General features: G+C 41.9%; 52 protein-coding genes, 2 tRNA genes, 1 riboswitch and 2 other annotated features (2 of these 57 only partly in view). Of the genes, 49 read left to right on the top strand and 5 right to left on the bottom strand.

The genetic code is table 11. The annotated features are described in order from the left end of the window. The 5 genes from AC3ISB_RS20085 to AC3ISB_RS20065 form a co-directional block, all read left to right on the top strand. On the top strand, positions 1-81 hold the end of the coding sequence (locus tag AC3ISB_RS20085; RefSeq protein WP_098370028.1) for an electron transfer flavoprotein subunit beta/FixA family protein. 693 nt of this gene lie to the left of the window's left edge; the window shows 81 of its 774 coding nt (coding positions 694-774); its start codon lies beyond the left edge, outside the window; it ends in the stop codon at positions 79-81. Between the two features lie 70 nt (positions 82-151). Beyond that, on the top strand, positions 152-1,129 hold the full coding sequence (locus tag AC3ISB_RS20080; RefSeq protein WP_098370029.1) for an electron transfer flavoprotein subunit alpha/FixB family protein: 978 nt from the start codon (positions 152-154) through the stop codon (positions 1,127-1,129). Between the two features lie 202 nt (positions 1,130-1,331). Beyond that, a complete protein-coding gene (gene trxA / locus AC3ISB_RS20075) occupies positions 1,332-1,652 on the top strand; it encodes a thioredoxin (RefSeq protein ID WP_328113193.1) in 321 nt (106 codons plus the stop codon). A 103-nt stretch (positions 1,653-1,755) separates the two neighbouring features. After that, positions 1,756-3,528, top strand: a complete 1,773-nt coding sequence (gene uvrC / locus AC3ISB_RS20070; protein ID WP_218925103.1) for an excinuclease ABC subunit UvrC — start codon at positions 1,756-1,758, stop codon at positions 3,526-3,528. Positions 3,529-3,589: 61 nt separating this feature from the next. Then, a riboswitch (Lysine riboswitch) is annotated at positions 3,590-3,766 on the top strand. Positions 3,767-3,854: 88 nt separating this feature from the next. After that, complete coding sequence (locus AC3ISB_RS20065) at positions 3,855-5,087, top strand: aspartate kinase (RefSeq protein WP_141994377.1); 1,233 nt, start codon at positions 3,855-3,857, stop codon at positions 5,085-5,087. 63 nt (positions 5,088-5,150) lie between these two features. Here the strand turns inward: AC3ISB_RS20065 and AC3ISB_RS20060 are convergent, their stop codons facing one another. Next, positions 5,151-5,621 (bottom strand): YslB family protein, encoded by a 471-nt coding sequence (locus AC3ISB_RS20060; RefSeq protein WP_141994376.1) that lies wholly within the window; start codon positions 5,619-5,621, stop codon positions 5,151-5,153. A 383-nt stretch (positions 5,622-6,004) separates the two neighbouring features. Here AC3ISB_RS20060 and AC3ISB_RS20055 point away from each other — a divergent pair, with 383 nt between their 5' ends. The 34 genes from AC3ISB_RS20055 to yihA all read left to right on the top strand — a co-directional run bounded on the left by AC3ISB_RS20055 (position 6,005) and on the right by yihA (position 41,886). Then, the gene (locus AC3ISB_RS20055; RefSeq protein WP_098370033.1) at positions 6,005-6,613 is read left to right on the top strand and encodes a succinate dehydrogenase cytochrome b558 subunit; all 609 of its coding nucleotides are present in this window, start codon (positions 6,005-6,007) and stop codon (positions 6,611-6,613) included. A 70-nt stretch (positions 6,614-6,683) separates the two neighbouring features. Further along, a complete protein-coding gene (gene sdhA, locus AC3ISB_RS20050; protein WP_098370108.1) occupies positions 6,684-8,435 on the top strand; it encodes a succinate dehydrogenase flavoprotein subunit in 1,752 nt (583 codons plus the stop codon). A gap of 17 nt (positions 8,436-8,452) precedes the next feature. Next, positions 8,453-9,226, top strand: coding sequence for a succinate dehydrogenase iron-sulfur subunit (gene sdhB, locus AC3ISB_RS20045; protein WP_034308984.1), 774 nt, complete (start codon positions 8,453-8,455; stop codon positions 9,224-9,226). A 263-nt stretch (positions 9,227-9,489) separates the two neighbouring features. After that, entirely contained in the window at positions 9,490-9,969 is a 480-nt protein-coding gene (locus AC3ISB_RS20040; RefSeq protein WP_430096656.1) for an acyl-CoA thioesterase, read from the top strand. A 106-nt stretch (positions 9,970-10,075) separates the two neighbouring features. Beyond that, positions 10,076-10,300 (top strand): helix-turn-helix domain-containing protein, encoded by a 225-nt coding sequence (locus AC3ISB_RS20035; RefSeq protein ID WP_028392149.1) that lies wholly within the window; start codon positions 10,076-10,078, stop codon positions 10,298-10,300. Between the two features lie 222 nt (positions 10,301-10,522). Beyond that, positions 10,523-10,966, top strand: a complete 444-nt coding sequence (locus AC3ISB_RS20030) for a MarR family winged helix-turn-helix transcriptional regulator (protein ID WP_098370109.1) — start codon at positions 10,523-10,525, stop codon at positions 10,964-10,966. 10 nt (positions 10,967-10,976) lie between these two features. Then, the gene (gene racE, locus AC3ISB_RS20025; protein WP_403055961.1) at positions 10,977-11,780 is read left to right on the top strand and encodes a glutamate racemase; all 804 of its coding nucleotides are present in this window, start codon (positions 10,977-10,979) and stop codon (positions 11,778-11,780) included. Positions 11,781-12,082: 302 nt separating this feature from the next. Further along, positions 12,083-13,162 (top strand): GerMN domain-containing protein, encoded by a 1,080-nt coding sequence (locus AC3ISB_RS20020; protein WP_098370036.1) that lies wholly within the window; start codon positions 12,083-12,085, stop codon positions 13,160-13,162. 240 nt (positions 13,163-13,402) lie between these two features. Beyond that, the gene (locus tag AC3ISB_RS20015) at positions 13,403-14,485 is read left to right on the top strand and encodes a GerAB/ArcD/ProY family transporter (RefSeq protein WP_480338543.1); all 1,083 of its coding nucleotides are present in this window, start codon (positions 13,403-13,405) and stop codon (positions 14,483-14,485) included. Next, a complete protein-coding gene (locus AC3ISB_RS20010) occupies positions 14,482-15,957 on the top strand; it encodes a spore germination protein (RefSeq protein WP_489274002.1) in 1,476 nt (491 codons plus the stop codon). Before AC3ISB_RS20015 ends, AC3ISB_RS20010 begins: the two co-directional genes overlap by 4 nt. Next, positions 15,954-17,075 (top strand): Ger(x)C family spore germination protein, encoded by a 1,122-nt coding sequence (locus tag AC3ISB_RS20005; RefSeq protein ID WP_489274000.1) that lies wholly within the window; start codon positions 15,954-15,956, stop codon positions 17,073-17,075. Before AC3ISB_RS20010 ends, AC3ISB_RS20005 begins: the two co-directional genes overlap by 4 nt. A 215-nt stretch (positions 17,076-17,290) precedes the next feature. Then, a complete protein-coding gene (locus AC3ISB_RS20000) occupies positions 17,291-17,902 on the top strand; it encodes an XTP/dITP diphosphatase (protein WP_489273998.1) in 612 nt (203 codons plus the stop codon). A 2-nt stretch (positions 17,903-17,904) separates the two neighbouring features. After that, entirely contained in the window at positions 17,905-18,417 is a 513-nt protein-coding gene (locus AC3ISB_RS19995) for a metallophosphoesterase (RefSeq protein ID WP_480338546.1), read from the top strand. A gap of 171 nt (positions 18,418-18,588) precedes the next feature. Then, positions 18,589-18,662, top strand: a tRNA-Arg gene (locus AC3ISB_RS19990). Between the two features lie 412 nt (positions 18,663-19,074). Next, positions 19,075-19,148, top strand: a tRNA-Arg gene (locus tag AC3ISB_RS19985). Between the two features lie 148 nt (positions 19,149-19,296). Next, entirely contained in the window at positions 19,297-19,503 is a 207-nt protein-coding gene (locus tag AC3ISB_RS19980) for a hypothetical protein (protein WP_098370042.1), read from the top strand. An 852-nt stretch (positions 19,504-20,355) separates the two neighbouring features. Continuing rightward, complete coding sequence (locus tag AC3ISB_RS19975) at positions 20,356-21,111, top strand: DUF2087 domain-containing protein (RefSeq protein ID WP_144526590.1); 756 nt, start codon at positions 20,356-20,358, stop codon at positions 21,109-21,111. Positions 21,112-21,129: 18 nt separating this feature from the next. Beyond that, on the top strand, positions 21,130-21,486 hold the full coding sequence (locus AC3ISB_RS19970) for a GIY-YIG nuclease family protein (RefSeq protein WP_098370044.1): 357 nt from the start codon (positions 21,130-21,132) through the stop codon (positions 21,484-21,486). 365 nt (positions 21,487-21,851) lie between these two features. Further along, positions 21,852-22,025 (top strand): hypothetical protein, encoded by a 174-nt coding sequence (locus AC3ISB_RS19965; protein ID WP_181762300.1) that lies wholly within the window; start codon positions 21,852-21,854, stop codon positions 22,023-22,025. 44 nt (positions 22,026-22,069) lie between these two features. Beyond that, entirely contained in the window at positions 22,070-22,429 is a 360-nt protein-coding gene (locus tag AC3ISB_RS19960) for a YidH family protein (protein ID WP_098370045.1), read from the top strand. Positions 22,430-22,881: 452 nt separating this feature from the next. Continuing rightward, entirely contained in the window at positions 22,882-23,157 is a 276-nt protein-coding gene (locus tag AC3ISB_RS19955) for a GNAT family N-acetyltransferase (RefSeq protein ID WP_081395481.1), read from the top strand. 898 nt (positions 23,158-24,055) lie between these two features. Further along, positions 24,056-24,314, top strand: a binding site (T-box leader). 115 nt (positions 24,315-24,429) lie between these two features. Further along, positions 24,430-26,145: an acetolactate synthase large subunit gene (gene ilvB / locus AC3ISB_RS19950; protein WP_480338547.1), complete on the top strand. Its 1,716-nt coding sequence runs from the start codon at positions 24,430-24,432 to the stop codon at positions 26,143-26,145. A 3-nt stretch (positions 26,146-26,148) separates the two neighbouring features. Beyond that, entirely contained in the window at positions 26,149-26,661 is a 513-nt protein-coding gene (ilvN, locus tag AC3ISB_RS19945) for an acetolactate synthase small subunit (RefSeq protein ID WP_141994366.1), read from the top strand. 55 nt (positions 26,662-26,716) lie between these two features. Then, positions 26,717-27,745 (top strand): ketol-acid reductoisomerase, encoded by a 1,029-nt coding sequence (gene ilvC / locus AC3ISB_RS19940; protein WP_098370048.1) that lies wholly within the window; start codon positions 26,717-26,719, stop codon positions 27,743-27,745. Beyond that, positions 27,732-29,267: a 2-isopropylmalate synthase gene (locus AC3ISB_RS19935; RefSeq protein ID WP_489273992.1), complete on the top strand. Its 1,536-nt coding sequence runs from the start codon at positions 27,732-27,734 to the stop codon at positions 29,265-29,267. The genes ilvC and AC3ISB_RS19935 overlap by 14 nt, the downstream gene beginning before the upstream one ends. Before the next feature lie 15 nt (positions 29,268-29,282). Next, the gene (gene leuB / locus AC3ISB_RS19930; RefSeq protein ID WP_144526591.1) at positions 29,283-30,395 is read left to right on the top strand and encodes a 3-isopropylmalate dehydrogenase; all 1,113 of its coding nucleotides are present in this window, start codon (positions 29,283-29,285) and stop codon (positions 30,393-30,395) included. 70 nt (positions 30,396-30,465) lie between these two features. Beyond that, a complete protein-coding gene (gene leuC / locus AC3ISB_RS19925) occupies positions 30,466-31,875 on the top strand; it encodes a 3-isopropylmalate dehydratase large subunit (protein ID WP_430096669.1) in 1,410 nt (469 codons plus the stop codon). Positions 31,876-31,903: 28 nt separating this feature from the next. Next, positions 31,904-32,503 (top strand): 3-isopropylmalate dehydratase small subunit, encoded by a 600-nt coding sequence (leuD, locus tag AC3ISB_RS19920; RefSeq protein ID WP_144526593.1) that lies wholly within the window; start codon positions 31,904-31,906, stop codon positions 32,501-32,503. 165 nt (positions 32,504-32,668) lie between these two features. Further along, a complete protein-coding gene (locus tag AC3ISB_RS19915; protein ID WP_144551200.1) occupies positions 32,669-33,703 on the top strand; it encodes a tetratricopeptide repeat protein in 1,035 nt (344 codons plus the stop codon). 183 nt (positions 33,704-33,886) lie between these two features. Beyond that, the gene (tig, locus tag AC3ISB_RS19910; protein WP_480338550.1) at positions 33,887-35,179 is read left to right on the top strand and encodes a trigger factor; all 1,293 of its coding nucleotides are present in this window, start codon (positions 33,887-33,889) and stop codon (positions 35,177-35,179) included. Between the two features lie 430 nt (positions 35,180-35,609). Next, positions 35,610-36,878: an ATP-dependent protease ATP-binding subunit ClpX gene (clpX, locus tag AC3ISB_RS19905; protein ID WP_034308926.1), complete on the top strand. Its 1,269-nt coding sequence runs from the start codon at positions 35,610-35,612 to the stop codon at positions 36,876-36,878. A gap of 183 nt (positions 36,879-37,061) precedes the next feature. Then, complete coding sequence (gene lonB, locus AC3ISB_RS19900) at positions 37,062-38,732, top strand: ATP-dependent protease LonB (RefSeq protein ID WP_141994358.1); 1,671 nt, start codon at positions 37,062-37,064, stop codon at positions 38,730-38,732. A gap of 254 nt (positions 38,733-38,986) precedes the next feature. Beyond that, positions 38,987-41,308: an endopeptidase La gene (gene lon, locus AC3ISB_RS19895; protein ID WP_098370056.1), complete on the top strand. Its 2,322-nt coding sequence runs from the start codon at positions 38,987-38,989 to the stop codon at positions 41,306-41,308. Further along, positions 41,305-41,886 carry a ribosome biogenesis GTP-binding protein YihA/YsxC gene (yihA, locus tag AC3ISB_RS19890; RefSeq protein WP_034308918.1) on the top strand — a complete coding sequence of 194 codons (582 nt, stop codon included), beginning with the start codon at positions 41,305-41,307 and terminating at the stop codon, positions 41,884-41,886. The genes lon and yihA overlap by 4 nt, the downstream gene beginning before the upstream one ends. 71 nt (positions 41,887-41,957) lie before the next feature. On the opposite strand, the gene AC3ISB_RS19885 is transcribed toward yihA, so the two are convergent. Continuing rightward, complete coding sequence (locus AC3ISB_RS19885) at positions 41,958-42,440, bottom strand: LiaI-LiaF-like domain-containing protein (protein ID WP_098370057.1); 483 nt, start codon at positions 42,438-42,440, stop codon at positions 41,958-41,960. 251 nt (positions 42,441-42,691) lie between these two features. On the opposite strand from AC3ISB_RS19885, the gene hemA reads away from it, so the two are divergent. The 8 genes from hemA to ysxE all read left to right on the top strand — a co-directional run bounded on the left by hemA (position 42,692) and on the right by ysxE (position 51,820). Beyond that, positions 42,692-44,038, top strand: coding sequence for a glutamyl-tRNA reductase (gene hemA, locus AC3ISB_RS19880; protein ID WP_489273985.1), 1,347 nt, complete (start codon positions 42,692-42,694; stop codon positions 44,036-44,038). Between the two features lie 10 nt (positions 44,039-44,048). After that, positions 44,049-44,879: a cytochrome C assembly family protein gene (locus AC3ISB_RS19875; RefSeq protein WP_048688893.1), complete on the top strand. Its 831-nt coding sequence runs from the start codon at positions 44,049-44,051 to the stop codon at positions 44,877-44,879. A 9-nt stretch (positions 44,880-44,888) separates the two neighbouring features. Continuing rightward, complete coding sequence (gene hemC / locus AC3ISB_RS19870) at positions 44,889-45,821, top strand: hydroxymethylbilane synthase (RefSeq protein ID WP_489273982.1); 933 nt, start codon at positions 44,889-44,891, stop codon at positions 45,819-45,821. Further along, positions 45,821-46,618 (top strand): uroporphyrinogen-III synthase, encoded by a 798-nt coding sequence (locus tag AC3ISB_RS19865; protein ID WP_144526596.1) that lies wholly within the window; start codon positions 45,821-45,823, stop codon positions 46,616-46,618. The genes hemC and AC3ISB_RS19865 overlap by 1 nt, the downstream gene beginning before the upstream one ends. Continuing rightward, complete coding sequence (hemB, locus tag AC3ISB_RS19860; protein ID WP_489273979.1) at positions 46,615-47,607, top strand: porphobilinogen synthase; 993 nt, start codon at positions 46,615-46,617, stop codon at positions 47,605-47,607. The genes AC3ISB_RS19865 and hemB overlap by 4 nt, the downstream gene beginning before the upstream one ends. Positions 47,608-47,648: 41 nt before the next feature. Continuing rightward, entirely contained in the window at positions 47,649-48,938 is a 1,290-nt protein-coding gene (gene hemL, locus AC3ISB_RS19855; RefSeq protein WP_098370061.1) for a glutamate-1-semialdehyde 2,1-aminomutase, read from the top strand. A 315-nt stretch (positions 48,939-49,253) separates the two neighbouring features. Then, on the top strand, positions 49,254-50,657 hold the full coding sequence (gene spoVID, locus AC3ISB_RS19850; protein ID WP_489273976.1) for a stage VI sporulation protein D: 1,404 nt from the start codon (positions 49,254-49,256) through the stop codon (positions 50,655-50,657). Between the two features lie 95 nt (positions 50,658-50,752). After that, entirely contained in the window at positions 50,753-51,820 is a 1,068-nt protein-coding gene (gene ysxE / locus AC3ISB_RS19845; RefSeq protein WP_480338554.1) for a spore coat protein YsxE, read from the top strand. Positions 51,821-51,876: 56 nt separating this feature from the next. Here ysxE and AC3ISB_RS19840 read toward each other — a convergent pair whose 3' ends face one another. Further along, positions 51,877-52,068 carry a hypothetical protein gene (locus tag AC3ISB_RS19840; RefSeq protein WP_098370063.1) on the bottom strand — a complete coding sequence of 64 codons (192 nt, stop codon included), beginning with the start codon at positions 52,066-52,068 and terminating at the stop codon, positions 51,877-51,879. A 227-nt stretch (positions 52,069-52,295) separates the two neighbouring features. Continuing rightward, positions 52,296-52,524 (top strand) — a binding site (T-box leader). Positions 52,525-52,567: 43 nt separating this feature from the next. On the opposite strand from AC3ISB_RS19840, the gene AC3ISB_RS19835 reads away from it, so the two are divergent. Beyond that, a complete protein-coding gene (locus tag AC3ISB_RS19835; protein ID WP_076364941.1) occupies positions 52,568-55,219 on the top strand; it encodes a valine--tRNA ligase in 2,652 nt (883 codons plus the stop codon). Positions 55,220-55,292: 73 nt separating this feature from the next. On the opposite strand, the gene AC3ISB_RS19830 is transcribed toward AC3ISB_RS19835, so the two are convergent. Together AC3ISB_RS19830 and AC3ISB_RS19825 are read right to left on the bottom strand one after the other, a co-directional pair. Beyond that, complete coding sequence (locus tag AC3ISB_RS19830) at positions 55,293-56,135, bottom strand: ATP-grasp domain-containing protein (protein WP_489273973.1); 843 nt, start codon at positions 56,133-56,135, stop codon at positions 55,293-55,295. Beyond that, positions 56,104-57,045: an ATP-grasp domain-containing protein gene (locus AC3ISB_RS19825; RefSeq protein WP_489273971.1), complete on the bottom strand. Its 942-nt coding sequence runs from the start codon at positions 57,043-57,045 to the stop codon at positions 56,104-56,106. Before AC3ISB_RS19825 ends, AC3ISB_RS19830 begins: the two co-directional genes overlap by 32 nt. 98 nt (positions 57,046-57,143) lie before the next feature. Between AC3ISB_RS19825 and AC3ISB_RS19820 the strand changes: the two genes are divergently transcribed. Beyond that, positions 57,144-57,671: the beginning of a bifunctional folylpolyglutamate synthase/dihydrofolate synthase gene (locus tag AC3ISB_RS19820; RefSeq protein ID WP_489273969.1), read on the top strand. The gene runs 762 nt beyond the window's last position; the window shows 528 of its 1,290 coding nt (coding positions 1-528); it begins with the start codon at positions 57,144-57,146; its stop codon lies off the right edge, out of view.

The raw sequence follows: 57,671 nt of genomic DNA, 5'->3' as shown, positions 1-57,671 counted from the left end.
GGAAAAGTATTGGACGGAGAAATCAGTGATCAAGTTAGTGAACTTGTTCAATTATTACGAAGTGAAGCAAAAGTGATTTAATCTTAAACGCTACTTTTCTAAACAACACACCCGACAAAAATGAAAAATAGAGCACAGGAGGTTTTTATAAATGGCTAGAAAGTTTCTTGTATTGGGCGAAGTTCGTGACGGTTCACTAAGAAATGTATCATTTGAAGCTATCGGTGCGGCTAAACTTGCTGCAGATGGCGGGGAAATCGTAGGTGTTTTAGTTGGTGACAGTGTTCAAAATTTCGGAAATGAATTGATCCAGTATGGTGCAGACCGGGTTGTGGCAGTAGAGAATGATCAATTGAAACAATATACTTCAGATGGATATGCGCAAAGCTTGCTTGCCGTCATCGAGCAGGAAAAGCCAGAAGGGATTTTCTTTGGACATACGGCCCTAGGAAAAGACCTTGCACCTAAATTGGCTGGAAAGCTTGAATCAGGTTTGATCTCGGACGTTACATCCATTGAAGAAGAAGGTGGAAATATCGTTTTCACCCGCCCGATATATTCTGGTAAAGCATTTGAAAAGAAAATTGTTACGGATGGCGTGATATTCGCGACAATCCGTCCGAACAATATCGAACCATTAGCGAAAGATGAGTCCCGCTCTGGTGATGTTTCTACATTAAGTGTGGACATTAAGGATTTACGCACAATCATTAAAGATGTTGTTAGAAAAGCTAGCGAAGGGGTCGACCTTTCAGAAGCGAAAGTAATCATCGCAGGTGGACGGGGCGTGAAAAGTGAAGATGGTTTTGAACCATTAAAGGAACTTGCACAAGTTCTTGGCGGAGCGGTAGGAGCTTCCCGCGGAGCATGTGATGCGGACTATTGCGATTACTCTTTGCAAATCGGGCAAACGGGTAAAGTCGTAACACCTGACCTTTATATCGCCTGCGGAATTTCCGGTGCGATCCAGCATTTAGCGGGGATGTCCAACTCCAAGGTTATCGTTGCCATCAATAAAGACCCAGAAGCTAACATATTCAATGTGGCTGATTATGGAATTGTCGGAGACCTTTTCGAAGTCGTTCCATTACTTACGGAAGAATTCAAAAAACTAAAAGTTAACGCTTAATAGAGATAATACAGATAAGGGGGCAAGACATTTGGCATAAGCCGATACATGTCTTGCCCCTTTATTTGGGCTAAGAGGCAAGGACTTCGGCCTGCATATTTATTCTTATTTTGGACATCCTACCACTGAAGCAAAATATTAGCATCGATTCGAGCAACAATGGTATACTGTCTTTAGTTATTTGAGTAAATTTGAGGAGGAAATATATATGGCTATTGTAAATGCAACTGACCAAACTTTCACAACAGATACTAGCGAAGGTGTTGTTCTTGTAGATTTTTGGGCTCCGTGGTGCGGACCTTGTAAAATGATCGCTCCTGTTCTTCAAGAGCTTGATACTGAAATTGGCGATACAGCAAAAATCGTAAAAGTGGATGTAGATGAAAACCAAGAAACAGCAGGAAAATTCGGTGTGATGAGCATCCCGACATTAATCGTCCTTAAAGACGGTGAAGTGGTTGATAAGGTTGTTGGTTTCCAACCTAAAGAAGCACTTGCTGAACTTATTGCAAAACACGCGTAATAGTAAGTTAGCTAAAAAAAGCTTCAAGTCTGCGGACTTGAAGCTTTTTTCGCTATCTTGATATATAATGATTGTAAAAATGGGAGAACAGGAGGCTGAAAGCATGAATCAACAAATAAAGAATAAACTTGCCCTTCTTCCCGATCAACCTGGTTGTTATTTAATGAAAGATCGTCAGGGAACGATCATATATGTAGGCAAAGCGAAGGTGTTGAAAAATCGTGTCCGTTCTTATTTTACGGGATCTCATGATGGAAAAACATTTCGGCTCGTGAATGAGATTGAGGATTTCGAATACATCGTCACCTCTTCCAATATCGAGGCTCTAATTTTAGAGTTGAACTTAATCAAAAAACATGATCCAAAATATAATGTCATGCTAAAGGATGATAAGACGTATCCTTTCATCAAGCTGACTGCGGAACGCCACCCACGTCTAATCATTACGCGAAAAGTAAAAAAAGACAAAGGGAAATATTTCGGTCCTTATCCGAATGCATTTGCTGCTAACGAAACGAAGAAATTGCTCGACCGCATCTATCCCCTAAGAAAATGCAATACTTTACCGGATCGCGTTTGTCTCTACTATCATCTTGGCCAGTGCCTGGCCCCGTGTGTATATGAAGTAGAGGAACAGGAATATAAAAAAATGGTGGATGATATCAACCGGTTCTTGAACGGCGGGCATACTGAAATAAAAAAAGAACTGACTGAAAAAATGCTATTGGCATCAGAAGAGCTCGATTTCGAAAGGGCCAAGGAGTTCCGTGACAAGATTGCCCACATTGATATTACGATGGAGAAGCAAAAAATGATGACGACCGATTTCATCGACAGGGATGTATTTGGCTTTGCCTATGATAAAGGCTGGATGTGCGTTCAGGTATTTTTTGTCCGGCAGGGTAAATTAATAGAAAGGGATGTTTCACTTTTTCCGGTCTACGATGAACCCGAACAGGAACTTCTCACATTCCTAGGTCAGTTTTACGAGATTACGAACCATTTTAAACCAAAGGAAATCTTGCTGCCTGAATCAGTGGATGCCGAAATGGCCGAAGGGCTGCTTGGGGTCAAAACGATTCATCCCAAAAGGGGAGCGAAAAAAGACATGCTTAATTTGGCGAATAAAAATGCCTCCATCGCCCTTCAGGAAAAATTCTCTTTGATTGAGAGGGATGAAGAAAGAACGATCAATGCTGTGGAAAACCTCGGGAACCAACTGGGTATCTACACCCCACATCGAATTGAAGCTTTCGATAACTCCAATATCCAGGGAAGTGACCCTGTTTCCGCTTTAGTCGTGTTCATTGATGGGAAGCCGGAAAAAAGAGAGTACCGAAAATATAAGATCAAGACGGTCCAGGGACCTGATGATTATGAATCGATGCGTGAAGTGGTCAGAAGAAGGTATTCACGAGTATTGAAAGAAGGGCTGCCGCTTCCGGACTTGATCATCATTGATGGCGGAAAGGGACATGTTGAAGCTGTTCGGGATATTTTGGAAAATGAATTGGGCCTTGATATTCCGCTTTCAGGCCTCATTAAGGATGAAAAGCATAGGACATCGCAATTGATGATCGGAAATCCTCTTGAAATCGTACCTCTTGATTCACGGAGCCAGGAATTTTACCTATTGCAAAGAATTCAGGATGAAGTGCATCGGTTCGCGATTACTTTTCATCGCCAGCTACGCGGGAAAAATGCGGTTCACTCCCAGCTTGATGATATTCCAGGAGTCGGGGAAAAACGAAGGAAGCAATTATTAAGGCATTTTGGATCATTGAAGAAAATCAAAGAGGCAACAGTCGAGGAAATCATGGAAGCTGGTATGCCAAAAGGGGTAGCCGAGGGAATCGTTAGAAAATTACAAGAATAATCTTGCTACCGATAAATCACTGTGCTATGATTAAAAGGAATTTTTAACTAGACAACTTAAAAGTGCTGATAGAGGTGCGGAATTCAAGAGTAAAAACCTGGAGAAGTATGAGCTTCCATGAAAGGTTTTGAAAGGGGATGACGCCGAAGGAAGACAAGACTCATACCTTGTTTTCCTGGTCCGACATTTAATAAATGGCGGATTGTCAGGGTTTATACCCTGGAGAGCTATCTCACTGTGTTTACAGTATTAGATATGTGATCACAGCAATGAGATATTTCTCATTGCTTTTTTTATTGCCTAAAAAGTAGAGAGGGTGCATGAGCATGGCATTAATCGTTCAAAAATTCGGCGGAACATCCGTCGGTAGCGTAGAAAAAATCAAAAATGTTGCCAATCGGGTAATCGAGGAAGCGGAGAATGGAAATGAGGTAGTCGTCGTTGTTTCAGCAATGGGAAAAACGACGGACCAATTGGTTTCCATGGCCCGTGATATTTCCGGAACCCCGAGCAAAAGGGAAATGGATATGCTATTGACTACTGGGGAACAGGTAACGATTTCCCTGTTAACGATGGCATTGATTGAAGAAGGACATGAAGCCATTTCGTATACTGGCTGGCAGGCTGGAATGCAAACGGAATCCGTTCATGGGAATGCCCGGATTTTAAACATCGATGCTTCAAGGATTCAAGCTCAGCTTCAAGAGAAGAAAATAGTGGTCGTGGCCGGTTTCCAGGGTAACGATGTAAATGGGGAAATCACTACCTTGGGGCGAGGCGGTTCCGATACGACGGCGGTTGCCATCGCTGCAGCGCTGAATGCGGATAGATGCGATATTTATACGGATGTAACGGGTGTTTTCACAACGGATCCACGCTACATAAAAGGCGCACGAAAACTCCAATCTATTTCTTACGATGAAATGCTGGAACTTGCCACCCTGGGGGCGGGCGTCCTTCATCCAAGGGCTGTCGAATATGCAAAAAATTATCAAATTCCGCTTGAAGTCCGTTCAAGCATGGAGAGAGAATCAGGAACAATCATTGAGGAGGAAGCAACTATGGAAGAAAACTTAATTGTACGCGGCATTGCTTTTGAAGACAGTATTACGAGGGTCACAATTTATGGTTTGCCCCAATCACTTGGTGCATTATCCACAATCTTCACGACACTTGCGAAAAACCGGATTAATGTGGACATCATCATTCAAAGCATGACCGCCGAGGATACGACCAATCTATCTTTTTCCACAAAAAGTGAAGATACGGAAGCGGCCTTGATCGTGCTGGAAAATAATAAAGAACGATTGGGATTCGACCGGGTCGAAACGGAGAGCGGGTTGGCCAAAGTGTCCATCGTCGGATCTGGTATGGTATCCAATCCCGGTGTGGCTGCCGAGATGTTTGAAGTGATGGCCAATACAGGCATCCAGGTGAAAATGGTCAGCACATCGGAAATTAAAGTTTCGACTGTCGTCAATGAAAAGGAAATGGTGAAGGCGGTTGAATCTCTTCATGAAGCATTTAAACTTGGTCAGCATGCAAATGTGCTAGCTTAAGTCTCAGGAGTCCAATAAAAAACAGACTTCCGGTAAAAAGGGTAAGTCTGTTTTAAGGGCTCATTAGATTGGATCTCTGGGATCCCATTGGATGGTGAATATCACTTTTTTTGCGCGGCGTTTGATTTCTTCCGTTGATTCGCTGAGGAATTTTTTTTGCAGTGAAAACTGCTCGGCAAGGAAACCGGCTTCAAGCTGGAAGTGACAATCAGGGTGTAAATCCAGGCGGCGGCTGATTATTTCACCCGTCAGGGATAATTCCATCTCGTGTTTCGTATACTTCAAGATTTCCAGATTGCCCCATCCAGCGCTTTGGAAAAATTCAATAACTTCCTGATCGCCATTCAATGGGAATTTTCTTGCTAATTGTTTACCTGCCCAATAGAGGATTTGATTAGAGTCTTTTCCGAGAATATCGTTCAATAGAACTTCTCTGATTAATTCGTACCCGAAAGCTGGAACTTTGAATTCTTCAGTTATAATTTCTTCAGTATGAATCTCTTCTTCTATCGCAGCAGCAATATTTTTTTTCATAATTTATCGCCTCTTTCTGTAAATCTATTATAAACGTATTTCTTTTGCAAATTATACTGTTTTTTATTTATTTAAATAACAATTGGAAAAAAATGAGAAATTATTCCGAGATATTAATAGATTAATTAATAATTTCTCCAAAATATATACTTGACAGATAAAAAATAGACAATTTAATCCAATAAAATCTATTCTGAAAAAGAGATTTCTTGTATCCGTTTTCTTGACGCACATAGAAGTCAGGAGTAAAATGGACATGTCACATAATTGTAAAGGGAGTATAGAGGAGTTTTCTGACTCTATACTATATTTTCACGCGGAGATAAAAGGTAGCCACCAGATTATCTTTGCATGATTTTTCACAAATTAAGGGGGGGCACTTAGTGGCAAAAAATCGTGAGTTTGGGAATCGCAGGCTTCATTCACTACTTGGAGTTATTCCGATCGGGCTGTTCTTGTTGGAACATTTAGTTACCAACTATATGGCAACAAAGGGACCGGAATCATTTAATTCAGCAGCACATTTCTTAGAAAGCATACCGTTTCGTTATTTCTTGGAAATCTTCATCATTTTCTTACCTTTGATTTATCATGCAGTTTACGGGATTTATATCGCGTTTACGGCTAAAAATAATTTGGGTAGATTTGGATTTTTCCGGAATTGGATGTTCTTTTTACAACGTCTAAGCGGAATCATTACGTTGATTTTCCTTGTTTGGCATGTTTGGTCAACTAGAATTCAAGCAGCATTAGGTGCAGAGGTTGACTTTGACATGATGGCAGAGATTTTCTCTAATCCATTTATGATTGCATTTTATTTAGTTGGGGTCATTTCGACAATTTTCCACTTCTCTAATGGATTATGGTCATTTGCAGTGAGCTGGGGTCTGACAGTATCACCAAAATCGCAAAAAATCATGACTTACGTTACTTTGATCGTTTTCGTTCTTCTTTCTTATGTAGGGGTTAGCGCAATTTTCGCTTTCGTATAAGAAGATAGAGTTCATTTATAAGTATTAGGAAAAACATAGCTTGGCTAATGGAAATAAGGGAGTGACAGAATTGGGTAAAGGTAAAATAGTTATCGTTGGTGGAGGTCTAGCTGGATTAATGGCTACGATCAAAGCAGCAGAGCTGGGACAACAGGTTGATTTATTTTCTTTAGTGCCTGTTAAACGCTCTCACTCAGTTTGTGCCCAAGGCGGAATCAACGGGGCAGTAAATACAAAAGGTGAAGGGGATTCTCCATACATCCACTTCGACGATACAGTTTATGGCGGAGATTTCTTGGCTAACCAACCGCCGGTTAAAGCGATGTGCGAAGCAGCACCATCGATCATCCACATGTTTGACCGTATGGGTGTAATGTTCAACCGTACTCCGGAAGGTCTTCTTGATTTCCGTCGTTTCGGTGGTACTCAACATAGCCGTACAGCATTCGCTGGTGCAACAACTGGTCAGCAATTACTTTACGCATTGGACGAGCAGGTTCGCCGTTATGAAGTTGAAGGCCTTGTAACGAAATATGAAGGCTGGGAATTCCTTGGAGCTGTTATCGATGATGAGCAAACAGCACGCGGTATCGTAGCTCAAAACCTGACTTCAATGGAAATCAAATCATTCCCTGGCGACGCAGTCATCATGGCAAGCGGCGGCCCTGGAATCATTTTTGGTAAATCAACTAACTCAATGATCAATACAGGATCAGCAGCTTCCATCGTTTATCAACAAGGTGTAAATTATGCAAATGGTGAGTTCATTCAAATTCACCCGACAGCAATCCCTGGAGATGACAAACTTCGTCTGATGAGTGAATCCGCTCGTGGTGAAGGTGGACGTATCTGGACATATAAAGACGGAAAACCTTGGTATTTCCTTGAAGAAAAATACCCTGCTTATGGTAATCTTGTACCTCGTGATATCGCGACTCGTGAAATCTTCGACGTATGTATGAACATGAAGCTTGGCATAAATGGAGAAAACATGGTTTACCTGGATCTATCACATAAAGATCCTAAATTACTTGATATAAAACTTGGCGGAATCATTGAAATCTACGAGAAATTCATGGGTGAAGATCCTCGTAAAGTTCCAATGAAAATTTTCCCTGCCGTTCACTATTCTATGGGCGGACTTTGGGTGGATTATGACCAAATGACTAACATCAAAGGTTTATTCGCTGCAGGTGAGTGTGATTACTCACAACATGGCGGTAACCGTCTTGGTGCGAACTCACTTCTTTCTGCAATCTATGGTGGTTCAGTCGCTGGACCGAATGCCGTTAATTATATTGAAGGCCTTGATAAAACTTCAGAATCCATTCCTTCTTCATTGTATGAAGGGTACGAAAAACAAGAACAGGAGAAATGGAATGAAGTCATGTCTCTTGATGGTAACGAAAATGCGTACATCCTTCACAAAGAACTTGGTGAGTGGATGACACAGCATGTTACTGTAGTTCGTTACAATGACAAGCTGAAAGAAACGGATAACAAGATTCTTGAGCTGATGGAACGTTACAAGAAAATTAACATCAATGACACGGCAAAATGGAGTAACCAAGGAGCAGCATTCACTAGACAGCTGCAAAACATGATGCAATTGGCTCGTGTAATCACAATTGGTGCGTTAAACCGTGACGAAAGCCGCGGAGCGCATTACAAACCTGATTTCCCGGAACGTAATGATGAGGAATTCATGAAAACTACTATGGCAACATTCAAAGGCTTGGATCAAGCACCTGAATTCCATTATGAAGATATTGATGTATCACTGATCGCACCGCGTAAACGTGACTACACTACGAAACACTAAAGAGGGGGAGCAAAAAAATGGTTGAAACTAAATCTGAGACTAAAACAGTCCGTTTTATAATAACTCGTCAAGATACACCGGATTCAGCTCCTTATGATGAGGAATTCGAATTAGCGTACCGCCCGAATATGAACGTAATTTCCGCTCTAATGGAAATTCGTCGTAATCCAGTAACTGTACAAGGCAAGCACACTACAGCAATCGCATGGGACATGAACTGTCTTGAAGAGGTATGTGGTGCTTGTTCAATGGTTATCAATGGTAAACCAAGACAATCATGTACAGCTCTTATCGATCAATTGGAGCAGCCGGTTCGTCTAGCTCCAATGCGTACATTCCCTGTTGTTCGTGACCTGCAAGTCGATCGCAGCCGTATGTTCGACTCATTGAAAAAGGTAAAAGCATGGATTCCAATCGATGGAACGTACAATCTTGGACCAGGACCTCGTATGCCAGAAAAGAAACGCCAATGGGCTTACGAGTTATCTAAATGTATGACTTGCGGTGTTTGTTTGGAAGCTTGTCCGAACGTAAACAGCAATTCAGACTTCATTGGGCCACAACCATTATCGCAAGTTCGTTTATTCAATGCACATCCAACAGGTGCAATGAACAAAGCTGAACGTTTAAATACGATCATGGGTGATGGAGGACTTGCAAACTGCGGTAACTCGCAAAACTGTGTGCAGTCTTGCCCTAAAGGAATTCCTTTAACGACTTCGATTGCCGCGTTGAACCGTGATACTACGATCCAACAATTCCGTAACTTCTTCGGCAGCGATGAAGTTTAATAATGAACATGAAAGAACCTGTATCATATGATATGGGTTCTTTTTTTTCATTGTTTTACATACGTAGACTTGGTTGGAATCGACATTGTAATAACGATTTAGGATCGAAGTGTAAATGCGGCACCAAGCCAACGGTGAAGGATTTGATTAATGAAGTGAGCTTGATAAAATTAACCTGCTTCCGATAGAAAATCCTTTTCATTATCGCTGTTTTCTTATAAAATGAGTGAATAGTCATTCAATTCAGAAAGGGTGTGCACAAGTTGGGCAGAATATCATATATCGATAATATAACGGAGTGGATCAATGATTTTTCTTTTAAACATGAGATTAAGGTCCGCTTTTCGGAAACTGATATGTTTGGGCACTTGAATAACACGATTCCTTTTACTTATTTTGAGGAGGCTCGGATTGAGTATTTCAACAGTATGGGGTTCATGAAGGATTGGACCTCGGCTGAATGCGGTGAGATGCCGGTTGTTGCAAATTTACAGTGTGATTACCTGAAGCAGATGTTTTTCAATGATCAGTTGACAATTCATGTGAAAGCTGACCATATCGGAAATTCTTCAGTGGACATACATTATATGGGGACCAAACAAGATGGTTCAATTTGTTTAACGGGCAGGGGGACGATTGTACAAGTCTCCAAGGCCAACGGAAAGCCAGTACCTTGGACGGAAGAGATGAAGCGATCGATGTGGCATACAGAGCTGAACATTCCTAAAAATATTTCCATTTAGACAAGTAAAAGAGTCACTCCATTGCCCCAGCCGACATACTATATCTTGACTAAATAGACACCCACTCCGGGTTTTATGCTGGTGAAGGCAAGGAGGGTAACATTACTTGAAGGAGAACGAATTCACTCATAAGCCACTACTCACCAAAAGAGAAAAAGAAGTATTTGAGTTACTAGTACAAGACAAAACAACAAAAGAAATCGCAGGTGAATTGTTTATTAGCGAAAAAACAGTTCGAAACCATATTTCGAATGCGATGCAGAAGCTTGGAGTTAAAGGACGTTCGCAGGCAGTCATAGAACTCCTTCGTATGGGAGAACTTAAGCTTTAATGTGTTAACTCTTAATACGTAAGCCTTATAAATAATTTCTCTCCCGTTTATTGGCAGCATATGAGGAAGGGCAAAGCAACTTGGTTGTTTTGACTTCTTTGGATGCTGCTTATTTTTATGTATGGGGTTTCATTATGCTTCCATGCAATCAATCTTGAAAATCATTTCACTTTCATCCAAAATGGTAGTATGATAAGTTTCATGAAGTGGGGAGCTGTGTGTATGGATGAAGAGAAGCAGGCGGCATATGTAGCCGATATCGAGAGGGAATTGCGCTATGTATCGACATGGCTTAAACAAAGGGGAAGAGAAATTCTCCATGATTATAAAATTACCATTCCTCAATTCGTGGCTTTGCAATGGCTTTTTGAATCAGGCGACATGACGATTGGCGAATTGTCCACGAAGATGTTTCTCGCCTTCAGCACAACGACGGACCTGATTGACCGCATGGAGAAACATCAGCTTGTTCAGCGTGTCAGGGATGAAAAGGACCGGCGTGTGGTTCGAATTCACCTTCTTGAAGAAGGTGAACGGATTATCGAAGAAGTAATTAATAAACGGCAGCAGTACTTGAGTGGCGTGTTAGTCAATTTTAACGAATCTGACATCAGGTCCCTCAAAGGGATTCTAGCAAAACTACATCTAGAAATGAAAGAAAAATGAGGCGAGTTTTTTGAAACAACCGATAGGCATCATTGATTCAGGGGTAGGCGGCTTGACAGTAGCTAAAGAAGTCATGCGTCAGCTTCCAAATGAAAATATAATTTACTTAGGTGATACAGCAAGATGCCCTTATGGGCCGAGGACTAAAAAAGATGTCCAAACCTTCACATGGCAGATGACGAGGTTCTTGATGAAGAAGGATATAAAAATGCTGATCATCGCTTGCAATACGGCGACTGCAGCTGTACTGGATGAGATCAGGGCAATACTGCCGATTCCTGTGTTGGGTGTCATTCATCCAGGGGCAAGGGCGGCATTGAAAGTTTCTGATTCCTTGCATATTGGCGTTATTGGTACGGAAGGCACGGTAAAAAGCAAAGCTTATGACGACGCTCTTGCCTCCATCAATTCCGATGTGAAAGTAGATAGTTTAGCATGCCCGAAATTTGTCCCAATCGTGGAAAGCGGGGAGTTTCAAGGGGGTATCGTCAATAGGGTCGTGGCCCAAACCTTGAACCCGTTGAAGAAAACAAAGATCGACACATTGATCCTTGGCTGTACCCATTATCCACTGCTGGGGCCTGTGATCTCTTCCTATATGGGGGATGAAGTACAAGTCATTTCTTCTGGGGAAGAGACGGCCCGTGAGGCAAGTGTCATTTTGGATTACTATAAATTAATCAATAAAAGCAAGCTCCGTCCAGTTCATCACTTTTACACAACCGGTTCAAGAGATATGTTTGGTTCCATCGCGTCGAGCTGGCTCGGTATTCATGTCAATGACATCGAAACAATTAAAATTGATCACTTATAAGGCTTCCATTTGGAAGTCTTTTTTTTTCGGAGGGGAAAAATGAAAATATATTGTTATGTATATAGCTGCAAGCCAGGAAGGATATATCGCTAGAGAAGATGGAAGCATAGATTGGCTGTAAGGGACAGAAGGGAAAGGGATTCGATTGTTCCAATCAGGATTTCTTGAAATTCCAATGAAGCTGACAAAGATACAGCAATACGGGCAAGTTGCCCGGCTCATTATCAGAGAGAAAAATAATTGGTCTATTTTCCCCTAGGGCTCGTATAAATAGGAGTACAAACTGTCCTAGGAGTGATTTTATGTCCAATAAATCAAAAGTAACAATGGTTGTGACCATTCTGGCATCTTCTTTTTGGCTTTCGGGCTGCGGATTATTTGGCGGTGAAGAGAAAAAGGAAATTGATCCTCCAAAGGATGTTTCTTTAGTCGAGGATGAATCTTCTTTGAAAGAAACAGAAATGAATGGTGAGGAAAAGCCAGCGGCTGATGGAGAAGAAGGTGCTGTTGAATCAAAAACGGTGAAGACGGAGTTATATTTAATTGATAAAAGCGGGTATGTGGTTCCACAGACATTGGAACTTCCTAAATCGGAAGCTGTCGCTAAACAGGCCCTTGATTACCTTGTCAGTAACGGACCAGTCACGGATAAACTTCCAAATGGGTTCAGGGCCGTCATTCCTGCCGATACCCAAATAAGCGTGAACATTAAAGATGGAGTGGCTGTAGCGGACTTTTCACCGGAGTTCAAAAACTATCAGAAAGAGGATGAACTTAAAATCCTTCAAGCCATTACATGGACCCTGACACAATTCGACTCGGTCGATAAAATCCAAATGAGAATCAATGGGGAAGATATTTCCGAAATGCCGGTCAATGGCACACCGATAGATGAAAATATCTCAAGGTCGTCAGGAATCAATATCGATACGAGTGACGTAGTCGACATTTCCAATACAAAAGCATTGACCGTTTATTATGTAGGCGGTGACGAAGAGTATACTTATTATGTTCCGGTGACGCGCAGGATCAGTGAAACAGTGTCTGATAATGTAACAGCAGTCATTAAGGAATTAACGAAGAGTCCTTCGGGTTCTAGCCTGCAAACAGGGTTCATGAGTGATGTAGCTTTACTTGACGAGCCTAAAGTGGCAGAAGGTAAGGTCAGCCTCAATTTTAACGAAAATATCCTTGGAAGCTTTAAAGAGAAAAAGGTATCACAAGAAGTCCTTGATGCCTTGGTCCTTTCTTTAACGGAACAGAAAGGAATTGAAAGCGTTGAAGTACAAGTGCAGGGCAGCGCCGATGTTCTTAATGAAGAAGGAAAGAAATTATCCGAACCAGTGGTACGTCCAGAGAAAGTCAACACAGGAAGTTTTTAAGGAACGATATTATATTAGAAATAGCAGAATGAGGCAGCCTGAAGCTGTCTCTTATTTTTTTGCCTCCAGAATTGAATTACCACCCTTTTAGAGCCCCTGTCGTATAAATCTTAATTATTGCATTAGATGAAAACTAATACCCCTGCCTGGCAATTTCTTGTACCGTGAGAAAGTTTTTACATAAATAAATTTTTAAAAGGGGAAATTACTTTTAATAATGCAATCAATGGGGGGGATATTATGGATCAAAAGGTAATTCAGGCTGTACACATCTATGTTTTAATCATTATGAATACAGGATTCATGGTACATGTCCTGCTCCTTCCCAATATCTTAACCGCATCTCAACGCGATGCATGGGTAAGTGTCATAATTAGTGTTGTTCCCTGTATCGTTTGGACCCTATTTATTTTTTATATTTATAAAAAACTAGATAAAGAAGATATAATCGCTTTTCTAAAAAAATGGTCTACACCTTTTGTTACATATATTTTCACTATAGCATTTGGGTTGTACTTTATATTTAACGCCTTCATTACCGTCAAATTTACAGTGATTTGGGCAAAAGCTAATTATACTCATGACATCCCAAACATCGTAGTCGTTAGCCTATTCACTTTTATTTGTATTTTTGCAACTTATAAAGGAATACGCACCATAAGTACTTTGGCTCTCCTGTTCCTTCCGTTCGTCACTTTTTTGGGGATATTTGTGGGGCTGGGGAATACGAGTAATAAGAATTACGAATTATTGTTCCCGATATTTGAAAGCGGGTATCGCAATACTCTAAATGGTATTTTGTATACGAGTGCAGGATATTTAGAAATTATCGTTTTTTTATTTTTGACTCCTTACCTGAAAGATAAGCTAAAAGCCAAGTGGCTTTTATTAGTTGGTGTAATTTTAATCATGCTTTCGTTAGGGCCCCTCATGGGAGCGATTGCAGAATTTGGTTCTGTGGAAGCAGTGAAAATGAGGAATCCAGCTTATGAACAGTGGAAGTTGTTAAGGTTTGGCTATTATATTACTCGACTCGATTTCCTTTCCATTTTCCAATGGCTTTCAGGTGCCATGATTCGAATAAGTTTATGTTTATTTATAGGATATAAATTAATCTCAAATTCAAAACATCAGAAGTGGATACTGCTTTCCCTATATTCAATGATTGTTTTTGGGACGCTAATCCATTGGGATGCCACTTCATTTTTTTATTTTATATACAAATATTACTTTCCAATCAGTAGTCTGTTTCTCTTAAGTGCTGCAATTATACTGTTATTCCTTATTATAAAAAAGGGAAAAGGAAAAGGTGAAACATTATGAGGAAGGGAAAATTGAATGGAACTCCTTCTTGCATTGACCAAATCCAAAAATGGTTCGAACATTCCTCTGATGTTGTTTTAAGAAAAAAAACATTTGATCCTGAAGGTCGTTATTTGTTGGGGTTTTTATATGCGCCAAACTTAGTCGATATGCAATTTATCAATGAAGTGATACTGCCTACAATATCAAAAGCGGTTCAAGAAAATGGCGAATTAATAATTGATCAATTAAGCAATATTATGGAGATCAGTACGCTAAAAAAAGACTTCGATTTAAAAGAGAGAGTAGAAAGCATTCTTTTTTCAGGAGACCTAATCATTATTAATGAATCTTCTAATGAAATTTACTATACCCCATTAGCTAATTCCCCTAAGCGCAGTCCGGAAGAATCCAATATAGAATCTTCCATTCGCGGACCTAGAGATGGATTTGTTGAGAATATATCGGATAACATGTCTTTAATTCGCCAAAGGTTAAAAACGTCAACACTTAAATGCATTGAATATACAATCGGGAAAAGAAGTAAAACTAAAATATTGCTACTTTATATAGATGACATTATTAATCCCTCGATTCTTTTGGATATTAAAAAACGATTGGATTCATTAAAGGTTGATATCATAGTCAGCAGTTACCAAGTTGAAGAACTCCTATATGATACTCAACTTTCCATCTTCCCTTTAATGGATTATATCGGTCGACCGGACTTTGTTGTTGAATCCTTGAATCAAGGGCGCTTTGCCATCCTGGTGGACGGGAATCCGACATGCTTGATCGGACCGACCAGCATTAATCAGTTACTGTATTCTGCTGATGACGCACATGCAAGTTTTTTTTATATTAGTTTCATGCGCCTCATTCGTGTATTCGCCTTATTTGTAACGGTTGCGTTACCTGGTTTTTTTATAGCGTTAGTTTCCTATCAATTCGACCAAATTCCCTTTTCGCTTCTTGCGACGATTTCAATCACGAGACAGGGATTACCGATACCTGCTTCGTTGGAGGCTTTCATGATGATCATATTGTTTGAACTATTTAAAGAAGCTGGTCTTCGCCTGCCAAAAGCTGTAGGTCCGACGGTTTCTGTATTGGGTGGGTTGATCATAGGTGATGCAGCGATTCGGGCAGGGCTGACTTCACCCTCCATGCTTGTAATAATAGCTGTTACAGTTCTCGCAAGCTATACCTTAATCAATCAGAATATTGCTGGGAATATCGTTCTTATAAGGTTATTCATATTTGCCTGTTCAGCGTTTTTAGGCTTGTTTGGATTCTTCATGGGAATATTCCTTATCTTGATTGTTGTGGTTTCCTTGGAAAGTTTCGGCCAGCCTTTTGTGAATCCACTTTCCAAACCAAATAAATCGGATATGTTAAAAGTCTTATTTAGGCTACCGTATGGGATGTTAAGGCAGCGGAATCAAGCTATACAGTCCACTGATAATGAACCTCAAAAGGAGTCAAACGAATGAGAAAGTTAATTGCAGTCATGGTTATTGGCTGTCAACTTTTACTGACGACAGGATGCTGGGGAATGAAGGAAATTCAAGCGCAAACATATGGATCAGCCCTAGGGATCGATTATAAAGAGGGTGAATTCATCTTATACTTTCAAGCGTTGAATTTTGCGGATATTGCAAAACAAGAGGGGGCCGCTGTATTACAAGAAAGATCTACTGTTGTCATTGGGGAAGGTAAAGGGGAAAGTATCGAGGAAGCATTTACCGAATTAGAACAACATGCCGCATTACCGCTTTATATCGGGCATATTAACTCCTTCATTTTAAGTGAGAGTGTAATCAAGAATAAAATGAAGGATTTCATTGAATATGTAGGAAAAGAGCCCTTATTGCGATACAATTCATGGCTGTTCGTTACGAACGAGGATATTAAAAAGGTGTTTGACAGTAATAGTTTCTTTAATCTTCCTAACTTATTCACGATCATTCAAAGGCCAGAGACCGTTATTAACGAGAACTATTTCATTTCCCCGTTAAAATTCAGTGAACTGGTTTCGAAGTTTTATCAACCGGTTGGTTCCATTTTAATTCCCTCTTTGGTCATAAATGAGCATCATTACTCAGAGGGCGGGAAGGAAAAGAAGATACCAACGTTGAATGGCGGCTATGTTTTATCAAAACAACAATATAAAGGGTTCGTAAGTAAACAAGATTTGATAGGTTTAAAATGGGTTGAAAATAAGGCGACAGTGCTGCTCTTTTCGCTGAACAAACAAAAGGTAAGTGTTGAAATCATGGACCCCAATACAAACATCATGGTGTTGGAACAGCAAAAGAAACCCTTATATGATTTAAAGGTTAGAGCAAATGGAATATTGAAACAAAATATAGATGACCTTGATATGGAAAAAATCGAAAAAAAGGTAGAAATAAAAGTTAAGGAAGATATTTTGAAGACATTGGAGACAGGGGGAAAAATAAATACAGACCTTTTTAACATCAGTGAAAAGGCATACAGATACCATGTCAATAAATGGGATAATAAAATTATTAATTCCTTTGATAAGACTTCAATAAATAACATAAAAGTTAATATCCATATTGAACATAGTGAAAATTACAAACGTTAGATTACAAGTTACGGCTTATTGCAGATGAGGGAGTTGTGTTAGACTAAACTTATCTGGATAATTCAGCGGCAGTTGTTGAACGTGAAAGGCAGCGCTGAATTCGTCCGTTTGGCACTGGAGAAGAAGCGGCTTTTACATATAACAAGTTACAGCGGATTCTTTCTTAGCCCCAAAAGAGCTTCATGCCGATAAAATAAAAAAGGGTGAAATGATAAATGAAGACAGTAATCATTGCAACGAAAAATAAAGGGAAAGCCAAGGAGTTCGAAAGCTTATTCTCTGCAAAAGGATATGAAGTCAAAACACTTCTCGATGTACCGGATGCTCCTGATGTTGAAGAAACAGGCACGACTTTTGAAGAAAACGCGATCCTGAAGGCAGAGGCCATTGCCCATCAGCTAGGCCGCTTTGTCATTGCTGATGACTCAGGATTGATTGTAGATGCATTAGAGGGCCGTCCCGGCGTATATTCAGCGCGCTATGCTGGAGAGTCCAAGAGTGATGAAGCAAACACGGAAAAAGTCCTCCGGGAGCTGGAAGGCGTGCCAAAAGAGGATAGAACGGCGAGATTTTATTGCGCATTGGCACTAGCGTCACCCAACCAGGAAACGATTACGGTATCGGGAACGATGGAAGGCTTGATAACAGAACAGCCTTCTGGAACGAATGGATTTGGTTATGATCCCATCTTTTTTGTTGAGGAACAGGGTAAAACAAACGCCGAATTGACAAAAGAGGAAAAAAACAAAATCAGCCACCGTGCCAACGCATTGAGGGCTCTAGATGAAAAACTTGATCCATTTCTAAAAAGGGAAGAAGGAATGTGACGATGAAAGTGCTAATAATGAGTGACAGTCATGGCTTAACTCATGAAATCAGCATGATTGCCGACCGTCATAAACAAGAGGTTGCTGCCATGATCCATTGCGGTGATTCAGAGTTGGAAAAAAATGACCCTCATATGTCGGAGTTCTTAGCCGTTCGTGGGAATTGTGACTTTGATTCGGCATATCCGAATGATATTGTGGAGAGTATCGCAGGCAAGCGTTTCTTCCTTACGCATGGACACCTCTATAACATAAATATGACCTTGATGAACCTATCATATAAAAGTGAAGAGACAGGGGCGGATATTATTTGTTTTGGCCATTCCCACGCTGCGGGTTCAGAATTGATTGATGGCAAGCTCTACATCAACCCGGGAAGCATACGGCAGCCGCGTGGACGAAAAGAGAAAACCTATGCCATGTTGAATATCGGAAATGACCAACTTGAAATCATCTTTTATGACCTTGAAGGAAAAATCGTTGAGGAATTAAGAAATGCTTATCAAATGGAATGACTTCATGTATTATGAACAGGAAGCGTTTTTACCCGCTTCCTGGTTCATAAAAAAGAAAAAACTTTTTATGAAAAGCCGTTGACTTTCTTTTGATATCCTACTATAATAAGAAGTGTCCTAAGGGAACAGTTAAGGTAATACATAAGTTTTACCGCAACTTATATCATAAACGTCTCAGTAGCTCAGCTGGATAGAGCAACGCCCTTCTAAGGCGTCGGTCGGGAGTTCGAATCTCTCCTGGGACACTAACTTAGTGGATTTAAATCCCGCTACGAAAACCTTCTATATCGTTTAGTGAAATGGTCAGTATAACGGTCATGTAAGAAATTACACCGTATATCGATTTATCCTACTAACGATATAGGAGGTTTTTTTCGTATGACCAAAAGAAAAGGATTATTAGATGTTGAAGTAGAAATAAGTTATATATGATAACTTCGAATTGTTCGATAAAGTGTATTCCCCATTTTTTACTGCAAACTTCATTCAAATACCATGATAAATATTGAATTAATGGTAGGGGTGTTCTAAAACTCTTCAAAAATTATATATTACTAGTATTGCAATGAGTATTATATTAAGTTATAATAGGAATCACCATTACGGTCTAAGTTCGAAAAGTGGCCGTTATACTGAACTGAAGAAAAATAGCGATATGTCTCAGTAGCTCAGCTGGATAGAGCAACGCCCTTCTAAGGCGTCGGTCGGGAGTTCGAATCTCTCCTGGGACACTAACTTAAAGCCAAAACCTTTAAAAGGTTTTGGCTTTTTTTCTTTTTTGTTTTATGGATGAAATGCGGCAAGAAGTTTTTTATTTCATATTTATCGCAGGTGGATGACCTTTTATGTCGAACTTGTTATAAATAAGGAGATGTTTAAATGAATAAAGATAGATTATTCAAGTTCATTCAAACTTCCACTCGGGGCAATTTCTTCTCAGTCGAAATAACCGAAGATGGAACTGAAGTAGTCCAATTAGCCAAGGAGTTAGAAAAAGAAGGAAGAATCAAGTTGAGGGAATGCACCCGAAAAGAACAAGGTGTTTATCTGGAAGGAATACTTAAGTTTGTGCCTAGCAATACTTAATGAGCTCTGACGGAGGAACTATATTAGGAGTTTCATATGATCCACAGAAAAAAGCATCCATGATCGGATGCCTCAGTTTGTAGACAAAAGGGGTTCGGAATTAAAAAATTCCGAACCCCTTTTGAAATTCCCTTTGAAATTTCGCCTTAAATTAAGAGATTGGGGCCCTGCGAGCCCACTATGTTAGGCAATGCCTAGAACTTTCCATGTCAATTGGCCATCTTCTTTAAATAAAGGAGCGAAAGTAAGCATCGCCTGCATAGGCAGTTTTTTAAGTCCCCTTAAAGTAGTCCAATGCAGCCTAAGAACCAATGGTAAGTCATATTTGTTTCAACAAATCATAAATGAAAGAGAAGTCAATGGCAGCCTCAATTTTACGAATCAAATGGTTCGCCGACACTAGTTGATCTAAAGTAATCATTTCAAGTTGATTTCACTGAATAGAATCATGTTTAGAAAGGCACCCTCATCACCCCAAGTTTTAATAATTCTATTTTAAAACAATAAAGATCTTAGGCAAAAAGGTTCTATCTAAAAGTTAAAACAAAGTTGATTGGAGCGGGTGTGCGAGACTCCTGCTGGAAAAGCGAGTCCAAGGGAGACCCCGCAGGCGCAGAGGTGCCGAGGAGGCTTCCGGACCGCCCGCTGAAAGCGTGTGCCTGGAGAGGAAATCAACGTTTAAATTGTACAGTCTGAGGTATCCGTGATCGGATGCCTTTTTTCTATTTAATGTTTTTTTATGATTTCACGGTTGCTGGAGTTATAAAAAAATCAGGAAAAACATTGACATAAATCAAACAAATTAATATTATGTTTATTATATTATAAACTTTATAGGGAAGTGTTTGTTTTATGAAGGACGCTGAAATGTTTTGGAGCGCGTCTCAGGATGAGCTTAAACAAGGGTATATCGAAGGTGAGAATCAATATGTTTGTTTGCTGTGCGGAAATGCAATTGAAAAGGGGATCGTATACCCGAAAGATGGGATTCTTTATGAAGCGAAGAGGTATATGGGAATTCATATTGAACATGCACACCGCTCAGTTTTCGATTACTTGATTGATCTCGATAAGAAACTTACAGGTCTCACGGACCATCAAAATCGCCTTCTTCGCCTTTTTTACCAAGGGAAGAATGATGCTGAGGTTCAGGAGGAAATGGGGATTGGGAGTCCTTCCACCATTCGGAACCATCGCTTTGTGTTGAAAGAGAAAGAGCGTCAGGCTAAGTTGTTTTTAGCCCTGATGGAACTTTTGAAAGATAAAGATGAACATGCGCCGGCATTTATCCCGCTTCATCAAAAAGCAAGGATGGTCGATGATCGTTATAACGTTACCGAGGATGAAAAGGTGACTGTACTGAAAAAATACTTCCCAAAAGGCAGTCAGGATGCATTAAAGTCTTTCCCGCCAAAGGAAAAACAAAGGCTGATCATTCTCCAAGAAATTATGAACCGTTTTGAAAAAGAGCGGAAATACGAAGAGAAAGAAATCAATCAAATATTGGGTGCAGTTTATCCTGATCATGTTCTATTGAGAAGATATTTAATAGAATATGGATTCTTGGATAGAAAGCCTGATGGGAGCCAATATTGGCTGAAGAAATGATGACTGGAGGCATGAAATATGGATCGTAAAAAAGAATTGAAGCAATTATATAAAGAAACGAAAATTGAAGCAGGTGTATACCAAATCAGAAATACGGTAAATAATAAAGTCTTTATCGGAAGCACCAGGAATTTAAAGACGTTGAAGGGGAAACAATTTGAATTGGAAGTCGGAACAAACACGAATAAAGTGCTGCAAGGTGAGTGGAACGAATATGGGAAAGATGCTTTTTCTTTTGAGGTACTGCAGGTATTGAAACCGAAAGAAACAGGATTCTTTGATGCTAAACGGGAATTGAAAAAACTTGAAGAAGAGTGGTTGGAAAAAATACAGCCATACGAAGAACGGGGATACAATAGAATGAAATCCAACTGACTTGTATGTAGCCTTTAGAGATTCTCCGTGATTCCCGGCTCCTAGTTATTGGCGGTTCCTTTATCCCCTTGGAGAGTGGGGGATTGGTGTCCTTATACACGAATTACTACCCTTGCACAAGGGAACTTCGGGTCTGAGTGGGAAGAAAAATAAAAGAATACATGGAAAAGGATAAAAAGAACGGCTGAATTTGGGCGTATTCAAAACAGGGAGTCATTTATGGCTCCTTTTTTGCGGGAAGAAAGTCAGGGGATCTCACTTGTTGTTAGTTTTTAAATGGTTTAAGCTAGTAATGAGGGAACTTATTAAAAAAAGGGGAAACCCATGGGGGACCTTCACTAAATAATTAATTTTAGGAGTTGCGAATGAAAAAAATAGGATGGACCATAACGGGGATAGGAACAATCGTTGCGCTGGGGGCATTGCTTTATCCTTTGAATGTTATTGATAAAACACTATGTATATATTTATTACTCGGCGGTGCAGGGCTAATGTTTGTCGGGTCTATAATCAGAGCTTTTCGGCTACTGAAAAGATGATTGATTTTTAAGGTTGATTAAAATCGTGCGATTAAGGTGATGACATGGAGAAAGACCAATTGAAATATGCCCAGCAGCATTTGGCTAATGAACGTACCTTCTTAGCGTGGATAAGAACGGTTATTGCGATAGTGGGGGTTGGTTTTCTTGCGACAAGCCTGCATTTTACGATTGGTGTGCATCGGGATGCCCGGATTGACTTGATCAGTATCGTGCTTGGGATGTTTGCTTGTGCATTGGGCCTTGTGATTACAGTTCTGGCGACATTCGGTTATCTTCAGAAGAAGCGGCAAATCAATGAAGGGACGTTCCGGCCTTCAAGTGCGCACGTAATTCTAATCGCTGTTTTTATGGTCATATTGTTATCGATGATCATTTTATATTTTGTGTTCATAAAAGTTTAAAACTGTCCTAACCTAATAGGGCAGTTTTTTTCAGTTTCTACTATTATATACTTATTCTTACATTATCATGGTAAGATTTCTTCCATTAATTGAATGCAATCAAAAAACGAAAGCTTGAAAAATACTGTATTTCATTTTGGGTATGAAAGAATAATTAAAAACTTTTAAAAGCAATTTCTTTCAGTATTGTGCACGTCAGCCATGGAAAAACTTAGTTTTTACCGGAAGGGTATATCAGCTGCAAGGAAAAGATCAATCAAGTTTTGTCTTTTGCCTTTCTTGAAAAAATATTTATCAGACATCATCAGTTTGTGAATAAACTTCACATGGTCAACGCAGTTTTAAACTCTTGGAAGTACTTTACTTTATTCAATTTCGATCACGTTTTAAATATTTGTTTAATTTCCATTTTGTGAGATATGATAAAGAGGAACTAAAAGGAGGTCATCAAGATGGTGGATATCAAAAAAGGTGAAAGTTCTTTTTTTGTCGAAGAATCTGGTGAGAAACTAGCGGAAATCACATTCTTTAAATCAGGTGATGATGAAATCACGGTCGATCATACCGTTGTTTCTGACAAACTTCGCGGACAAAAGGTAGGAAATGCCCTTGTTGAAAAGGTAATAGGGTTCGCAAGGGAGGAAAAACTGAAAATTGTTCCGGTATGTTCGTTCGTTCAAAAACAATTTGAAAAAAATGCAGAATACGAGGATGTATTGGCTAAATGAACCAGAGGGCTGGACCAGGGGATGAGTAATATCACCTGTGTTCAGCCCTTTGGCATTTTTTTTAGATAATCTTCACCCCTTCAATACTCCAAGAAAATAATATTAAACGCCTTTCCGACCCAAATGTTGTTCGCATTTTATATAGGGTTGGTGCCAGGACGGCCATCAAATTACAAACCCTATTGAATCGGGCAAAGGAAAATATGGGAAGCGGTATGAATCCGGTCGTGAACGAGACGATACTTGAAATGGTTATAGCATATGAAGCGGTGATATTTGTTCATAAAACACCTGGTTATCGAAGTTTCCCAGAATAAAATAAATTGTATGAACGAGGCAGAACAAATAAATCAAAGCCAATCATGACTTATGCCAGAGGGGGGGGCAATCCTTGCATAACCATGGACTTGCTGTAGATTTTGTCATTGTTAGTGATGACCGCAAGCGGGCATTGTGACAGAGGGCGAAAAGTGGAACGTGATTTTCCGCATCTTGGAATGTCAGGCGGTTTATCCGCGAGAGAATTAAAAATGGATTGAGGACGAATCTTTTATTAGGAGTGGCGTCAGCGAACAGTGAAAATGGATGATCCGCTATTTGAGAAAATCATTACTGGTGACTAGCATCATGTGGGCAGTGCGAGGATATTTCAGTGGAGAAGTTTGTGATCACTTTAATAATTTTAAAGCGATATTTGATGTTTTTAAAAATTAAAAATTGAAAAAACTTTTTTTAAAAGAATGTGGTCATGATAGGTATGTAAGCGTATACAACAAATCTTTCAATTTAGAATTATCAAAAAATTTCAAAAAACCTGTTGACTACTACCTTAAATACACGTAAGATAATCACAAATACAAGACATCAAACATAAGCATTTCGAAAAATATGAATAATGCGAAAAGCATTGAAGAGGATAAGTAGTCTTTTAAAAAGGCAGTCACAGAGAGCCGGGTAGCTGAGAGCCGGTATTGTCCCGAAAGATGAACTCACCTTGGAGTTTCAGCTTGAACGTCAGACTAGTAGGGCTGAACGGGTGCGTACCAGTACCCGTTACCAAAACAGAGAATAGTGTAGGCTATTCAAAGTGCGCATGGAGTTTCATGCGAAAAAGGGTGGTACCGTGGAGTGGCTCATCAAGCCTTTTCACCCCTTTAACTTGCCGAGTGCAAGTACATTTGGGGTGAAAAGGCTTTTTTGTATGCATAAAAAGCTGAAAATTCTGAATCTTAGGAAAACATTTAGTGGAAAAGTGAAGGAGGTTTTTACGAAATGACACAAAAGTCAGTTGTTGCTGATCGGAAGAGTGGAAAGACACATTATAGTGGAGCCGAATTTCTGCTGGATGCATTGAAAAAGGAAAATGTTGAAGTCATCTTTGGTTATCCGGGTGGATCTGTATTGCCGATTTATGACAAGCTTTACAGTTCAGAACTTTTTCATATTTTGACAAGGCACGAACAAGGTGCGATTCATGCAGCGGAAGGATACGCCAGGATTACCGGCAAGCCGGGGGTGGTCATAGTAACATCGGGTCCAGGGGCAACGAACATTGTCACCGGTTTGGCCGATGCGATGATTGACTCTTTACCGCTTGTGGTAATTTCGGGTCAGGTTGCTACAAGTGTAATTGGTTCGGATGCTTTCCAGGAAGCTGATGTACTGGGGATTACTACCCCGATTACAAAACATAACTATCAGGTAAGGAAGCCGGAAGACCTTCCGCGCATTATAAAAGAAGCCTTTTATATCGCTTCAAGCGGCCGTCCCGGTCCAGTTTTAATCGATATACCTAAGGATATGGCCATTATAGAAGGTGAATCGACGGATAAGGAGCCAGAAATGGATCTCCCTGGCTATCAGCCGACGACCAAGCCTAATTACTTACAGATCAGAAAGCTTGTTGAAGCCGTAAGCGGAGCGAAAAGACCTGTCATTCTTGCAGGGGCAGGAGTCCTGCATGCAAAGGCCTCCCATCTATTAAAGGAATATGTCGAGCAGCAAGGCATTCCCGTCGTCCACACTTTATTGGGTCTTGGGGGCTTTCCGGCGGAACATCCTCTCTTTACCGGAATGGGTGGTATGCATGGTTGCTATGCAGCAAACATGGCGTTATCGAAATGTGATCTATTAATCAATATCGGTGCCAGGTTCGATGATCGATTGACTGGGAATCTAGCGAAATTCGCACAGCATGCAACAGTGGCCCATATCGATATTGATCCAGCGGAAATCGGTAAAAATGTGCCGACAAAAATTCCGGTCGTCGGAAGTGCCAAGGAAGCTCTGGCGGAGTTGATTGCGCAAAATGGCAAGAAACCGGAAATTGATGTATGGACAACGCAGCTGGCTGCATGGAATGAAGAGTTCCCATTGCGTTATACACATGAAGAAGGCGTACTGAAACCTCAGCGTGTCATCCAGATGCTTCATGAAAAAACGAATGGGGAGGCCATTGTTACGACGGATGTTGGACAGCATCAAATGTGGGCGGCACAATACTATCCGTTTAACAAACCGAATTCATGGGTCACTTCCGGTGGATTGGGGACGATGGGCTTTGGCTTACCTTCGGCTCTCGGAGCGCAACTGGCGAATCCGAAAGCGACGGTGCTTTCCATTTCGGGGGATGGTGGATTCCAGATGTGCCTGCAGGAACTTTCAGTCATTGCCGAAATGAATCTGCCAATCAAGATCATCATCGTCAACAACGGGGCACTCGGGATGGTAAGACAGTGGCAGGAACTCTTTCATGATAACCGCTTCTCACACAGTATTTTTCAATCGCATCCGGATTTCGTGAAATTGGCCGATGCTTATGGAATTCCGGGATACAAAGTGACGACGGAGGAAGAAGCAAGCAACTGCCTGGATGTAGCGTTAAAGACTGATGGTCCAGTGTTGATTGATTTCCGTGTAAAACAAAAAGAAAATGTCTTTCCGATGGTAGCACAAGGAAAAGGGCTTGATGAAATGGAAGGAGTTTAATCAATGAAGGGAATTCTTAGCCTCACCGTGAACAACCGGCCAGGCGTCCTGAATCGGATTACGAACCTGTTCACGAAAAGAAATTATAACATTGAAAGCATGACTGTCGGACCCTCCGAACAGGATGGCATTTCAAGGATGACCTTCGTGGTCGATGTTGATGACGAAGCTGTCATTGAACAGATCACCAAGCAATTGAATAAGCAGATCGATGTTTTGAAAGTATTTGATATTACGAATCAATCGATTGTGGCGAGGGAACTTGCACTCATTAAAATATTGGTGACCACACAAACCCGAGCCGAGATTTATTCAGTCATCGAACCCTTCCGAGCGTCAGTTATAGATGTCAGTAAAGATAGCCTGACAGTTCAAATCACTGGGGAATCGGATAAAATCGAAGCCTTCATTGAACTGATCAAGCCATATGGCATCAAGGAATTGGCAAGGACAGGGACAGCCGCCATCCCGCGTGGAATGCAAATTGCACACGCTAAGAGTGCGACAATCGTATAAAAACAAAACAAAAAACCAAAACAAAAACAATGATGAAAAGGGAGATGTAATTATTATGGCAAAAGTATATTATAACGCAGAGGCAAACGAGAATTTTTTCAACAATAAAAAGGTAGCGGTAATCGGATATGGTTCACAAGGACACGCGCACGCACAAAACCTACGTGACAGCGGTGTAGATGTAATCATCGGAATCAGGAAAGGTAAATCATTCGATAAAGCGGTGGAAGACGGCTTTAATGTTTACACAGTGAAAGAAGCAGCAGAACAGGCAGACGTAATCATGAACCTATTACCGGATGAAACTCAGCCGAAAGTATACCAAGAAGAAATCAAACCGGTATTGCGTGCAGGTCAAGCGTTAATGTTCGCACACGGATTCAACGTCCATTTCAATCAAATCGTTCCTCCGGCAGACGTAGATGTATTATTAGTCGCTCCAAAAGGTCCGGGACATCTTGTTCGCCGTACATATGAACAAGGTGCAGGGGTGCCGGCACTATTCGCCATCTATCAAAATGTAACGGGTGAAGCAAAGGAATTGGCACTTGCGTACGCTCGGGGAATCGGTTCTTTAAGAGCTGGCGGTTTGGAAACCACTTTCCAGGAAGAAACGGAAACGGATCTATTTGGAGAGCAGGCAGTACTTTGCGGCGGATTGACTGCCCTTGTGAAAGCTGGATTCGAAACCTTGACAGAAGCTGGATACCAACCGGAAGTAGCATATTTCGAGTGTTTACATGAACTTAAATTAATCATCGACCTTATGTATGAAGGCGGAATGGAAAACATGCGCTATTCCATTTCTGACACAGCTCAATGGGGAGATTTCGTTTCTGGACCACGCGTTGTGACGGAAACTACGAAAGAGTCAATGAAAGCGATCTTGAAAGACATCCAAGACGGTGAGTTCGCTAAAGGATGGATCTTGGAGAACCAAGCGAATCGTCCAGTCTTCAATGCGATCAATAATCGTGAAAACCAACATCAAATCGAAGTGGTTGGCCGTGAATTAAGAAAAATGATGCCATTCGTGAAACCTCAACAAAAAGAGAAAGAAGTGGTAGCAGTTGCGAAAAATTAATATATTTGAAACTACACTTCGAGATGGGGAGCAATCAGCCGGTGTAAATTTGAATTTTACCGAAAAACTTGAAATTGCTTATCAGCTTGAAAGATTGGGTGTTGATATAATCGAAGCCGGTTTTCCGGCAGCATCCAAAGGGGATTTCAACTCCGTACAGGAAATCGCGCGCAAAATCAAAAACAGCTCTGTCACAGGGCTGGCGCGTGCTGTAAAAGGCGATATTGATGCAGCTTGGGATTCATTAAGGGGCGGCGCAGAACCAAGATTGCATACGTTCATCGCCACTTCGCCCATTCATCGTGAATATAAGTTGAAAATGTCGAAGCAGCAAGTGATTGAAAAGTCGGTTGAAATGGTTAAGTACGGAGCATCGCGTTTTCCGATCGTGCAATGGTCTGCAGAAGATGCAAGCCGTACAGAACTTGACTATTTGGCTGAAATCGTTGAAGCGGTCATTCAAGCTGGTGCCAAGGTCATTAACATCCCGGATACTGTAGGGTATGCAGCTCCAATCGAATACGGAAACATTTTCAGGTACCTTCGTGAACATGTTCCTTCTATTGATAAAGTTAGTTTATCCGCACACTGCCATGACGATCTTGGAATGGCGACAGCCAATTCATTGGCTGCCATCGAAGGCGGGGCTACGCAAGTCGAAGGCACAATCAACGGAATTGGAGAACGTGCCGGAAATGTGGCGCTCGAAGAAGTGGCTATGGCACTCTACATCCGTAAAGATTTCTATCAAGCGGGAACAGATCTTGTATTGAATGAAATTAAAAGGACCAGTGATTTGGTCAGCCGCCTTACGGGAATGCAAGTTCCTGCTAATAAAGCCATTATTGGTGCCAATGCATACGCACATGAATCTGGCATTCACCAAGATGGCATGTTAAAAGAAAAAACGACATACGAAATCATTTCACCTGAGCTCGTCGGTGTTTCGTCCAATTCACTTGTTCTAGGAAAGCATTCAGGACGCCATGCTTTCAAAGAAAGATTACAAGAGTTGAACTTTACGGTAACGGATGAGGAATTGAACTCGTTATTCGTCCAATTCAAGGAATTGGCCGATAACAAAAAGACGATGACAGATGAAGATATCGTTGCGCTGGTGCTTGAAGAGAAAGCGACGGATATCAGTTTTTATGACATGGTTTCCTTGCAGATTTCCCACGGTACCCATCAGACGGCGACAGCTACGGTCACACTGAAAAAAGGCGATAATGAAGAGATTCAGGAAGCGGCTACAGGTGCCGGCAGTGTTGAAGCCTTATATAACACGCTTGAAAGATGTTTGGGCAGCGAGATCAGCTTGCTGGACTATCGAATTCAATCGGTGGGCGGCGGAATGGATGCCCTTGCCCAGGTTTTTGTGAAAATTGATTATAACGGAGTGGAAACAAGCGGCCGCGGTCTCGATCAGGACGTCTTGGAAGCATCCGCCAAAGCATATTTGAATGCTGTGAACCGTGTGATCATCATGAAGGAACTAGAAGAAAAAGCAGTATTACTATAGGAAGGGGAGATTTCGATGAAAAGGAATATTGCGGTGCTTCAAGGAGATGGCATCGGGAAAGAAGTAACAAGAGGCGCTGTAGAAATCCTCGAAGCCGTTGCCCAAAGATATGGACACGATTTTGAATTTCAATATGGTGAGATTGGCGGCGGGGCCATCGATAACACAGGTTCACCCCTGCCGGATGAAACAGTGGAGATTTGTAAAAACAGCGATGCGGTATTATTAGGGGCAGTTGGAGGACCTAAGTGGGATGACCAGCCTGCACACCTAAGACCGGAACGAGGTTTGCTGAAAATCCGAAAAGATTTGAATCTTTATGCTAACATCCGTCCAATCAGCTATTATTCCAGCTTGTCGGAATCTTCTCCTCTTAAAAAGGAATTCATTGAAGATGTGGATTTCGTTATTGTCAGGGAACTAACTGGCGGCCTTTATTTCGGAAAGCCAAGTGAACGCGTTGAAAAAGAGGGGAAAGAGGCGGTCGTCGATACACTTTTCTATCAGAAAAGCGAAATGAAGCGCATCATTGAACTTGCATTTGCATTAGCATCGGATCGCAAGAAAAAAGTAACATCCGTGGATAAAGCGAATGTTCTTGAATCCAGCAGGATGTGGCGCGAGACGGCTGAAGAAATTGCCAAGGACTATCCGGATGTAATTCTTGAACATATGCTTGTTGATAATGCAGCCATGCAATTGATTAAAAACCCGAAACAATTTGATATTATCGTGACGGAGAATATGTTCGGTGATATTTTAAGCGATGAAGCGTCGGTATTGACTGGCTCGCTTGGAATGCTTCCTTCCGCCTCTATATCAACAAAAGGGCCAAATCTATATGAACCGATTCATGGCTCTGCCCCGGATATCGCGGGGAAAAACCTGGCCAATCCGATTGGGACGATTTTATCGGCAGCTTCCATGCTGCGTCTATCCTTTGGTTTGGAAGATGAAGCGAAAGCCGTTGAGCAGGCGGTGGAAACGGTCCTTGAATATGGCTTGAGAACAGGCGATATTGCAAATGGCCAACCGAATATTACGTCTACTTCAGAAATGATTGCAGAAATTAAAGCAAATCTTTTAGACCAGGAAGCCATTTCCAACATCATGGGAGCTTACGCATAAACTTCTTTCACGGCCTAACATTAGGCCGTGTTTTTTAAAAAAATACAAGATTGATCGAGGTGGGATAAATATGGGAAAGTCGATTATAGAGAAAATATGGGATCGCCATATTGTAAATGAAGAGGAGAATAAACCGGATTTAATTTATATAGACCTTCAATATATTCATGAAGTGACCTCTCCGCAAGCATTTGAAGGATTGAGATTAAAAGGACGTTCAGTCAGGAGACCCGACCGTACTTTCGCGACAATGGATCATAATGTGCCAACCGTTAATCGCTATTTCATCGAGGATGATATTGCAAGGAAACAATTAGAGGCGCTTGAGCAAAACTGTAAGGAGTTCGGCATCCGTCTTGCTGATTTAGACAGCCCGGATCAAGGTATCGTTCACGTTATCGGGCCGGAATTAGGCCTTACACAGCCAGGGATGACGATTGTCTGCGGAGACAGTCATACATCCACACATGGTGCGTTTGGCTCGATTGCGTTTGGAATCGGTACGAGTGAGGTCGAGCATGTATTGGCCACACAAACCCTATGGCAAACAAAACCCAAAACATTAAAGCTTGAGGTTAATGGCAAGCTTGGTCATGGCGTGATGGCGAAAGATGTCATTTTATATGTGATTTCTAAATTCGGTGTCGATTTCGGTACGGGACATATCATTGAGTATTGTGGGGAAGTTTTCCGGGATATGTCAATGGAAGAGAGAATGACGGTTTGCAATATGTCGATCGAAGGCGGGGCAAGAGCGGGGCTGGTAGCTCCCGATGAAACAACTTTCTCCTATTTGAAAGGTCGTAAATATTTGCCGAAAGGAGAAGAGTTTGAGCGCTGTGTTCAGGACTGGAAGTCACTTTCCAGTGATGAGGATGCTGTATATGACCAAGAAATCATTCTTGATGGCAGCCTGATTTCACCAATGGTCAGCTGGGGGACAAATCCTGGAATGGCTAGTGGAGTGGACGGGAAAGTACCTACCTTCGCAGAAGATATCATGGATCCTAAGGAACTGAATCGGGCCATTGAGTATATGGGTCTTGAGGAAGGTATGCCGATCACGAAAATTCCCGTACAACATGTGTTCATAGGATCGTGTACCAATTCACGCATTGAGGACTTACGGCAAGCCGCAGAAATGATCGAAGGCCAAACTGTTCATAAAGGGGTTCGGGCGATGGTCGTACCCGGTTCACAAAGCGTCAAAAGGCAAGCGGAAGATGAAGGGTTGGATGAGATTTTCAAATCTGCGGGCTTCGAATGGCGTGAATCGGGCTGCAGCATGTGCCTGAGCATGAATCCTGACGTTGTTCCGGCCGGTGAGCATTGTGCATCCACAAGTAATCGGAACTTTGAAGGCAGGCAAGGAGCTGGAGCAAGAACGCACCTGGTTAGTCCAGCCATGGCAGCCGCGGCCGCCATTCATGGGAAGTTTGTCGATATCAGGAATTTGAAAAGAACTGAACAAGTCCATTAAGAATAAGAATTAACCGGAGGTGCAGAGAATGGAACCCATTACTATATATAAAGGAAGAGCGGCGGCACTTGACCGTAAAAACGTGGATACGGACCAAATCATTCCAAAGCAATTTTTAAAACGGATTGAGAGAAGCGGCTTTGGCGAGTTTTTATTCTATAACTGGCGTTTTGATGAAAATGGACAGGAACGTCCTGATTTTGAATTGAATCAGCCCCATAATCAAAACACATCCATTTTAATAGCCGGTGAGAATTTTGGCTGCGGTTCTTCGCGTGAGCATGCCCCTTGGTCATTGAAAGACTATGGATTCGATATCATCATCGCTCCTTCTTATGCTGATATCTTTAAAAGTAATTGCATGAAAAATGGCATGGTTCCCATCGCTTTAACCCAGACTGAAGTAAACTATTTAATGGAGAGGGTGTCGGCACCTGATTATGAGTTGACGATCGACCTTCCCAATCAGACATTGAAAGATGGTCAAGGGTTTGAAACAAGCTTTGAAATTCATCCATATTGGAAGGAAATGCTCATCAAAGGCTGGGATGAAATTTCGATAACGCTTCAATATGATAAAGAGATTTCTGCATATGAATCTCAAAAAAAGGCAGTATCAAGTATTTAATCGAAGAAGGTCATTTCCCGTTATCCTTTCTTAATTGAAAGGAAGCGGGATTTTTTTTATCGGGGAAAGACGAAAAGGCGTTCATCAGGCATATAATTTTTTGTGTTTCCAGCTATTACATGCTAAACTGTTTCTCAAAAAGCGAACGGTGAGGCGGAAAATAGGATGGATGATGAGAACAACGAAAAGAAGGTCGGAGAAACCAAAATTATCGCCTTTCCAAATCTCGGTGAAAGGCTGATTGTAAAAGGACTGGATGAGCTTGGAAACAGAAACTTTAAAGCGGCTGCACAGCTTTTCAGCCAAGCCAGGGAGTATGAGCCCGAAAATGATGAAGTTTGCATGGGACTAGTGGTCTCGTTAGTCGAACTTGAGTATTACCAGGAGTCAAAAGAGTTGTGTATAGAGATGCTGAATAAAGGCATCGGCGACTACTTTCAACTGATCAATATTTATTTGATGGTACTGCTGCAATTGGGCGAGCATCAGGAAATGGTCACGACGATCGAACTGCTATTTGAAGAAAGCCAAATTCCTTTTGATAAAGAGGAACATTTCGAAAAGATGCTTCAGTTCAGTAAAAGGGCCCTTGAGGATAAAAAAGAGGAGAAGGAAAGGCAAAATCAGCAGCTTTCAGAGGAATTGCAGGAGGATGAACTTTTTGAAGGGACAACGGATAATGAAATGCTTATGGTCATTTCGAAACTCACGAATATCAATATTCGACCATTTATCCCTCAAATCGTAGAATTTCTACAAAAAGATGAGGGACACCCTTTCTTTAAAACGATGCTCCTTAACATCCTTATCGACCAGGAATATAACGAGGAAGTGACGTTGAAGAAATTCAATCAATCAAAGTCGGTCATACCAAGCGAATTGAAAAGTTTGAAGGAGACGGACTTCTATAAGAAGGTAACCGGACTGACCGAAGAGGAAATCAGTCAGGATAATCCGAGCTTATTTGAAATGGTCCATAGTTTGATTGAACGTCATTCTTTTTTATTGTTTCCTTTTGAACCCGGACCAGAAAGCTTGCCTGCATGGGCAGCTGCCTACCATGCCTTGGCGGAAGAATACATGACCGGGGAAGTTTTCATGAGGGAATTAGCGGACCTTTACCATGCTGATGAGGAAAGTGTTGCTGATATTCTATCATATATAAAAGAAATTGAAGAAATTTCTTATCCCATTATTTAAGCTATTGCTGTTGTAACAGATTAATCCTGTGGTATAATGTAGTGGTTGTAATGTATAATCGTCTAATTTTGACGATTTCCCCAATATTTTTTGGGTATATTTGAAGGATGACTTGTTAACACTTGCAAAGCATATTCATCCAATGCTTATTATTGAAGTATATAGATTTTTGGAGGGAAACACATGTCTGTAAAATGGGAAAAACAAGAAGGTAATCAAGGCGTACTAACAATCGAAGTTGACGCTGCAAAAGTAAACGAAGGTTTAGACGCAGCTTTCAAAAAAGTAGTGAAACAAGTAAATGTACCTGGCTTCCGTAAAGGTAAAATGCCACGTCAAATGTTCGAAAAAAAATTCGGCGTAGAATCACTTTACCAAGATGCGCTTGATATCATTCTTCCAGATGCTTATGCAAATGCTGTCGAAGAAGCTGGAATTCAGCCTGTAGATCGTCCAGAAATCGACATCGAGAAAATGGAAAAAGGCGAAAACCTGATCTTCACTGCAACTGTAACAGTTAAGCCTGAAGTTAAATTGGGAGATTACAAAGGTGTTGAAGTTGAAAAATTCAATACTGAAGTAACTGACGAAGATGTTGAAAACGAATTGAAAACTTTGCAAGAGCGTCAAGCTGAGCTTGTCGTTAAAGAAGAAGGACAAGTTGCTGAAGGCGATACAGTTGTTCTTGACTTTGAAGGATTCGTTGATGGTGAAGCATTCGAAGGCGGAACTTCAGAAAACCATTCATTGGAAATCGGTTCAAACTCTTTCATTCCAGGATTTGAAGAGCAAGTTGTAGGTCTTGAAACTGGCGCTGAAAAAGATATCGAAGTTACATTCCCTGAAGAATACCATGCAGCTGAACTTGCAGGTAAACCAGCAGTATTCAAAGTGAAAATTCACGAAATCAAAACAAAACAACTTCCTGAGTTGGATGATGAGTTCGCGAAAGATGTCGACGACGAAGTGGAAACTTTGGCTGAACTTAAAGAAAAAACAAAACATAAATTAGAGCATGACAAAAAACATGAAGAAGAAAACTTCATTCAAAACACTGTAATTGGTAAAGCTGTTGAAGGTTCAGAAATAGACGTTCCTGAAGCAATGATTTCAAACGAAGTTGACCGCATGATGAATGAGTTCTCTCAACGCATTCAATCTCAAGGTCTTAATTTGGAACTTTACTACCAATTCTCAGGTCAAGACGAAGAAGCTTTAAAAGCGCAAATGAAAGAAGAAGCTGAAGGTCAAGTTCGTACGAGCCTAACTCTTGAAGCGATCGCTGAAGTTGAAAAACTTGAAGCTACTGACGAAGATGTAGAAGCTGAACTTGCACAAATGGCTACTATGTACAATATGGAAGTTGACGCGATCAAACAAGCTCTTGGAAACTTAGAAGGAATCAAAGGCGATCTTAAAATTAAGAAAGCGATTGACTTCTTGGTAGAAAACAGCAAAACAGTTGACGCAAAATAATTTTTATTAAATAAGTAGATTAAAATATTTCCTTTAAAAAACAAGGCGCGAGTAATCGTGCCTTGTTTTATACATATTGAGAATTAGTGTAAATTTCAAATATCGGTTATTTCCTGATTGATTTTTTTTGGATTTCGGTGTAGATTAGTTCTAATACCGCATATACATATTTATACAGCAAATCCTGCTTTTAAAAATCCAAAGTTTTGGGCATACTGGTAAAGGGCAAATACATATTGATTGATTATTGTACTTATTTAACAACTCGGACCGTGAGCATTTTTGTTACTAAACTTCCAAGAACATGATAAAATGCAAAACATACTTAGGATTTTGGAATGTTTAAGTAGATGTGTGCCTAGTTTTTTTCATTACGATTGGGTACCGCTATGCAATAGAGTTGGAAGAGTATTTAAAGGGGTGAACGTACATGTTTAAATTTAATGATGAAAAAGGACAGTTAAAATGTTCTTTTTGCGGTAAAACACAAGAACAAGTCCGTAAACTGGTTGCTGGTCCAGGTGTCTATATTTGTGACGAGTGTATCGAACTTTGTACGGAGATCGTCGAAGAAGAGCTGGGCACTGATGAAGAAGTAGAATTCAGAGATGTTCCTAAACCAATGGAAATCCGTGAAATTCTTGACGAATATGTGATTGGACAAGAACAGGCAAAGAAATCTTTGGCTGTCGCTGTTTACAATCATTATAAACGTATCAATTCCAATAGCAAAGTCGACGATGTGGAGCTTTCCAAAAGTAACATCGCCCTAATCGGACCGACGGGAAGCGGGAAAACCCTTCTTGCGCAAACATTGGCGCGATTACTGAATGTTCCTTTTGCCATTGCTGATGCCACTTCATTGACGGAGGCTGGATATGTTGGGGAAGATGTCGAAAACATCCTGCTAAAATTGATCCAAGCAGCTGATTATGATGTGGAAAAAGCGGAAAAAGGCATCATTTATATTGATGAAATCGATAAAGTTGCCCGTAAATCGGAAAATCCTTCCATTACACGTGACGTGTCTGGTGAAGGTGTGCAACAAGCTTTATTGAAAATACTTGAAGGAACAGTTGCAAGCGTTCCGCCTCAAGGTGGACGTAAACATCCACATCAGGAATTCATCCAAATCGATACGACCAATATTTTGTTCATCTGCGGCGGTGCCTTTGATGGCATCGAACCGATCATCAAACGCCGTCTTGGTCAAAAAGTCATTGGCTTTGGCTCTGACGTGAAAAAGGATGATATTGCAGAAAAAGAATTGCTTTCCAAAGTCCTTCCTGAAGACTTGCTTCGTTTCGGATTAATTCCGGAATTCATCGGACGTCTTCCGGTAATTGCGACTCTTGAGCAATTGGATGAAGCTGCTTTGATTGAAATCCTTACACAGCCGAAAAATGCCCTTGTTAAACAATATCAAAAATTGCTTGAGCTTGACGATGTTGAATTGGAATTCGAACAGGAAGCGCTAAGTGAAATTGCTAAAAAGGCAATTGAACGTAAAACTGGTGCACGTGGTCTGCGCTCCATCATCGAAGGCATCATTCTTGAAGTGATGTTCGATCTGCCTTCACGTGATGATGTTGCAAAATGTGTGATCACAGGCAGCACGATTTCGAAAAACGAATCTCCAAAGCTCGTCCTAAAGGACGGTACAACCATCAAAGGACAAGAAAAGAAAACATCTGCTTGATTTATATGAAAAAGCAAGACTGCCAGTTCATCCTGGCAGTCTTTTTTCTTTGTCTTTTTCCAAATTATTGTTATTTGGGATAAAAACGCCAAAATTTTCAACGCGAATTTCTTGGATAATTTCGCCCTTCCAAAGGAGATACTAACAGAAATGACAAACTAGGAGAGTGCAGGAGGGAATACGATGAATTGGACAGGATTGGCGTTGTTTATCCAGCTGTTTTTTGGGATCATTATTGGATTGTATTTTTTGAACTTATTGAAAGGCCAGCGGACACAAAAAGTTTCCATTGACCGTGATTCACGTAAAGAAATGGACCAATTACGGAAGATGAGGTCGATTTCGTTAACAGAGCCATTGGCAGAAAAGGTTAGACCCAGCACATTTAATGAAATCATCGGTCAAGAAGATGGGATTAAATCTTTAAAAGCCGCCTTATGTGGGCCGAATCCCCAGCATGTGATAATTTACGGTCCTCCAGGGGTAGGGAAAACGGCAGCTGCCAGACTTGTTTTGGAAGAGGCGAAGAAAAATGGAAAGTCCCCCTTTAAGAATTCGGCCGTTTTCGTCGAATTGGACGCCACCACAGCCAGGTTTGATGAACGAGGAATTGCCGATCCGCTCATTGGTTCTGTGCACGATCCAATCTACCAAGGAGCTGGAGCAATGGGACAGGCTGGCATTCCGCAGCCAAAGCAGGGGGCAGTCAGCAATGCTCATGGTGGCGTACTGTTCATAGATGAAATAGGGGAGCTTCATCCAATACAGATGAATAAACTGTTAAAGGTATTGGAGGATCGTAAGGTCTTTCTGGAAAGTGCTTATTATCAAGAGGAAAATCAAAATATTCCCACTCACATCCATGATATTTTTAAAAATGGACTACCGGCTGACTTTCGGCTGATTGGAGCCACAACAAGAACGCCAAATGAAATCGCGCCTGCGATACGTTCAAGATGCATAGAGGTGTTTTTCCGTGAGCTTGACCGGGAAGAAATAATCACCGTGGCTAAGAATGCCTCTGATAAAGTGGGGATCACCATCAGTGAAAAGGGCTTGCAGTCAATTTCAGATTATGCCCGAAATGGCAGGGAAGCTGTCAACATGATTCAGACTCTTGCAGGAATATCAATCAATGAAAACAGGACTTTTATCCGAGAAGAAGATATAGATTGGATGGCCCATAGCAGCCAGCTGACCCAAAGAATGGACAGGAAAATAGAATCGAATTCTAAAATAGGCCTTGTCAACGGTCTTGCAGTCTATGGTCCCAATAGCGGGGCGTTGTTGGAAATCGAGGTTACGGTCATGGCTGCCTCTGATGAAAAAGGTTCGATAAACATTACCGGCATCGTTGAAGAAGAAAGTATCGGCGGCGGGAGTGGCAAATCGATTCGCCGCAAGAGCATGGCAAAAGGTTCGATAGAAAATGTCATTACAGTTTTACGGTCGATGGGAGTGCCTGCCAATCAATTCGATATCCATGTGAACTTTCCGGGCGGAAGTCCAGTAGATGGCCCTTCTGCAGGAATTGCAATGGCCACAGGCATATACTCGGCCATATATAAAATCCCTGTTGATCACACCGTGGCGATGACTGGAGAAATAAGCATTCATGGCGGCGTTAAACCGATCGGCGGTGTCATTCCGAAAATCAAGGCGGCTAAACTTGCCGGGGCAAAGAAAGTAATCATTCCAGCCGAAAACATGCAGCCGCTTCTAGCTGAAATCAAGGATATAGAAATCATTCCCGTTTCGAATGTAAAAGAAGTGCTGGATCAGGCACTGAAAAAAGAATTGATGTCGGAACAAATCCTTACAACCTTGGACCTATCAAAAAAAGAAAGTGTATAAAGGAAATGCCCCGGCTAAAAATAGAACCGGGGCATTTTAAGGGCCATATTGGCGTTCCCGACAAACTTGACGTAAAAATAAACACGCATTCAAACGTGCTTTTTTATCTAATATTGGAGATAATAATAGCAGTCGAAACGTGTTAAGGTAAACGAATAGACACTTCTATATAAATAGGATAGAATTGTTAAAAGGTTGAGAACATGGGTAAATAGTTTACAACGACGATACTAATTAGATGGAGGTGTCAGGAAATGACTGATAAAGAAATCATCGTCCCCCTCCTGCCGCTTAGAGGACTGCTTGTATATCCAACGATGGTACTTCATTTAGATGTAGGCCGAGATAAATCAGTGCAAGCCCTTGAGAAAGCAATGGTGGAAGACCATCTTATATTTTTGACGACACAACAAGATGTTTCGTTGGACGAACCAGGTGAAGAAGATTTATTTACAATGGGAACTTTAACAAAGGTAAAACAGATGTTGAAGCTTCCGAATGGTACAATCCGGGTGTTGGTGGAAGGGTTGAACCGCGCAGAAGTCATTGAATTTTACGATTATGAGACACATTATGGTGCCAAGATTAAAATATATGAAGACAGTGATGAAAAGGATGCTGAACATCAAGCATTAATGCGCACACTATTGGATTATTTTGAACAATACATAAAAATGTCCAAAAAAATAACCGGTGAAACGTTTTCGTCCACTTCGGATATTGAAGAGCCTGGGCGATTAGCGGATATAATTGCTTCACACTTGCCTTTGAAATTGAAGGAGAAGCAAGAAGTGCTTGAGACCATTGATATGAAAGAGCGTTTAAGCCGTGTCATCGAGATCATCAATAACGAGAAGGAAGTTCTTTTTCTCGAGAAAAAGATCGGCCAGCGTGTTAAGCGTTCGATGGAACGGACTCAAAAGGAATATTATTTACGAGAACAAATGAAAGCGATCCAAAAGGAATTGGGCGATAAAGAAGGAAAAACAGGGGAAATTGAGGTCCTCAACGAAAAGATTGAAGAAGCGGATATGCCTGAGCACATCAAAGAAACGGCATTAAAGGAATTGGACCGTTATGAAAAAGTTCCTTCGAGCTCAGCCGAGAGTTCTGTCATCCGCAATTATATCGAATGGCTGATTTCGCTTCCGTGGACCAAGGCGACCAAAGATGACTTGAATATTCATAAAGCCGAAAAAATCCTGAACCGGGACCACCATGGTTTGGAAAAGGTGAAGGAGCGGGTGCTTGAGTATTTGGCCGTCCAGCAATTGACTAATTCATTGAAGGGACCGATCCTTTGTTTGGTGGGACCGCCAGGGGTCGGGAAAACGAGCCTGGCTAAATCGATCGCTTCATCCCTGAATAGGAATTTCGTCCGTATATCTTTAGGTGGAGTGCGCGATGAATCGGAAATCCGCGGACATCGCCGCACATATGTAGGGGCGATGCCGGGACGGATCATTCAAGGCATGAAAAAAGCAGGAACGATCAATCCTGTCTTTTTACTTGACGAAGTGGATAAGATGTCCAATGACTTTAGGGGAGATCCATCTGCAGCGATGCTGGAGGTGCTTGATCCGGAGCAAAATCATAATTTCAGTGATCATTATATTGAAGAAACCTACGATCTTTCCAAAGTCATGTTCGTCGCGACGGCGAATAATTTGGGATCGATTCCAGGTCCGCTTCGTGATCGTATGGAAATCATTTCGATTGCAGGTTATACTGAGATAGAGAAACTTCATATAGCCAAGGATCACTTGCTGCCTAGACAGCTGGAAAACCATGGTTTATTGAAGACACAACTGCAAATCCGTGAGGAAGCTCTAACAAAAATCATCCGTTACTATACTCGGGAAGCCGGTGTTCGGAGTCTGGAGCGACAGCTTGCAAGCATCTGTCGGAAGACTGCAAAAATCATCGTTTCCGGAGATAAAAAGCGGGTCGTCATTTCTGAAAAGAATGTCGAGGAGTTTTTAGGGAAAACCATGTTCCATTATGGACAGGCGGAAGTCGAGAACCAAGTCGGTGTAGCCAATGGGTTAGCGTACACGTCGGTAGGTGGCGATACGCTCCAAATCGAGGTTTCCTTATCACCAGGTAAAGGCAAGCTGATCCTGACAGGAAAGCTTGGCGATGTAATGAAAGAGTCAGCCCAGGCTGCTTTCAGTTATGTCCGTTCAAAAACCGAGAAACTTCAGATTGATGCGAACTTCCATGAAAAATATGATATCCATATTCATGTCCCTGAAGGTGCGGTCCCAAAAGATGGCCCTTCTGCAGGCATCACGATTGCAACAGCGTTAATATCGGCCCTTACAAATAGGCCGATCAGAAAAGAGGTAGGCATGACAGGCGAAATTACATTACGCGGACGGGTTCTTCCGATCGGCGGGCTTAAAGAAAAATCTTTAGCGGCCCATCGCGCAGGACTTACGAAAATCATCATCCCGCAAAATAACGAAAAGGATATTGATGATATCCCGGAAAGTGTCCGTAAAGCATTAACATTTGTTCCAGTTTCACACGTCGATGAAGTCCTTGAGCATGCATTGGTAGGTGTGAACGAATGAAAGTGACGAGTTCAGATATTGTCATCAGTGCTGTGAAGCCTGAACAATATCCAAATACCCCAATACCGGAATTTGCCTTGGCAGGCCGTTCCAACGTTGGGAAATCCAGTTTCATCAACAAAATGATCAATCGAAAAAACTTGGCGCGCACATCCTCTAAACCGGGTAAGACGCAGACCTTGAATTTTTATATCATAAATGAAGCACTCCATTTTGTGGATGTACCGGGTTATGGTTATGCAAAAGTATCTAAGACGGAGCGTGATGCTTGGGGAAAGATGATCGAAACGTACTTCACTTCCCGTGACCAGCTCCGCGCTGCGCTTCTGATCGTCGATTTGCGTCATCCCCCGACAAAGGATGATATCGCAATGTATGAATTCCTGAAGCATTATGACCTGCCCCGGATCGTTATTGCCACCAAAGCGGATAAAATTCCAAAAGGCAAATGGCAGAAGCACTTGAAAATCACGCGCCAAACGTTAAATATGGAAAAAGAAGATGAATTGCTTCTATTCTCTGGTGAAACAGGCGAAGGTAAGGAACAAGCATGGGGCGTCCTTAAGAAATATATGTAAAAGAAAAGGGTATTCCGCATCTGGAATACCCTTTTTCATTATGGAATTCAAAAAAATTGCCAATCAAATTTTCACTTTTTTCGAACCAAAAAATAAATGCCGATTGCCATCAAGGCAAATGGCCAAAACCTTTCGATGTTCGCAGTAGTTGTATCCACAAACCCGAAAGACGTTTTGATTTTATCATAGAATAATAAAGTGATCGAGATGATGAATATTACCATGCCGTGAAACATTCCAGAATTTGTTTTACGTGCCCTTAGAATAAATCCCAGAGAGATGATTAAAATAAAGATACCTATATTATCCGGCCAAATATCCAGGTTCTCGACAATGTGGAAGTGAGCCCCGAACCCGAGTAAGATGACGCCCGGCAGGATGGACTCATATTCATTACCGCTATATGCCTGAATCAGGAAGGCGGCACCAACTATACATAATAAAGTGGGCCAGCTGAAAAAGCCTGGAAAGATTTCGATTTGAGAATGTTCAAGAAAAAAATAGAGCCCGAAACCGATTAAAACGATTCCTGGGAAAATACGCTGCGTTTTCATTTTATCCTCCTATGCAATTCGATTACTTGAAGTTTTTTGCCATTTTTGATATGTTACTTTTGTACACAATGTCGAAATATATTTGTAACTTACAAATCCGCTTAGACACCTTGTAACAATTCAGGCGTTTTGGCTGTCTTTTCCATGGTAGCATACGTTTTCATAAACTGTTCATATTATATGCGTGAAACCATTTTAGTACATGGTATAATAAATTTACATGAAAAATTTTGGGGGTGCAAAACAAAAGGATGCATATTCTAGCGGTTGGTATAAATTACAAAACTGCCCCTGTAGAAATTCGGGAAAAACTATCGTTTAACGAAGCCGAACTTGCCGAGGCAATGAAAGCTCTTAAAAATAAAAAAAGCATCTTGGAAAACATTATTATTTCTACATGCAACAGGACGGAAATATATGCGGTCGGTGACCAGCTTCATACAAGCAGGTATTATATAAAGGAATTTCTTTCGGAATGGTTTAATATCGATAAAGAAGAATTTTCTAAATATCTGTTCATTTATGAAGGTGATGGGGCTGTCGAGCATTTATTTTCAGTTATCTGCGGCCTGAATTCCATGATACTGGGAGAAACTCAGATTTTGGGACAAGTACGTTCAAGCTATCTGTTAGGTCAGAAGGAAGATACGATCGGTACCGTTTTTAACCATCTCTTCAAGCAAGCCCTTACATTAGCTAAAAAAGCTCATTCGGAAACCGAAATCAATACCAATGCCGTTTCCGTCAGCTATGCGGCAGTCGAGCTTGCAAAAAAAATCTTTGGAGGCCTGAACGGCAAGAATGTTTTGATTCTTGGGGCCGGTAAGATGGGTGAGCTGGCCATTCAAAATCTTCATAGCAATGGCGCAGACAGCATTACGGTCATTAACCGTACCTTCCAGAAGGCAGTCGACCTAGCCGAGAGATTCAATGGTACGGCGAAACAGCTTCAAGAGCTGCAATGCGCTTTAGTGGAAGCTGATATCCTGATTACTTCAACTGGATCAAAAGATCTTCTTGTAACACAGGAAATGATGTCATTCGTCAATAAGCTTCGTAAAGGCCGTCCTATTTTCATGGTCGATATCGCAGTGCCGCGTGACCTCGATCCGACATTGGCCGAGCTGGAAAATGTCTTCTTGTATGACATTGACGATCTTGAAGGGATCGTGCAAGCCAATATCGAAGAACGTAAAAAAGCTGCCGAGAAAATAGAATTGATGATCGAATCAGAAATTGTGGACTTCAACCAATGGATTAATTTGCTTGGTGTGGTTCCCGTCATTTCTTCTTTACGGGAAAAATCCCTATCGATACAGAAGGAAACGATGGAAAGCATCGAAAGAAAGCTTCCGCATTTAAGCGAACGTGACAAAAAAGTTCTGAACAAGCATACGAAAAGCATCATCAACCAAATGCTGAAAGATCCGATACTATATGCAAAAGAGCTGGCAGATGAGCCGAATGCAAAAGAGCAATTGAATAATTTCATGAAAATCTTCCATTTAGAGGAATTGATTGAAGACCAGCTGGTTGCGGATGAAAAAGAACGGAACAGCTCCAAGTCATCCCTATTGAATCCAGTTCCTGTCCAGTAATGAGGTAGATATGGAATTACTAATGACAAGATTGCATGAAGCCACTGTTTTGTTGTATGCCATCAGTATGCTTTTATATTTTATCGATTTCCTTAATAATAACCAGAAGGCGAATAGGGTCGCCTTCTGGTTGCTTTCTATTGTTTGGGTACTGCAAACAATTTTTTTGTTTCTGTATGTGTTGAAAACGGGAAGGTTCCCGGTATTGACGATTTTTGAAGGCTTATATTTTTATGCATGGGTCCTCATATCGCTATCTTTAATCATTAACCGATTGCTAAGAGTCGATTTTACGGTCTTTTTTACGAATGTATTAGGTTTCATGGTCATGGCCATCCATACCTTTGCACCTGTTCAGATAGAATCTCAAGTGCTTGCACAGCGCCTGGTTTCAGAGCTATTGCTCATACATATCACTTTTGCCATCCTATCATATGGGGCATTCACGCTTTCTTTCGTTTTTTCACTTTTATACTTAATTCAATATGATTTACTGAAAAGGAAGAAATGGGGGAAACGCCTGCTTCGACTCGGCGATTTAACAAAGCTCGAGCATATGTCTTATGTCCTCGCGGTAATAGGCGTTCCATTATTAGTGGTCTCCCTTATCCTGGGGATTCAATGGGCATATATAAAAGTGCCTGGGGTATCCTGGCTGGACATGAAAATCATCGGCTCATTCATTTTGCTTATCGCTTACAGTGTGTTTTTATACTTGAAAATTCGGAAACAAATGTATGGAAGGACCCTAGCCTTTCTGAATATTGGATCTTTCATGATTGTGTTAATTAACTTTTTCCTTTTCGGAAGCCTTTCAACATTCCACTTTTGGAATACATAGGAGGAAACTATGAGAAAAATAATTGTCGGTTCTAGACGTAGTAAATTAGCGATCACCCAAACGAACTGGGTTATCGATCAACTTAAAGAGCTTGGGGTTCCATACGAGTTCGAAGTGAAGGAAATTGTCACAAAGGGTGACCAAATCCTTGATGTAACACTTTCCAAGGTTGGCGGAAAGGGCTTATTCGTTAAAGAAATCGAACACGCGATGCTTGATAAAGAAATTGATATGGCCGTACATAGCATGAAAGATATGCCTGCAGTGCTGCCTCCAGGCTTGACGATTGGCTGCATACCACCGAGAGAGGACCATCGGGATGCCTTGATATCAAAGAACCATGAAACCCTTTCCGAACTGAAGCCCGGCTCCATCATAGGTACAAGCAGCTTGCGCCGCGGCGCGCAAATTTTGGCTAGAAGGCCGGACCTTGAAATTAAATGGATTCGCGGTAATATCGATACCCGTCTGAATAAGCTGAAAACGGAAGATTATGATGCTATCATTTTAGCAGCGGCCGGACTATCAAGAATGGGATGGGAGCAGGACATCGTAACGGAATTTTTAGATGAGGATATTTGCATTCCGGCGGTTGGACAAGGAGCACTTTCCATTGAATGCCGCGAAGACGACAAAGATCTGTTGGCGGAACTTGCGAAATTGACCTGTGAAAAAACGAAAAGAACGGTTGAAGCGGAACGTGCCTTTTTGGATAAAATGGAAGGCGGATGCCAGGTTCCGATTGCCGGATTTGCGGTGGCAAAAGATAATGGATCCATTTCGTTGACGGCTTTAGTCGCTGCCCCGGATGGAAAGGTGATTTATAAAGAAATGGTTGAGGGTGCTGATCCCGAGGCGGTGGGGCATGCTGCTGCCAAACAGATTAGTGAAATGGGCGGTAAAGAATTGATCGATCGCGTAAAAGAAGAGCTTGATCAGTAATGAATCCCGTTCAACCTCTTAAGGATTATCAGGTATTAATCACCAGAGGGAAAGGACAGGCAGATGGTTTAAAAGAGTCGATCGAAAAAAATGGCGGAACGCCGCTTCTTGTGCCATTGCTTGAGTTCACTCTTCCTGATCATATGGAAGATGTACAACAGCGGTTAGAAGAGTTGCTTACATATGACTGGATCATTCTGACCAGTCAAAATGGGGTGGATTTCTTCTTTAAGCTACTTGGAAACCAGCCTTTAAAGCTTCCGAAAATAGCCGTAATCGGCTCCAAAACAGAAGCGGCCCTGAAACGACATGGATATAAGGCGGATTTTGTTCCAGCTCAGTTTGTTGCCGAAGGATTCGTGGCGGAGTTCAATACCCGGCTTGATCCGGGGGCACGCGTGCTGCTGGCAAAAGGAAATCTCGCAAGGGCAGTCATTGCGGAGGCGATCAATGAAGCTGGTGCATCTTGTGATGAAGTGATTATTTATCATACAGTGCTTCCCCGAAGCAGTGAAAAAAAACTGGTGCGTCTTATAAAGAACCATGAAATCGACATCATAACCTTTACGAGTTCATCGACGGTCAATCATTTTTTACAGATCATGAAACGCCATGAATTGGATACATACATAGACCGGATCATCATCGCCTGTATCGGGCCGATTGCCGCTAAAACGGCTGAAAAACATGGGCTATCCGTAGATGTCTGTCCAGATGTTTATACGACGGATGCCATGGTTGCGGAGTTAATACGCTTCATCTTGAAAAGAAGTAAAAAGGGAGGAACTTTAAAATGAAAAACATTCCATTCAATCGCCACCGCCGCTTGCGTGCAAGTGCTGGCATGAGGGCATTAGTCCGTGAAACACAATTGCATAAAGAGGATTTGATCTATCCGATCTTCGTCATCGACGGGGAAAATGTGAAAAATGAAATCAACTCTATGCCAGGCATCTATCAGCTTTCCATGGATAATCTGGGGGCCGAAATGGATGAAGTCGTGAGTCTGGGAATTAAATCAGTCATTTTATTCGGTGTCCCTTTTGATCATGATAAGGACGAACAGGGCACAGGGGCATTTCATCACAACGGACTTGTGCAAGAGGCAACCCGCTTTATTAAAAAACAATATCCTGAAGTTATTGTCATTGCGGATACCTGCCTTTGTGAGTATACAAGCCATGGCCATTGCGGGGTCGTTGAAGGGGAAAAAATCCTCAATGACGCTTCTCTTGACCTTCTTGCCAAAACGGCAATCAGCCAGGCAGAGGCCGGCGCCGATATCATTGCGCCTTCCAATATGATGGACGGTTTCGTTGCGGCCATCCGTACAGGTCTGGATGAAGCGGGTTATGAAGATATTCCGATCATGTCCTATGCGGTGAAATATGCTTCGGCCTTTTACGGCCCATTCCGTGATGCTGCGAATGGTGCGCCGCAATTTGGCGACAGGAAAACTTACCAAATGGATCCCGCCAATCGCCTTGAAGCGTTCCGTGAGGCTGAATCCGATGTTGCTGAAGGTGCGGATTTCCTAATCGTGAAACCAGCCCTTTCCTACATGGACATCATCAGGGACGTTAAGAATAACTTTAATCTTCCGGTTGTTTCCTATAATGTCAGCGGTGAATATTCAATGGTTAAGGCTGCTGCCCAAAATGGCTGGATTGATGAAAAAGTGATAGTGATGGAAATGCTGACAGGCTTGAAACGCGCAGGTTCCGACTTGATCATTACGTATTTTTCAAAAGAGGTAGCACGCTGGATAAACGAAGATAATCAATGATATAAAAAATATAACCTGTAATGGAAAAAGGGGATTGAATCATGCGGTCATATGAAAAATCGAAAAAAGCGTTTGCCGAAGCAAAAAATTTGATGCCAGGCGGCGTGAACAGCCCGGTACGTGCCTTCAAATCTGTGGACATGGATCCCATTTTCATGGAGCGTGGAAAAGGCTCAAAAATGTATGATATCGATGGAAATGAATATATCGACTATGTTCTATCATGGGGACCGCTTATCCTGGGTCACACGAATGACCGTGTCGTGGAATCATTGAAAAAGGTAGCGGAATCAGGTACAAGCTTTGGAACTTCTACGCTAATAGAGAATGAACTGGCCAAGTTGGTCATTGAACGGGTGCCTTCGATTGAAATGATCCGGATGGTATCTTCAGGAACCGAAGCGACGATGAGTGCACTAAGGCTGGCACGAGGCATTACAGGCCGTGATAAAATCCTGAAATTCGAAGGTTCCTATCATGGCCATGGCGATTCATTGCTAATCAAAGCGGGTTCAGGCGTTGCAACATTAGGTTTACCGGATAGCCCTGGAGTACCGGAAGGCATTGCAAAAAATACGATTACCGTAGCATATAATGATCTTGCTGCAACCAAATATGCGTTTGAACAATTTGGCGAAGACATCGCTTGCATCATCGTAGAGCCTGTTGCAGGGAACATGGGCGTGGTTCCGCCACAACCTGGTTTCCTCGAAGGCTTACGTGAAGTGACGACCCAATACGGGGCTCTATTGATCTTTGACGAAGTTATGACAGGGTTCCGTGTCGGCTATAATTGTGCACAAGGCTATTTTGGCATCGTACCTGACCTGACTTGCCTTGGGAAAGTAATTGGCGGCGGTTTGCCTGTCGGAGCATTCGGAGGCAAGCGCGAATTCATGGAACAAATTGCCCCGAGTGGGACAATTTATCAAGCGGGTACATTATCTGGTAACCCTCTTGCGATGACGGCTGGCCTTGAAACGCTGAGCCAATTGACTCCAGAATCCTATGATGAGTTCACCCGAAAAGGGGATATGCTCGAAAAAGGAATTGGCGAAGCAGCGGAAAAGTACGGAGTTCCCCATACATTCAACCGTGCCGGTTCCATGATTGGACTTTTCTTTACTAATGAAGAAGTCATAAACTATGATACAGCTAAAACATCCGACTTAGAGTTCTTTGCTTCTTACTATAGGGAAATGGCGAATCAAGGCATCTACTTGCCGCCGTCACAGTTTGAAGGTTTATTCCTGTCCACTGCACATAGTGATGAAGATATCGAAAAGACCATTGCAGCGGCAGAAAAGGCTTTTGCAAAGTTAAAAAAATGATGCAAGGCTTCATGAACTACCGCTATATTCGATAATAATAAATTTGAACTGGCTACCATTTTTCCAAAGGCTTTTGGAGAAAGGCAGCCAGTTTTTTTGAATTCAATCGGTAAATGGAAGAAACGAATCAAAAGTAGGAGGCCGCTTGATACAATCCAGCGTAATTTTAGCCTGAAAATTGAAACTCCTTCTTTTTAAAAGGCTTAGGAAATATAAGGAGTATTGCAAATGAAATTAAGGAATAATCAGCTTCCTCCCTTCATAGATTGATATTGGTATAGGTACCGTTTCCTGAAGCTGAAAGGAGGAGTTGTCTTGTCGCAAGAAAATGAATCGTATTTACGATTTTCTTTAGAGGAATCCGTTTGGTTCCAGAAGGGACAGGAAGTGGCTGAGCTATATTCCATTTCCCTTGATCCAAATGTGGCGATTCAAGAAAGTGATCAATATGTTTATATACGAGGCTCGTTAGATTTAAGCGGTGAATACAAAGGCTCGCAAAATGGTGAAGAAGAGGAGTTTTCGCAGACCTTTTTGCCAAAAGCGGTTCAAAAGGTCGAGAGGCATCTCGATGGACTTAATGAGTTCACACACCGTTTTCCGGTTGATATAACGATTCCGAATAATCGGATTGCCTCATTGGATGAGGTCGATGTCTCGATTCAAAGCTTTGATTATGCAATGCCAGAGCATAACTGTTTGAAATTGCAGGCGGACCTTTTGATAACCGGAATCTATAATGATTCATATGTGGAAGAACGTTTCGATACCGAGCAGGAAGTTGGAGAAATAGAGGAACAGGAAGAAACGGATGGGGAAAATGAGTCATATATTCCTTATGCAGCTGCAGTGCCGCCAATCCCGGATTTTCAGCCTGTTTTCCGTGATGAGGAGGAAGAAGAGTTATACGCGCCTTTTTCTGCTGAATCAAAACGAGTTTCTGAAGCAAACGAAGAAGAAGAAGAGGAACCGATTTATTTAAGCGATCAGCATAATGTCCCAGTTTTTGAAATGCCCGTTTCACCATATCCTGAAGAGGAGGAGTGGGAAACGGAAGTGCATAGAGAGGAAGAAGCTGTAGAAGAAGAAGTAATTGGCGATCCGCCTGACTCCGCGGAAAAGGTACCTTCAATGGGAGAGGCGAAACTGGAGGAAGTACCAAGCAGGCAGGATTCCGTGGAGAAGATGGAGATTCCTAAGGTGACATTGAGAGAAGAAGTAGTGGAAGAGCCAAGTCATGCAACCAAGCATCAAAATAGCCCGGTTGCAAATTTAGAAACCGAGGATGTCATCATGCAGGGAGAAGATGACGTTGCAGCGGGTCCTATCCTTAATGAGAATGTGAAGGTGGAGCAGGAAGAGGAATCCAATTCGTCCATAAGCGATCTATTCAAAAAGAGGGAAAGACCAGCGCCTCCGGCTAAGGAGGTTAAGAATTTCAAAGGCAGGAAGCAAGCCGCGGAACGTGATGATAAAGAAACGGCCGATCATGATGAAAAGCAGCTATCCATCATGGATTTATTCGGACGGAAACAAGAAGAAGAACTGGTAAGGATGAAGGTTTGCATTGTTCAGCAAGGGGAAACGCTTGATGACTTGGCTCAACGATATGATGTTACGGTTCAATCGATACTTTTCAGCAATGAATTGGAGTCGAATCAGAACGTCCATGAAGGGCAAGTCATCTATATACCGAAGGCGGTTGCATATAAGAATTGACCAGGACAGAGAGCAGAGCATATGGTCTGCTCCTGTTTTTTAGGTGCTAGAGGAATCGGATCGTTTAGTTTTTTTAGAGAAAGTGAGTGAGTCTCGTGAGGGAAAACGAGAATCAGCAGCCTGCCAATCGGGATCGGGACACGGAGACCGTATTGAAGGAATATGCCATGTATGTACAATATATTGAGGACTTCGGACGTGTAAAAAAAATATACAGTGATCGCGGTACATTTGCCTTGAAATCCATGTTACCGCAGAACGGCATTGATTTTATCAAAAATGTTCAAAAATTGTACCATCGAGGCTATAACCGGATCGTTCCCATTTATCAAACGATGGATCAGCGTTACGCCGTTCTTCATAATGGACGTTTGTATTACCTGATGCCCTGGCTCAATAATGAAAGGGACGGGGAGCGCGATGAAAATCATAAGCAAATGTTCAGGGAGCTTGCTCGGATGCATACACTTTCCGTTAAGGAAATACAAGTGGATATCGAGGAACGGGAAGCCCATTATGAGCGGACGCTTGATGCCTGGAATAACGAGAAGGACTTTATCGATGAGTATATTGTCAGCTGTGAAAAGAAGTGGTATATGTCTCCATTCGAACTGACGGTTTGTTCTTTCTACACTGATATTTCACAGGCGCTGAAGTACTCGATCAAGAAGTTTGAAACCTGGTATGAAAAAACGAAGGATAGTGAAAAGGTTCGAACCGTGGTCACGCACGGAAAGGTTTCCATGAAGCATTTTGTTTATGATGAGCGGGGTTATGGCTACTTCATCAATTTTGAGAATTCGAATACGGCTCCGCCGCATTTCGATTTACTGCCATTTCTCGTTAAATCGGCCAGGACCTATCCTGTCCAATGCGATGACTGCGTTGACTGGCTATATAACTATTTTCGTTATTTTCCGTTGAAAGAAGAAGAATTGCTGCTCATGCAAAGCTATCTGGCATTCCCTGGGTCAGCTTTGGAATTAGTGAAGGGTTACTCCGACGGCAGGGGTCATCGTTCAGAGCTTGATAATGTTACACAATTGCAGCGGCAATTTTGGCTTTTGAAAAATATTGAATATATGGTGATGAAAATCGAAGAAATCGAACAGCAGAAAAAGGCTGCTGCCGATGCTGCCAAAGAACAATCACCCCCAAGCTAAATATACATGATTGGATCATCTCCAGTCATGTATATTTTTTTGCTGTAAGGGAATACTTAAATCCAGTCGAAATACAAAGACATGGCCAGGAAAATAAAGGCGATTAGCAAGAGCATATCGAAAAAAGTCGGGAAAATCAGCGTACGTAATCCTTGGAACACAATAAAGGGGAAGATGAACTGCTGGCAGACACCGCGGAATTTCTTCACCCAAGGCGGTAAAGTATAGGGAGTATATCTTCGCTTCATATTATTACCTTCCTTTTTAGGACTTCTTATATTCTATGGGTGGGCAGTGGAAAAGGTGAAACAGCCGTCACATTCACTGTTCCTGGAGGATAAAATAAAGAAAATGAACATGAATTGTATCAAATGGGATGATTACTGAGAAAGTAAGCGAAAAGATGATTGACTGGAGCCCCATGTTTTTTGTACTATATACTATATGCATTCAATGATTTTACATATGAATATAAATCAATGCAAAGACCGGAAATAGTAAGATGAAATGCACTTTTCAGAGAGGAAACCAAATTGGTGCGAGGTTTCCAGGCAGCAGCATCCGAAGTCGTCCGCGAGCAGTCTTCGTGAACCTCTTAGTAGCGAAGGCCGGTGAAGAGCCGTTATCCGATTTGAGAGCCGAAAGAGATTTTTTTCTTTTTCGGAAAAAAGGTGGCACCGCGAACAACTTCCTTCGTCCTTTTGTGATGATGGAAGTTTTTTTTATGCCCAAAAAGGAGGAAATGTTATGGAAGAGAACCAAATTTCTATGCCGACTAAATATGATCCGCAGACGATAGAGAAAGGCCGCTACAAATGGTGGCTTGATGGAAAGTTTTTCGAAACGACGGGTGACGATAAAAAAGAACCATATACGATTGTCATCCCGCCGCCTAACGTGACAGGTAAGCTTCATCTTGGCCACGCTTGGGATACGACGCTTCAAGATATATTGACACGCATGAAGAGGATGCAAGGCTATGACGTTTTATGGTTACCGGGCATGGACCATGCCGGTATCGCCACTCAAGCGAAAGTAGAACAGAAACTTCGTGCTGAAGGCGTGAGCCGTTATGACCTTGGGCGAGAAAAATTCGTCGAAGAGACATGGAAATGGAAAGAGGAATATGCGAGCCATATCCGTGAACAATGGTCAAAGCTCGGTCTTGGACTTGATTATACACGTGAACGCTTCACTCTTGATGAAGGGCTTTCAAAAGCTGTGCGCGAAGTGTTCGTTTCGCTTTATAACAAGGGCTTGATTTATCGCGGCGAATACATCATCAACTGGGATCCATCAACGAAAACGGCGTTATCCGATATCGAGGTTATTTACAAAGATGTACAGGGCGCATTTTACCATATGAAATATCCTTTGGTTGACGGATCAGGTGAAATTGAAATTGCCACCACCCGTCCAGAAACGATGCTTGGCGATACTGCTGTTGCTGTTCACCCTGAAGATGACCGTTATAAACACTTGATCGGCAAAATGGTCCGCTTGCCAATTACAGGCCGGGAAATCCCGATTGTCGGTGATGATTATGTCGATATGGAATTCGGTTCAGGCGCGGTCAAAATTACTCCGGCCCATGATCCGAATGACTTCGAAATCGGGAACCGTCACGATTTGGAACGCATCCTTGTCATGCATGAAGATGGCTCGATGAATGAAAAGGCTGGTAAATATGAAGGCATGGACCGTTTTGAATGCCGGAAACAAATCGTCAAGGACCTTCAGGAAGAAGGAGTACTTTTCAAAATCGAAGATCACCTTCACTCAGTCGGCCATTCAGAGAGAAGCGGTGCTGTTGTTGAACCATATCTTTCGACTCAATGGTTCGTTAAAATGCAGCCGTTGGCTGATGCATCCGTTGAGCTTCAAAAAGGAACCGATGAGGAAAAAGTTCATTTCGTACCGGACCGTTTCGAAAAAACGTACCTGCATTGGATGGAAAATATCCGTGACTGGTGCATTTCCCGTCAGCTTTGGTGGGGTCACCGCATTCCAGCCTGGTACCATAAAGAAACAGGTGAAGTGTATGTAGGTCACGAAGAGCCTGCGGACGCTGAAAACTGGGAACAAGATACAGATGTTCTTGATACATGGTTCAGCTCGGCATTATGGCCGTTCTCGACTATGGGCTGGCCTGACAAGGACAGTGTCGATTTCCAACGCTACTATCCAACCGGGGCACTTGTGACAGGCTATGATATCATTTTCTTCTGGGTATCGCGGATGATTTTCCAAGCTCTTGAGTTCACAGGTGAACGTCCATTTGAAGATGTGCTGATCCACGGTCTGGTTCGTGACGAACAGGGGCGCAAGATGAGTAAATCGCTTGGCAATGGTGTCGATCCGATGGATGTAATCGATCAATACGGTGCCGATTCGCTGCGTTACTTCTTATCCACGGGCAGCTCGCCAGGCCAGGACCTTCGTTATAGCACGGAAAAAGTGGAAGCGGTTTGGAACTTCTCCAATAAGATTTGGAACGCATCTCGTTTTGCTTTGATGAACATGAACGGCATGACTTATGACGAAATCGATTTAAGCGGTGAGAAGTCTGTAGCTGATAAATGGATCTTGACGCGTTTGAATGAAACGATTTCAAACGTAACCAGACTTGCGGACCGTTATGAGTTTGGTGAAGTGGGCCGTGTGCTTTACAACTTCATTTGGGATGATTTTTGTGACTGGTATATTGAAATGGCGAAGCTTCCGCTATATGGCGAAGACGAAGCAGCTAAGAAAACGACGCGCTCGATCTTGGCTTATGTACTGGATAACACGATGAGATTGTTACACCCGTTCATGCCATTCATTACCGAAGAAATCTGGCAGAACCTACCGCATCAAGGTGAGTCCATCACTGTTGCCGCTTGGCCGGAAGTGAATGAAGGGTTGACGGATACAGCTGCAGCCGAGGAAATGAAGCTGCTGGTTGAAATCATCCGCTCCGTCCGTAATATCCGTGCTGAGGTGAACACACCGCTAAGCAAAAAAATCAATTTGATCTTAAAAGCGAAAGATGAGTCCATCTTAGGGACATTACAGAAAAACAGCAGCTATATCGAGCGTTTCTGTAATCCTGAACAATTGACGATCGGAATCGAAGTCGAAGAACCTGCTCAAGCCATGACAGCTGTCGTAACTGGCGTAGAGCTAATCCTTCCGCTTACAGGACTGATCAATATTGACGAAGAAGTGAAACGTCTTGAAAAAGAACTCGACAAACTTAATAAAGAAGTTGAGCGCGTACAGAAAAAATTGGGCAACGAGGGCTTCGTTAAAAAGGCGCCGGCAAGCGTCATCGAAGAAGAACGTGCCAAGGAAAAAGACTATAGCGAAAAACGCGACTCTGTAATCCACAGGATCAGCGAACTGAAACAACTATAAAACAAAAGGATGAACCAGCTTGAAGCTGGTTCATCCTTTTTGTGTTTAAACGCTATTTAAGAAAAATATTCCGTTAGGATGATATTCTTTCTTTTATGAATGTAAGGTATTCCCGTACGATATTCATATCACTTAGTGCACTTAATGTCCGGCTGCCGACGACATCCTCTATTTCGTTGAGCATGAGGCTGCCATCTTCCGCAAATATGAAATCGATACCGACCAGGCCAAAATCAAATGACCTCATTACTCTTTCAACAAGGGCTAATTCAGAAGCAGTCAGCTCATATAGAGAAGCCGATCCGCCCAGCGTATAATTTGCCTTGAAACTGGAAGCGGATTCCCTAAGTACAGCAGCCTTCACTTTTTTCCCAACCACGAAGACGCGGATATCCCTACCGAATAAGCCAGGTTTTTGGACTATCCAATTTCCATCATACAGTTCGGCAAGATCATCGGCATGCTCGATTAAATATACTTGCTTCCCGCCGCGGCCACGTGTTTCCTTAGCAATGAAAGGGAACTCCATGTCATCGGCACTCGGCCTCCCGTTACAATATACGGTATCGGCCATTGGAATCCCGAGCGAGGACAAATATTGATGAGTCTTTGCTTTGTCATTCGCGATTTCCGATACGAAGGAGGAGTTAAAGCAAGCAATCCCCAGTTGCTCAAGTTGCTTTGTAAAAAAAGGGTCGATGGTCCGGACGATAGCAAAGTTCGGCAATGAAATTGGCTGTGTCCCATGTTCCACGTACAACTCGTTGAAACGATGACCGATCCTAAGGTCTTCCCGAAAGTGAAAGTGTAAATCAAGATCAAGCTTACTTGCTTCGTCAAGCATCCATTCTATGTATCCCTTATTTTTCAAGGCATCCTCACGGTTATAAATCAACCAGCCTGCTTGTTTTTTCATCAGATGCACTTCCTTTTCCTAATTCTTTCAAGATATAATCGAACATGCTATCAGCGATGTTGATGCCTGTACAATCATAAATATTCAGTAAATGCGAATTCGAATTCACTTCGCACAAAAGCGGACCTTCTTCACCGAATAACAAATCGACGCCAGCGAAGTCGGCACCCAGTATTTGTGCACATCGGATGGCAAGTTGTGCTTCTTCACTGGTGGGTATATATGGTGCAGCCTGCCCCCCGGCAGTCATATTAGCTCGGAAGTCTTGCTCGGAATGGCGTTGCATCGCTGCTATGACTTGATTGCCCACGACATTCACACGAATATCCCGACCTTTGCTGTGCTTGATGAATTCCTGGAGGATAAATAGTTTGTGGCCAAGATTATGGATCGTCTTTAGTAACTCATCCTCTGTTTGGATTAAATATACTTGTTCCCCAAATGAACCGTATGCTTCCTTAACGATAAGGGGATACCCAAGTTCATTGCCGATTTGTATGAAAGCATCCATATTGACTCTTTCAATCCCTTCGTACGTAAAAGGGGGAAATATGGTTTTCGGCATCGGTATACCATGCCCGGTCAATGCTTGATGTGTTTTTGCTTTGCTGTCGCAAATATCGATCGCTGTACTGCTGTTATATACGGGGATGCCGAGCAATTCCAAATGGCGCGCCAAATGAATGTCTTTATCCATGAACAGGACAAAATCAGGCAGCTTATCAAAGGCACCTTTAAGCAGTGGCACTCCTTTTTCGATAATGGGAATGAGATCTGAATTGCGGATAAGGGTTGCCATGATATCTTTCCTTTCAGCCGCCTCTTTAATGAACAAAGCCAAACTGGAAAACTTATCATGCTGTAAATAGCCGTTAACGACAATCCAACAGTGGAAATCTGAAGGTTTCATAGTAAAACACTACCTTTCATCTAGGTTAATCGTTCATATATTGATAAAATAATCTTAACGCATAAGAGCGGTATAAAGAAAGAGGAGGCTCAACGATTATGGTCACAACCATGAAAGAAATCAATCATTTTTTTGAACGGCGCCAAGTTCAATTGGGCATGAATTTTGGCCTATCACGGATGGAAGCATTGTTAACTGAATTAGGTGACCCGCACAAGGCGCTAAAGTATATTCACATTGCAGGATCCAACGGGAAAGGATCAACACTGCAATATATTAAAGAAATCCTGCTTGCCCAAGGCATTCGGGTCGCTTCCTTCACTTCTCCTTATTTAATACGGATGAATGAGCAGCTGAAGATAAATGAGGATGAAATCAGTGATAAGGATTTTATCGCTGTCTTCCAGGAGCTTTGGCCGATCATCCAAGAGATGGACAGTAAGGGGAATGGTCCCACTCAGTTCGAAATTTTGACTGCGATGGCATTCTCTTATTTTAGCCAAAAGGAAGTGGATTTGGTTTTGATGGAAACCGGTTTGGGAGGAAGGCTCGATACAACGAATGTCATCCAGCCGTTTCTTTCGATCATTACCTCGATTTCTTTGGAACATACGAACATCCTGGGA

It is taken from the genome of Peribacillus sp. GL_122, assembly GCF_057835005.1.
Note: the sequence above shows the minus strand (reverse complement) of the source record. Positions and strands in the feature narration are given on the sequence as shown.

Coding starts and splice junctions, on each gene's coding strand:
- AC3ISB_RS20080 (WP_098370029.1), top strand. CDS start 152: ATGGCTAGAAAGTTTCTTGTATTGGGCGAAGTTCGTGACGGTTCACTA.
- uvrC (WP_218925103.1), top strand. CDS start 1,756: ATGAATCAACAAATAAAGAATAAACTTGCCCTTCTTCCCGATCAACCT.
- AC3ISB_RS20065 (WP_141994377.1), top strand. CDS start 3,855: ATGGCATTAATCGTTCAAAAATTCGGCGGAACATCCGTCGGTAGCGTA.
- AC3ISB_RS20060 (WP_141994376.1), bottom strand. CDS start 5,621: ATGAAAAAAAATATTGCTGCTGCGATAGAAGAAGAGATTCATACTGAA.
- sdhB (WP_034308984.1), top strand. CDS start 8,453: ATGGTTGAAACTAAATCTGAGACTAAAACAGTCCGTTTTATAATAACT.
- AC3ISB_RS20030 (WP_098370109.1), top strand. CDS start 10,523: ATGGATGAAGAGAAGCAGGCGGCATATGTAGCCGATATCGAGAGGGAA.
- AC3ISB_RS20020 (WP_098370036.1), top strand. CDS start 12,083: ATGTCCAATAAATCAAAAGTAACAATGGTTGTGACCATTCTGGCATCT.
- AC3ISB_RS20015 (WP_480338543.1), top strand. CDS start 13,403: ATGGATCAAAAGGTAATTCAGGCTGTACACATCTATGTTTTAATCATT.
- AC3ISB_RS20010 (WP_489274002.1), top strand. CDS start 14,482: ATGAGGAAGGGAAAATTGAATGGAACTCCTTCTTGCATTGACCAAATC.
- AC3ISB_RS20005 (WP_489274000.1), top strand. CDS start 15,954: ATGAGAAAGTTAATTGCAGTCATGGTTATTGGCTGTCAACTTTTACTG.
- AC3ISB_RS20000 (WP_489273998.1), top strand. CDS start 17,291: ATGAAGACAGTAATCATTGCAACGAAAAATAAAGGGAAAGCCAAGGAG.
- AC3ISB_RS19995 (WP_480338546.1), top strand. CDS start 17,905: ATGAAAGTGCTAATAATGAGTGACAGTCATGGCTTAACTCATGAAATC.
- AC3ISB_RS19980 (WP_098370042.1), top strand. CDS start 19,297: ATGAATAAAGATAGATTATTCAAGTTCATTCAAACTTCCACTCGGGGC.
- AC3ISB_RS19975 (WP_144526590.1), top strand. CDS start 20,356: ATGAAGGACGCTGAAATGTTTTGGAGCGCGTCTCAGGATGAGCTTAAA.
- AC3ISB_RS19970 (WP_098370044.1), top strand. CDS start 21,130: ATGGATCGTAAAAAAGAATTGAAGCAATTATATAAAGAAACGAAAATT.
- AC3ISB_RS19965 (WP_181762300.1), top strand. CDS start 21,852: ATGAAAAAAATAGGATGGACCATAACGGGGATAGGAACAATCGTTGCG.
- AC3ISB_RS19960 (WP_098370045.1), top strand. CDS start 22,070: ATGGAGAAAGACCAATTGAAATATGCCCAGCAGCATTTGGCTAATGAA.
- AC3ISB_RS19955 (WP_081395481.1), top strand. CDS start 22,882: ATGGTGGATATCAAAAAAGGTGAAAGTTCTTTTTTTGTCGAAGAATCT.
- ilvB (WP_480338547.1), top strand. CDS start 24,430: ATGACACAAAAGTCAGTTGTTGCTGATCGGAAGAGTGGAAAGACACAT.
- ilvN (WP_141994366.1), top strand. CDS start 26,149: ATGAAGGGAATTCTTAGCCTCACCGTGAACAACCGGCCAGGCGTCCTG.
- ilvC (WP_098370048.1), top strand. CDS start 26,717: ATGGCAAAAGTATATTATAACGCAGAGGCAAACGAGAATTTTTTCAAC.
- leuB (WP_144526591.1), top strand. CDS start 29,283: ATGAAAAGGAATATTGCGGTGCTTCAAGGAGATGGCATCGGGAAAGAA.
- leuC (WP_430096669.1), top strand. CDS start 30,466: ATGGGAAAGTCGATTATAGAGAAAATATGGGATCGCCATATTGTAAAT.
- leuD (WP_144526593.1), top strand. CDS start 31,904: ATGGAACCCATTACTATATATAAAGGAAGAGCGGCGGCACTTGACCGT.
- AC3ISB_RS19915 (WP_144551200.1), top strand. CDS start 32,669: ATGGATGATGAGAACAACGAAAAGAAGGTCGGAGAAACCAAAATTATC.
- tig (WP_480338550.1), top strand. CDS start 33,887: ATGTCTGTAAAATGGGAAAAACAAGAAGGTAATCAAGGCGTACTAACA.
- clpX (WP_034308926.1), top strand. CDS start 35,610: ATGTTTAAATTTAATGATGAAAAAGGACAGTTAAAATGTTCTTTTTGC.
- lonB (WP_141994358.1), top strand. CDS start 37,062: ATGAATTGGACAGGATTGGCGTTGTTTATCCAGCTGTTTTTTGGGATC.
- lon (WP_098370056.1), top strand. CDS start 38,987: ATGACTGATAAAGAAATCATCGTCCCCCTCCTGCCGCTTAGAGGACTG.
- yihA (WP_034308918.1), top strand. CDS start 41,305: ATGAAAGTGACGAGTTCAGATATTGTCATCAGTGCTGTGAAGCCTGAA.
- AC3ISB_RS19885 (WP_098370057.1), bottom strand. CDS start 42,440: ATGAAAACGCAGCGTATTTTCCCAGGAATCGTTTTAATCGGTTTCGGG.
- hemA (WP_489273985.1), top strand. CDS start 42,692: ATGCATATTCTAGCGGTTGGTATAAATTACAAAACTGCCCCTGTAGAA.
- AC3ISB_RS19875 (WP_048688893.1), top strand. CDS start 44,049: ATGGAATTACTAATGACAAGATTGCATGAAGCCACTGTTTTGTTGTAT.
- hemC (WP_489273982.1), top strand. CDS start 44,889: ATGAGAAAAATAATTGTCGGTTCTAGACGTAGTAAATTAGCGATCACC.
- AC3ISB_RS19865 (WP_144526596.1), top strand. CDS start 45,821: ATGAATCCCGTTCAACCTCTTAAGGATTATCAGGTATTAATCACCAGA.
- hemB (WP_489273979.1), top strand. CDS start 46,615: ATGAAAAACATTCCATTCAATCGCCACCGCCGCTTGCGTGCAAGTGCT.
- hemL (WP_098370061.1), top strand. CDS start 47,649: ATGCGGTCATATGAAAAATCGAAAAAAGCGTTTGCCGAAGCAAAAAAT.
- AC3ISB_RS19840 (WP_098370063.1), bottom strand. CDS start 52,068: ATGAAGCGAAGATATACTCCCTATACTTTACCGCCTTGGGTGAAGAAA.
- AC3ISB_RS19835 (WP_076364941.1), top strand. CDS start 52,568: ATGGAAGAGAACCAAATTTCTATGCCGACTAAATATGATCCGCAGACG.
- AC3ISB_RS19830 (WP_489273973.1), bottom strand. CDS start 56,135: ATGAAAAAACAAGCAGGCTGGTTGATTTATAACCGTGAGGATGCCTTG.
- AC3ISB_RS19825 (WP_489273971.1), bottom strand. CDS start 57,045: ATGAAACCTTCAGATTTCCACTGTTGGATTGTCGTTAACGGCTATTTA.